Origin of the sequence: Brevibacterium sp. FAM 24630 (assembly GCF_049804075.1) — a bacterium.
Taxonomy (GTDB): Bacteria; Actinomycetota; Actinomycetes; order Actinomycetales; family Brevibacteriaceae; genus Brevibacterium.
On record NZ_JBNBZD010000010.1, the window covers coordinates 57,140 to 113,787 of the forward strand.

Below are 56,648 nucleotides of genomic sequence, written 5' to 3' on the forward strand. Positions count from 1 at the left end.
AGCTGACACAACAGCACGTCGAGCATGTCGGCTCCCTTGATGCCCGTGGGCGGGATCAGCAGATCGTCCTCGGCCAGCGCCTCGAACCGGTCGGCTCCTTTGACGAGCAGCAGGCGGGTGCCCATGTTCAGGGCCGTCTGGTGCGACTTCGGCGACCCCATCGAGCAGGTGGCGGCGGCCTCGATCAATCGGGCCTGGGCGACGGGTATCGGATCGTCTGCGGGCAGCAGCTTCGTCCAGTCTCCGATGCGGACGGTGGAGATCGTCGCCCAGGCCGGTCGCACCAGGCGCGAGATCACCAGTGCCCAGACGCCGAACCCCCAACGGACACCGACCGCCGGCCGGTCCTGCCCGGCCTGCCACTGCACCCAGACCTCGGCCTCGAACCGCGTCCAACGCTCGGCGAGAGTCACGCCCTCGATGCGGTCGAGGACGTCGAGGGTGGCGCGGACGGCCGAGAGCATCCGCGAGTCGTCGTAGCGCTTCGCGAACCGCCAACCGTCCATCTGGGCGGTCAGGTGCCGCAAGATCGCTTCCCGGTCGTAGGGCTCGTGACCCAGCCGCCTCGCGTGGGCGATCCCGCCGGTCACGACAGGTCTCCCGGCATGCGGCGGGGCGTGGCGATCGCGTCCAGCTCGACCAAGGTGAGGGCGTCGTAATGGAACACGTACTCCTCGATTCCTCCGGCTCCCGGCCCAAGGCGGGCGGCCTCGGCAGCGGCCTTGGCGCGACGCTCGACCCCGGCGACCGCCTCGACCAGGGCCCGCTGATCGGCGTGCGCGTAAGTATCAGCAGTCGTCGAGACGTGCCGGTGCCCCAGCAGCTCCTGCGCCGTCGCAAGCCCCGCGGTCGCGACCACCTCGGAGGCGACAGTGTGCCGGAAGACGTGCGCCGTGACCTGGACGCCGGCTCGGGCAGCGATCTGCCGCAACGCGGCCTCGAACGCGCTGTAGGTCAGCGGTCGCGGCCAGCCTCGCCGCAGCCCGACCCAGACCGCCTCACCCGGCGCATCCCGCCGCTCGTGCATGAGGTAGCGGTCGAGCAGCCGCCAGAACTCGTCCGTCACGGGTATCCGGTGCTCGTCGCGGGCACCTTTGAGACGGACGACGACCGCGCCGCCACGCCGATCCAGGTCCGGCATCCCCATGCCGAGGACCCCGTGTCTGCCGTGCTCGGCGCTCCAATCGCCGATCCGCGGCCCCGACCGCGACAGCAACGTCAACAGCGCCTTATCGCGCCACGACCTCGCCGCCGCGACCAGCCGATCCACCTCGACCGGCTCGATGACCGCGGGCAACCCCCGCGGCTCTCGCCGGCGCAGCTCAGCACGCCGCTGCCTGGGCGGGGCATCCCCGCCACCGCCCATGCTGTGCGCGAGCTCGCCCTGCCGGGCCGGAACCGGGGAGACGCGCCCCGCCCAGACACCGCCCTCAAGATCGCGGTCGATCAGGTATCCGAAGAACGAGGCGAGCACGCTCAGCCGGTGGTTGACCGTCCGCGCCGCACGCCGCGCCCTGATCGGTTCGCCGGTCGCGAGATCGACCACGCCGTGGTTCATCCGCCCCTCGCCCGCGGCGAACTCGCTGATGTAGGCCTCGATATCTGCACGCGAGACCTCGACCAGCACACGGCCGCCGCGGTGCAGCCAACGCGAGAAGTCCTCCAACCCCAGCCGGTACGAACGCATCGTGTAGCTGCCTCTGCCACGGCGTTCCAGATATCCCAGGAACTCCGTGATCGCCTCGTCCGGCACGCCCGTCTGCTTCATCGTCCGACTCCTTCGTCTCACTACCAACTGAGCACTAGCAGAGCAGAACGAGCAACCCAGAATCTCGAAAACTCGAGACAAGATGTCTCGCAGACCGCCGGTGACCCGATCCCCGAGCCGCCGGAGCCGGCCCTGCTGGAGGGTGAGGCACCGGACGGGCTTTGGGAGGGGCTGGCCGGGCAGGTGGAGGCCGCCGGGTACGAGCTGGTGCGGGTGCCGCATGAGGGCATGATCGACGGCGCCAACGGGCGGACGAGCTTCACCGAGCGGTGGGTCGCGGTGCGCGAGAACATGGACCCCGCCGCACAGGTGAAGACACTGGCTCACGAGCTTGCCCATGTGCTGCTGCACGACCCCGACCAAGAGGACGCCCGCCAGCACCGCGGGATCGCCGAGGTCGAAGCCGAATCCGTCGCGCTCATGATCGGCGCTGCCCACGGAATGGACACCACCGGGTACACGATCCCGTACGTGGCCGGGTGGGCGGTGAACGTCGACGGCAAAGAGCCCGTCGAGATCGTCAAGGCCACCGGGGAACGAGTGCGCAAGGCCGCCGCCGGGATTCTCGACCAGCTCGACACCGCCCAGGTGCCCGATGGCACCCCGCCGGGTCTGACCCGCGAGATTCCGGACCGCAAGCTCCCGGAGCAGCGCTCGCCAGAACGAGGAGTGGAGCCGTTGCCTGAACCCGAGCGCGGCCGCGAGCGGTCTGGTGTCCAGGGGCGGGGGCTGTGATGGCCGCCCGGAGCAGGTTCACTGCCGCGGTGGCGCGGATGGATGCCTCCTGGACGCTGCCGCGGGCCGCGGCGGCATTCGCTGAGGCGGGGGTGCCGGTGTTCCCGTGCGCGCCGGAGGGCAAGCAGCCGATCACCCGGCGCGGGTTCCACGATGCGACCGCGGACACGGCGCAGGTGCAGGCGTGGTGGTCGCGGTTCCCGGCCGCGAACATCGGGATGCCCACCGGCGCCCGCAGCGGCGTGGTCGTCATGGACGTCGATGTGCACGGCGTCAACGGCTACGACGCCCTGCGCCGAGCGCGCCGGTCCGGGCTGGTGAACGGGTGGGAGACGATGGTGCGCTCACCGACCGGTGGCTTGCACATCTACTACCCGGCCGGGAGCGGCGAGCAGCCATCGTGGCAGGCCGGGAAAGCGGGGATCGACTTCCGCGGGGATCGCGGTTATATCATCGTCCCGCCCTCGCGCCGCCGGATCGACGGCGAGAGCGTGCTCTACCACCCCACCTCCTTCGCCCCGACCGACAGCCGGCCCCTGGACGCGCAGCGCCTGCGCGAGTTCCTGACCCCGCCCCGGCCCCGCCCGAAGGGGGTATGCCGGGATGGGGCGGCGCCGGTAGATGCGCAGCGGATGGCGTCATGGTTGGGCGGACAGAGCACGGATCGGAATCTCAAACTGTTCTGGGCCGCGTGCCGTCTGGCCGAGGGCAACGTGCCCGAGGACGAGGCACTGGATGCGTTCGTCCGCGTGGAGCAACCTGACTTCGGGGAGCGGGAGATCACCCGCACCGTCCAGTCGGCCTACCGCACCATCGCCACCGGGCCCCGAGGAACGCGTGGCCCCGAGACGCCATTGGCCGGGGCAGCCAGCGACCTCCTCACACCCGTCAAGGCAGACAGGCCGGCGTCGATGGGCAGGGGGCTGGGATGAACGCGCTCTGGGGCCGCCGGTGGGCGGTGGTCGCCGCGGCATCGGGCACGGTGCTGATCGGCGGCGGCGCGTTCTGGCTGAGCTTCGTCGCCCTGGCCGATCTGGCGGTGCGCTCGGGCATCGACGCGGGGCAGGCGTGGATATGGCCGCTGCTGGTCGATGGGCTGATCGTCGTCGCCACCGTCGCGGTCGTCGCCCTCGACCGGCACCGCTCGGCCTGGTATCCGTGGGCACTGCTCATCGCCGGCGCGCTGGTGTCGGTGACTGCGAACGCCGCCCACGCGATCGTGGCCGCCACCGCGTCCGTGCCGGGCCTGCTGGCCGCGACCGTCGCGGCCGTCCCGCCGCTGGTGCTGCTGGCGTCCACGCATCTGACCGTCGTCCTCACCCGCTCCACCAAGCCCCCCGAGGCCTCGACACCGCTGGCGGACGCGCTGGCCCGCGCACCGCGTCCGGCGCTGACCGAGGAGATGAGCGCGAGCCTCGTCGCACAGGTCGATCCTGTCCGGCCGCCGGAGCTGCCCGAGCGCGTTGCGCCAGCCGGCACCGAGCCAGAGACACCGCAGCCCCAGCCTCAACCTCAGGATGAGCCCGCCCTGACGCCGACGCCTGAACCGTCGGAGCCGGTGGGGGCCGGCCCGGGCCGTCGGGAGCGGGCAGAGGCGCTGCGTGAGGCGGGGTGGTCGAACAAGGCGATCGCCCGCGAGCTCGGCGTGCACGCCTCGACGGTTGGCCGCTGGTTCCCCCGGACCCCCGGCCCGGAGACCACGAAGGAAGAAGACAAGGAGAAGGAGTCTGATCATGAACCCCAACGAGTATGAGCATCCGGCCCGGCGCACACCGGCGCCTGAGGAGGCACGGCCCGACCCGGTGGAGGCGACGGGCGCACCCGATGCGATCCAGGCCGCCGACGTCGACCGCAAGCCCAACGCGGAGGCTGTTGATCCGGCGAAGCGGAAGGCCCGCGGGGTCGATTGGTTGCGCTCCTCGGACCTGCTGGCCCGTGGCAGCGGGGTCATCTCGCGCCTGGCCATCGACTTCGATGCCCATCTGGCCCACAAGGCCCATGATCCGCTGGCCCGCGGCGTCAAGGACGTGGCCTCCCGTGCGCGGGAGCTGCCGCCGATCTCGGCGTTCGGACGCGGCACCAGTCACGACAGCGCCGGGCGCGGCCCGGTCGGGATGAGCTGAGGTGACCGGCCATGACGACCACCGTGCCCGCCGATCTCGCAGGCCGCGCTTCGCGCGGTGGGGCGGGGTCGTGCACCTGCTCGCCAGGAGGTGCCTGAACCATGACGACCCCAACGATGACCGCCAGCGCCCCGGATGAGGGCGGCGGTGAGGACTACACGACCAGCGCCGGGTTGCGCGCCCTGCTGCGACGGCTCCACCAGGCCGGGGAGGGTGCGTGGGAGCACGACACCCTCGCCCGGGAGCTGATGCGGTTCGCCGCGGAGAAATACGGCGCGCTGGCCCGCAAGCACGGGTTGGACCCGTGGGAGGCCGCGTCCGCGGCGTTCGATGTGATGCGCACCCGCTCCGCCCGCGAGGCCGTCGATCCGTGGGGCGTGGTCACCCACGCGGTGCGAATCACCTGCATCGCCGAGGAACGCGCCCAAGGGCTGCTGTGCTCGACGCATCAGGCTCGCCGTCCGCACATCTCCGCGTTCCACGACGCCGAGCGCATCTCGGATCGGGAGACGCCGCTGTCGGAGTATCACCCGGCGTTCCAGGTCACCGACCCCGCACCCGAGGATCAGGCCGACCACGGCGAGGCAGCGTCGGCGCGATCATGCGTCTCGGCTGGCTCGGCGGTGAAGGACGCGATCGCTCTGGTGACGATGCTCGGCTGGGAGCCGGCAACCGCGCGGGCGTCGGTGGAGCACATCTGCGCAGCGCTGGCGAAAGCCGGGGCCAGGCACACCGCCTACGAGAACCTGCGCCGCGACAAGCATGCCCGCGCCTTTCTCGATCTGCCAGGCCGGTCGTGGACGGGGCTTCTCAAAGCGCTGCTGGGCAACCCGCACCCGGCGCTGGCGGCGACCAGCGCGGGCCGGGGTGTGCTGCTGCGGCTGCTGATCGGCGAGTCGCTGCCGATGCTGCTGTGCGATGACGACCTCGTGCTGACGATCTGCCTGGCCGCGCCCAAGCGCCGGAAGTAACACAACAAGGAAGGATCGGGGGTGAGCGGTAATGGGTATCGAGCTGGAACGCACGGTCGATTCGATCCAGGTCGGTGCCCGACACCGCACCGACCTCGGCGAGATCGAGGCGCTGGCGGCCTCGATCCACGAGCACGGCCTGTTGCAGCCGATCACCGTGACCCCCGAGGGGGTGCTGGTGTGCGGGCGGCGCCGGCTGGAGGCGATCCGCCGGCTGGGCTGGCGGAAGGTGAGCGTCTGGGTGCGCTCGGGCCTCTCGGACAGGCTCGGGCACCTGCTGGCCGAGCAGGACGAGAACCTGCACCGCAAGCCGCTGACCCAGCTCGAGGCCGCCGCCCTCTACCGGGAGCTCAAGCAGTTGATGGCCGAAGACGCCGCCCGGCGGCAGGCCGCCTCCCAGTTCAGCGCCGATCATCAGCCCGGAAGTGACGGTGGTGCAAAATTTGCACCACCGTCGAACGGGCCGGCAGGCAAGGCTCGCGAGCAGGCGGCGGCGATGATCCCCGGCGGTGCCTCGCATGCGACGTTGGAGAAGATCAGCCAGGTCCAGCGCATCGCCGACGACCCGCAGCAGCCCGAGCCGCTGCGGGAGCAGGCAGCCGCCGCCCTGGCGCAGATCGAGGCCGGCGGGCCGGTCGACCCGGCCTACCAGCGGGTGCGCGCCGCGGCGGCGGAGGCTGAGCAGGCCCGGCAAGCCGAGCTGCACGCGATGGCCGCCGACGCCGTCGCCCGCGTCACGACCTCAGGAGAGGGCAAACCTCGGAAGAAGCCCGGCTCCGCGGTGCCCGCGCAGGTGCCGGGGCGGTGGCCGGTGGCCGCGTTCGTGCAGACCTGGACCTCGTTGACCGGATGGTGGAACCACTACGACGCAGGCGAGCTCGCCGGAGAGCTCACAGAGGAGCAGGCCACGATCTTCCTGGATGTAGCCGAAGGCACGGCCGCGTTCGCCGCCCGCCTGCGCACCCTCCTCACCACCGACACCGGACAAGCCGAGGCAGGGCACGTCGAGGACAGCACCGATGCCGGTCCCGGCGGCGGGTCTGTCGAGACCGAGACCACTGCCGAGACCGAGACCACAGGCGAGACCGTGCCCTCGCGGCGGCATCTTCGCGCCCTCTAGATCGCGGACTCTCGCCCGGCGCCACTGTCGCGTGGGGTAGGGCCGGTGCACCTGGGCGGCATGAAGACTACCTCTGCCGACTCTCACTCACGTCAGCGTCTGATCGTGCTGCTGGCTGCCGGTCTGACCGTCCTGCTCCTCGCCGGGATCGGCGTCTACGGGCTGATCTTGGGGCCACGAACCGGGCCGCCCTCCGACGACGACGATGCGCCGGCGGCGACCGCGCCCTCAGAGCCTCCTCCCGCCTATCCCGAGCGGATCGCCCCGGTGCGAGCCAGCAGCGACCCGGACGTGTTCGCCCGCAACGTCGCCGAAGCGTTGTTCGCGTGGGATACCGGGGCGGGGTTCATGCCGCTGGACTACACCGCGGTGCTGATGGAGGTCGCCGACCCGACCGGCACCGAGCAGGCCGGGCTGGCCTCCGATATCGCCACCTACCTGCCCACGCGGGAGACATGGGGCGATCTGCGCCAGTACGCCACCACCCAGCACCTGGAGATCACCGACTCGTTCGTGCCCGAGGCGTGGGCGGACGCCGAGGCGCAGGCGCGACCGGGGCAACTGACCCAGGGCACCACGGCGATCACGATCGAGGGCGTCCGTCACCGAGCCGGGGTCTGGAACGACGAGGACGTCACCAGCGAGCACGAGGTGAGGTTCACCGTGTTTGTGATCTGTGAGCCCGCCTACGACACCTGCCATCTGCTGCGGCTGTCCGAGCTGGACAACCCCCTGCGCTGACCCGGAAGGAGAGGAGTGTCGTCGTGTTGAAGAAGCTCGCCATCGCCCTGCTCGCGCTGGTGCTCGCCGCACCGTTCATGTCGCTGGTGGGGATCGGGCTGCTGATGAACCCCGCCGCCACCGCGACGTGCACCGTCCCTGGCGGGAACATCATCGTCGGAGAGGTCCCCGACGAGCTCGACGTGGAAACCCGCGACGGGGAGACGTTCACCCTGAACCAGCAGCAGCTGACCCACGCGGCCACGATCATCGAGACCGGCTCGGGCATCGAGGGGGTCGGGCGCGACGGGATCATCATCGCGCTGATGGCGGCGCTGACCGAATCGACGCTGCGACAGCTGTCCAACACCAGCGTCTACCCGGAGTCGGCGGATTACCCCAACGACGGCGACGGCAGCGACAACGACTCCTTGGGCCTGTTCCAGATGCGGCCACAGGCCGGATGGGGCTCGGTCGAAGAGCTCATGGACACGACCTACCAGGCGGAGGCCTTCTTCGGCGGCCCGACCGGGCCGAATCATCCCTCGCCGCGCGGTCTGCTGAACATTCCCGGTTGGCAGGACATGGGCAAAGGCGAAGCGGCGCAGAGCGTGGAAGTCTCCGCGTACCCGGACAGGTACGACAACTACGAGCCCGTCGCCGAACAGATCATCGCCGCCCTCGCCGGCGCCGGCGGTCCCGCCACGGCCACCCCGGTCGCGCAGGCCGCGCCGGCGAACCCGTTGGCGGAGTCCTCGCGGGTGGTGTTCCCGTTGCCGGAAGGCACCTGGGTGCTCACCGACGAGTTCGGGCCGCGCACCCACCCGATCACCGGGGAGCAGTCCTTCCATACGGGAACGGACTTCTCGGCCCCCGACGGCACCGCGATCCTGGCGGCCGCGGATGGAACGGTGACCGTCGCCGAATACTCCGACCAGTGGGGCGGGCAGGTCGTCATCGAGCACCAGATCGACGGCGCGACCGTGGCGACGGCGTACATCCATTCCTGGGCCGATGGCATCCATGTCGCTGCCGGCGACCAGGTGACGGCCGGGCAGCACATCGCTGATGTCGGCAGCTCGGGCATGTCCACCGGCCCCCACCTGCATTTCGAGGTCCGCGACGGCGGCACCGACGGGGAGCACATCGACCCGGCGCAGTGGCTCAACGCCAACGACGCCGCCGATCTGCCCGAGGCCGAGGTCGGCCCACCCGAGAACGGCTGCGACCCAGAGGGCGAGGGCGGCCAGGGCGGCGAGCCGGACCCGTTCGAGGGCGAGAACCCGGACGAGCTGGTCGATGACCCGACCACGGACGGGCAGATCACCCGCCGCACCCTCCACCTGTATGAGCAGACGGCCGCGGCGTTCCCCGAGACGACGTGGGCCTGCTACTCACCCCGCCCCGGCACGGTCTCGGAGCATCCGCTCGGGCGGGCGTGCGACCTGGCTTTCGGCAATGCCATCGGCCAGATGCCCACCCCACAGCAGCTCGAATACGGATGGGAGGTCACGAATTGGATGAAAGACCATGCCGAGGCCCTCGGGGTGGACTATCTCATCTGGCAGGACAAGATCTGGTCCCTCGCCCGCGATTCGGAAGGGTGGCGCGACTACGCCCACGGCACCGATATCACGACCCGTCATGAAGACCACCTCCATGTGACCGTCGCTGATTCGGGCGGTGATTCCTGATGGGCGTTTTCCCCGATTTCGAGGGCCTGGCCGGGATCGGTGACCTGGAAGAGGTCATCGGAGCATTGTTGACGTTCGTGCTGGTGATCGCGGTGCTGATGCTCATCGTATCGGGCATCATCTGGGCCATCGCCTCCTCGACGGGGAACTACGCCGCCGCCGGCAAGTCCCGCACCGGCGTGCTCGTCGCCCTGGGGGCGGCGATCCTCGCCGGCGGCGGGGTCGCGTGGATGAACTGGCTCATCGGCGTCGGCCAGCAGCTCTGACCCCGCCACTTGGCGGCATCGCGCTCCTTCCCGGCTCGCCGGGGGCGGGCGCTTCTGCGTGTCTGGGAAGGCGGGTGCACCTGATCGCGAGAACCCCTCTCTCGCCGTAGCCACAAAGGAGCGCCCTGCCATGACCATCCTGACCCTCGTCACCGAAGCCGCCAGCCTCGTGCCGGTCATCCCGGCCGAGATCGACATCAACCCCAATGACTCGGGGCTACCCGGAATCGACCAACTGCGCACCATCGTCGGCGCGATCATGACCGTCGGCCTGATTCTCAGCGTCTTGGCATTGATCGTCTCCGCGATCGTGTGGGGTTTCGGCTCCAATTCCTCGAATCCGCATTTGAGCGGGAGGGGAAAGATCGGCGTTCTGATCTCCTGCGGTGCGGCGGTGATCTGCGGCGCGAGCGTCACATTGATCAATTTCTTCTGGAACGTCGGCCAAAGCGTCTGAAACCGACTCGCGTCGACCCTGCTCTGTAAGGGAGGTTTGCGATGGCGCTGTGCGATATCCCCGTCATCTCCAATGTCTGCGATTCCGCCGGTGAGGCCGCTGCGTCGCTGATCTCTGCACCGTTCGACTGGTTCGCCCAAGCCGTCGGCGGGGCGGCGGGTTGGCTACTGGAGGCGATGTGGACGGTGTTCGACACCACCACGATGGTCGATGTCACCCAAGACGGCTACGTGTCCGTCTACAACCTGCTGTTCGGGATCGGGGTGTTCATCATCCTGATCTTCTTCTGCTTCCAGCTCATCCTCGGCCTGATCCGCCGAGACCCCATCGCCCTGAGCCGGGCGGCACTCGGGGCGGGGAAAGCCGTGCTCGGATCGTTCGTGGTCATCACCCTGGCCGCCCTCGCACTGGAGATCACCGATCAGCTGACCACCGGGATCGTCCAGGCCGCCGGGGAGACCACCGAGTCGATGGGCGACAAGATCATCCTGCTGGCCGCCGGGCTGACCGCCATCAACGTCTCCGCCCCCGGCGTCGGCGCGATCGTCACGATCTTCCTGGGCGGGCTGATGGTCGCCGCGATCGCGATCGTCTGGTTCAGCTTGCTGATCAGAAAGGCGCTGCTGCTGATCGCCATCGTGCTCGCGCCTTTGGCGTTCGCGGGGGCGGCGTGGGATGCCACCCGCGGGTGGATCGGCAAATGGGCCGCGTTCGTCCTCGCCCTGATCATCAGCAAGCTCGTGCTGGTCGTGGTGTTCCTCATCGCGATCACCCAGATGGCGACCCCCATCGAGGCGGACCTGACCGCGATCACCGAGCCGATCACCGGGATCGTGATGCTCGCGATCGCCGCGTTCGCCCCGTACATGGTATACCGCGTCATCGCGTTCCTCGGCTTCGACCTCTACAACGCCATGGGGAGCGAACAAGAAGCCAAGAACGCGATGAACCGGCCGGTGCCGGTCCCCGCCAAGCCGCAGGGCGACGGACCGAAGAAGGTCCTCGACGACGGCAACAACAAGGGAGGCGGAGGCGGCGGTGACGATCCGCCCCCACCCGGCGGCGGTGGAGGCGGCGGGAACCCGCCCCCGCCCGGTGGCGGAGGGGGTGGCGGCACCCCACCACCTCCCGGCGGCGGCGCCGGCGCGGGAGCCGGCGCAGGGGCGGGCGCGGGCGCTGGTGGTTCTGCCGCCGGAGCCGGGGCCGCAGCAGGACCCGCCGCGGCCGTGGTGATCGGCGCGGAGGTCGCCAAGAAGGCCGCCACCGCCGGCCCGGAGGCCGGGAAGGCCGTCGGCTCTCAGGCCGAGGCCGCCACCGACGGCGCCAACCAGAACACCGACAGCAGTGGCGGCGGCAGCGGTGGGTCGCCTGCCTCGCAGGCGCCCCCGCATCAGAATCCGCAGCCCCACGCCCCGTCTGGCCCGAACCCGCCTCCAGCCGGCGGTGACGCTAAGCCGCCGGCGGGCGGGAAGGAGTGAGACCTGTGAGCACAAAACACAGCATCGAGGACGCCGGCACGAGCACGGGCACCGAGTTGGTGCCGGTGAAGTTCTCCCGCTTGACGCGCCGCGGCGTGTTGTTGGGACTGTCCGCCTCGCAGCTCGCGGCCCTGGGCGTGGGCGTCCTGGCCCTGGTGGGCGCGTTCTACGCCGGCGGCGGGATGCTTATCGCCTACACCGCACCGGTCTGGATGCTCTCGATCGTGCTGACCTGGATGCGCATCGCGGGCCGTCCGCTCGTGGAATGGATACCCGTGGCCGGCTGGTGGCTCTGGCGCACCACGGGCGGCCAGCTGCTGTATCGGCGCCGGATCGTGGCGCCCCGGCCGGCGGGAACGCTCGCGCTGCCCGGCGACATGGCCAGGCTGCGCGAACATCTGGACCCCGAGACGGGAGCCGGGATGATCCACGACCCCCATCAGGGCACGTTGACGGTGGTGTGCCAGGTACGGCATCCCGCGTTCGTGCTGCTGGACCCGGCCGAGCAGCATCGCCGGGTCACGTCCTGGGGGCGGGTGCTGGCGACCGTGTGCCGGTCGGGGCGGATCGCGACCCTCCAAGTGCTGGAGAGGACCCTGCCGGACTCGGGCACCGGCTTAGCGGAGTGGTGGGCCGCCCACGGCACGCAGGATGACTCGTGGGCCTCGACCACCTACCAAGAACTCATCGACCGGGCCGGCCCCGCCGGGGAACGTCATGCGACCACCATCTCGCTGTCGCTGGACATGAAGGCCGCCGCCCGTCAGATCCGGACCGCCGGCGGTGGCCTGCGCGGGGCCGCCGGGGTGCTGCGGCAGGAGATGGGCACCCTGACCGCCGCGCTACGGTCCGCGGACCTCACCCCGACCGGGTGGCTGACACCGGGCCAGATCGCGGTGACCCTTCGCAGCGCCTACGATCCTGCGGTCGCGGCCACGCTGGAGCGCCACGGCGAGCTCGGTCAGTCTTTGGCGACGGCCGGACCGGTGGCGGTGAACGAGTCCTGGACGAGCCTGCGCACCGATTCGGCTCGTCACGTCGTGCTCTGGATCAGCGAGTGGCCCCGCTCGCTGGTCTTCCCAGGATTCCTGGCCCCGCTGGTGCTCTCCTCCGGGATCGGACGGGCGCTGTCGCTGCTCTACACCCCGATGCGCACCGATCAGGCCGCCCGCGACATCCGCAAGAAGAAAGTGGAGCACATCTCCGACGCGGCACAGCGGCGACGGATCGGTCAGATCGAGGACGCGAGCCAGACCGCCGAATACGAAGACGTGCTGCAACAGGAGGCCGATCTGACCGCCGGACACGGGGTGCTGCGTCCTTCCGGACTCATCGCCGTCTCCGCGCCGACGACCGAGGAGCTGGACGCGGCGGTCTCGGCGGTCGAGCAGGCCGCGATCCAGGCCTCCTGCGAGACCAGGCGGCTGGTCGGGCAGCAGGCCGCGGCGTTCACCGCCGCCGCCCTGCCCCTGGCCCGCCGCATCTGACCCGGTCGCCGGGGTGCACCTGCTGGGCATCCGTGACCGTTCATCATCCGGGAGGCCCGTCATGCCCACGTTCTACGACCCTGTCGCCGACGCCAGCGAAGCATCGGAGGCGCTACGCGGCCTGGCCCACGCCAGCCGCGACTTCACCCACCCCGAAGACGCTTACGGGGTGATCGGCGACCTGCTTGCCGCGGCCCGCCGGTTCGAGCAGGTCCTCGACCAGCTCGCCCGCATCCATGCCGAGCCCGACGGCCGGGCCTTCGACGATCACGGCGACCAGGCCGCCGGCGTTCGTGACGCCAGCGAGACCGCGGTCGAGCTGAGCCGAGCCGCCCGCGTGCTCGGCCTGGCCGAGGAGCGGCTGAACGCCGCCTCGCAGGCTGCCGGACGCATCGCCTGGCACCCCGCCGCCGTGGACGCGGTTCAGGCGGAGGCCCCGGTGTCGCGGTGGGTGAACGTCGTGTTCCTCCAAGGCGGCGAGGCTGACGAGGTGCTGTGGCTGATCGACCGTGACGGCCCCGACGCCGCGATCGAGCACCTGGCCGGTTACGACTACGGCGCCGAGACCACGGACGCGGCGATGGAGAACGGCTACGTCTACGACACGCCACCGGTGGCCGCGCTCGACAAAGAGGCGACCTCGGGCGAGTACACGATGACCTACAACCCCGACATGGGGCATGTCGGCCTCTACCGCCGCCACCCGATCCCGCCCGAAGACAGCCTCGACGCCGAGACCCCCGCGCCCGCACCGACCGCCCCGGCCCAGGGTGCAGGCGGTGTCGCCGGTGGCGCGGCAGGCGCAGGAGCCGCGATGGGTGCCGGCGCGGCGACCGGTGCCGCAGCGGCGCTATCAAGACGGGCCACTGGGCCTCGCGATCCCGTCGCCCGCGGGCACCAGAGGCCCGCGCACACGGCGAAAGGCGAGCCGCCGATGCCGGAGACGGACGGGTCCTGGTTCGCCCATCCCGGAGTCGCGGCCGTCAAACGCGATCGCGGCCTCGGCCTCTGAGTCACCCCGGTTCGTGGTGCCGTCGATCCCCAGCGGGTCGGCGGCATCGCCGCGTTCCGGGGTCGGCCTGGTGCACCTTGGCCGCATCACCGTGTTCGCACCCGTCTGGGAAGGTCGCCGATGCCCACATACGAAAAGGAACGTCTGCATACCGCGGTGCTGGTCGCTCCGGCAGCGGAGCGGCGCCGGCTGCGCAAGCAGCGCCGCCAGGCCGCCGCGAAGCTCCAGGCCGAGCAGAAGCGGCAGGAGATGGCCGAGGCGAAAGCCAAAACCGCCGCCGAGCGTGCCGAACGCAGGGCCACCCGGTACCTGCCCGCCGCGGGAGAGCCCGGCCCGGCCGCGCTGAGATCGCCGGTCCGGTTCCGGCTGCCGCGGCACCAGGACACCTCCGCAACGCTCGCGGCACAGTACCCGTTCCTCGCCGAAGGCGGCCTCGGTGCTGCGGGCGTGTTCGTCGGCCAAGACCTCTACTCGGGAGGAAGCTTCGTCTACGACCCGTGGGTGCTGTACCAGGCCGGGGTCATCACCGCCCCGAACCTGGTGCTCGCCGGCATCGTCGGTTCGGGGAAGTCCTCGCTGGCGAAGTCGCTCTACACCAGGAGCCTGCCATTCGGCCGGCGCGTGTATGTGCCCGGTGATCCGAAGGGCGAGCACACCGAGATCGCCCGAGCGGTCGGAGGCCGGGCGATCCAGCTCGGCCACGGCCTGCCCACCAGGCTCAACCCGCTCGATGAGGGATACCGGCCCAGCGGGCTCAGCGACGCCGAATGGGAAACCACCGTCGCATCACGCCGCCGCGATCTGATCGGAGCGTTGACGGAGACGGTGCTGGCCCGATCGATGTCACCGTTAGAGCACACCGCGATCGACACCGCTTTGACCGAGACCGTGCGTGAGAACACGGTGCCGATCCTGCCGATGGTCGTCAACCATCTGCTGCACCCCTCCAACGACCCCGACGGGCGCCTGGCCGAGGACGGACGGATCGTGGGCCACGCGCTGCGCCGACTCGTCGCCGGTGATCTGTCCGGGTTATTCGACGGCCCCAGCACGGAGGTGTTCGATCCGACGCTGCCGATGGTCTCTCTCGATCTTTCCCGCGTCACGGAGAACTCCACCCTCGTATCGGTGCTGATGACCTGTTCGAGCGCGTGGATGGAGTCGGCGCTGCTGGACCCGAACGGCGGGCAGCGCTGGTGCATCTACGACGAAGCCTGGCGGCTGATGAGCGAGCCGGCGCTGTTGAAAAGGATGGATGCGCACTGGAGGCTTGCCCGCGCCTACGGCATCAGCAACATGCTGATCTTCCACAAGCTCACCGACCTGGAGAACGTCGGCGACCAGGGATCGGCCATGAGATCGCTCGCCAACTCCCTGCTCGCCAATGCGGAGTCGAGGATCATCTACCGGCAGGAGTCCGACCAGCTCGGCACCACCGCCAAGACCCTCGGACTCACCGGCACCGAACGCGAACTGCTGCCGACGCTGGGCACCGGGCAAGGGCTGTGGCGGATCAAGGACCGATCCTTCGTCGTTCAGCACCAGCTCCACCCGGCCGAATACGAGCTCTTCGACACCACCAGACGTATGGTCGAGAAAAGCTAAAAGTTCGCGCTATTTCTGAAGGTTTCGGCGGGAAATTTCTGCGGTCGATGATGTTGACAGACTAGTCGAAAGCGGATGTTCGGGGAAGGTGCTTTCTCACTTGCCGGGGCCGGCTATCGCGGCGGCGGCGAATCGTGAGCGGGTGCCGGGTCGATCTCGGCTGCGAGTACGGCGAGAAGCGCGGAGGCCTGTTCGGCGACGACGGTCTCCCGCTCGCGGGAGATGCCCTCGGTCTCCAGATCGGCGGGAGCCTGGTTCTCGGCGATCAATCGGGGAAGCTCCGCGCTGAGGACCGCAGCCCGGCGGAGCGCGCCAGGCGGGGAGCCCGCCTGTTCCCAGGCGCGGAGGACAGCCTGCCGGATCAGGTCCATCGCTTCGGCGTCGACTGAACCGATGGCGTCGAAGGCCATGTGCCGGGAGAACGCCCTGCTGGCCAGAGTGCGGGCTACTTCCTCGTCTCGGGTCGTTGCGACGTCCATGACTTCGACTCTAGGACGATCAACGCCCACCGGGTAGTGGCCCGGTAGGATCGCGTCCAGCGCGATGCCCAGCCTGGGGGCGGCATGCGCGGGCGCGGGCGGTGCACCTGGGCGGCATGAGACGACACGCCACCCAGCCCGAGTCTGCGCCGGTATCGATGCGCACCGTGATCCTCGACATCCAGACCGACGGGTCGATGACCGTCACCATCGACGGCGCCTCGTACCTGCCCGAGGAGGGGGCATGGGTGCGGGCGTCGTTCCCGCAGATCATCGACCACGCCAGCGATGAGCGCACCGTGCCGGTGCGGGTCGAGGTGCACGAGGCCGACGGCACGAGCTTCACCGAACTCCTCCCGGCCCGGTCACCCCGCCCCGAGCCGGCAGCCGAGCCCGCGCCGAAGCGGAAGAAGGACAAGCCGGCGTCGCCTGCGCTCATCGAGATCACCGGCGAGGGATTCGTCGCCGGCGAGGACGTGGCCTGCTGCGTCATCGTCTCGCACACCGACGCCACCCCGCACGGCACCGCCCGCGCCGTCCTTGAACCGAAGCAGGTCAAAGGGGTCGGTGAGGTGGTGCTGGTCGGGCGCATCTCCGGCACCGTCGTGACCCGGAGGCTGCCATGAGTACCCCGCAGGGCCGGCAGACCGGCAGCTTCGGCGACGAGCTGACCAACGCCGCGATGATTGCCCTGGTCGGGGTGTTCGGCCTCGCGCTCGTCCTGCGCGGCGCCGGGTCGGTGGCGACGTTCCTCACCGGCGTGGCGCAACCGGCGGCCGGGCCTGCCGCCGGGATCGGGGTGCTGTTCCGGCCGGGCGATCCCGCCGGCGCGCTCGATGCCCCAGGGTTGCATCCGTTCGCGTACTGGGCCGTGGCCGCGGTGCTGCTTGCCGGCCTGGTCGCCGGGGGCTGCTGGGTCTGGATGCGGCTGCGAAGGCATGCGCGCAAAGCCTCGACCGACCCGCACACCACCGCCGGCATCGCGACCCGCCACGAGGTCGCTGCCACCGCTTCCTCGACGGCTCTACTGAAACGCGCCCGGAACCTGCGGCCCTCGCTGGACAAGCCCGAGCCGGCAGACGTGGGCTACCGGATCGGCACCAGCCGGGGCCGGGAGGTCTGGGCATCGGTGGAAGACTCGATTCTGCTCATCGGACCGCCCCGAAGCGGCAAGGGCCTGCACATCGTGATCCCCGCGATCCTCGATGCGCCCGGCGCGGCCGTGGTCACCAGCACCCGCCCCGACAACCTCACTGCCTGTCTGCGCGCCCGCAAACGCGTCGGGCCGGTCGCGGTGTTCGACCCCCAGCATCTCGCCGAGGGATTGCCGGCGGGGATGCGCTGGTCACCCATCCGTGGCTGTCACGATCCGCTCACCGCGATGATCCGCGCCACCGGTCTCGCCTCGGCCACCGGTCTCTCGGCTGGCGGGGTCGAGTCCGGTGGGTTCTGGGAAGGCAAGACCCGCACCGCGCTCCAGGCCCTCCTGCACGCTGCGGCCCTGGATGGCCGCTCACCGGCCGAACTGTTCCGCTGGACGCTCGATCCCTCCGCCGCGGCGGAGGCTGTCGCGATCCTCACCAACTCACCCGATGCGGCGACCGGGTGGGCGGACTCGCTGGAATCGATGATCGATGCCGACCCCAGGACCCGCGACTCGATCTGGCAAGGCGTCTCCTTGGCGCTCGGAGCCCTGGCCGACCCCAGGGTGCTCGACGCGGTCAGTCCCGGCCCCGGTGAGGACTTCGACCCCGAGAGGTTCATCCGCGACAAAGGCACCCTGTTCCTTCTGGCCACCGGCGCCGGAGCCGGAGCCAGCGCGGCACTGGTGGCGGCGCTGGTCGAAGACCTCGTGGAGACCGCCCGCCGGATCGCCGCCCGGTCGCCCGGTGCGAGGCTGGACCCGCCGCTGCTGCTTGCCCTGGACGAGATCGCGAACCTCGCCCCGCTGCCCTCGTTGCCGATCTTGATGGCGGAAGGAGGCGGCACGGGGATCACCTGCATGCCGGTCTTGCAGTCGCTCGCGCAGGCTCGCGACCGGTGGAACGAGAACCAGGCCAACGCGATCTGGGATGCGAGCATCGTGAAGATCATCCTCGGTGGCGCCTCCAGCTCCAAAGACCTCCAGGACCTGAGCACCTTGATCGGCGAGCGGGATGAGTACACCGACAGCGTCACCTTGGGCGATCACGGCACCCGCCAGAACCAGCGGTCGGTGCGCCGAGTGGCGATCTTCCCGCCAGACCGCATCCGCACCCTCGCTTTCGGCACCGCGGTCACCCTGCTGCGCGCTGCTCCGCCCATCGTGACCGACCTGCGCGCCTGGCCGGCCCACCCAGATGCCGCGCGGTTGAAAGCGGATCGCGAAGAGATCGAGTCTCTGCTGCGCCGCCCCGACCGCCCCTGACAGGTCGGATCGGATCGCCGTCGTGCACCTGGCTGGCACAGCGGACGACACCACCTGTGACCGTCCCCATCAGACAGGAGCAGCACGATGGCCGAACAAGAACACCCTGGACCAGGCCGGGAGCCCGAGCCGCAGGCGGATGTGCGCGAGTCCTTCAAAGGTCGCATCACATCCGAGCCGACTCTGGGCACCACGCAGACGGGCAAGGCGAAGTTCTACGCGAAGGTCGAGCAGCGCCACTGGCGCTACGAGGACGACGGCACCTACACGCGGCTGCCGAACACCTATCACGATCTCGTGGCCTACAAGGGCGTCGCCGTCCGTGCGTACAAGAACTATGAAAAGAACGACTTCTTCATCGCCGAGGGGCGCATGGAGGACTACCGCAGCAAGAGCACGGGGCAGATGAAGCAGCGGTTCGTCGCCACCGCGTTCGGTCACAACATGGCCCACACCGACTACGAGGTCGACCGCACCCCACGCCGCGAGCAGGCCCAGCGCCCCGCCGCCGAACGCGAGGCCGCTTCACGCCGACTCGCCGGAGGCGAGACCCCCGCACAGCCGCAGGCAGCCGAGCGTCAGACGCCCGAGCGTGAGGCACCGGCCGCGTTCGCCCCGCCGGAGCACCGGTCAGATCGGCAGCCGCCGGCGATGGGCCTGTGAGGAAGGGAGCCACGATCATGACCGAACCGACGTTCAACCAGACCGATCCTGACCGGCCGCAGACCGACGAGACCCCCGATGACGACCTCGACCTCGACGACGAGTACGACGAGGAGGGATATGACGGTGAGGAGGAGGAAGAACCCGGCCCGCCGCATCCGGTGAACTGGTATCTGCTGCGCGCCGACGAGCTCGAAAAGGAGTGGTACGCGCTCAACCGGTGGGTCGAGACCATCCGCCGCACCTACGGGCTCCCCGCCAGCGTGATCCCGCCGTTCTGGCACCGACACGACGAACTGCTGTGGGAACTCAGCAGCCTGCATCTGCACTGGCTCTGCGCCTACCACCCCGAGCAGACCGGCTCCGCCCCGTTCGGCTGGCACCGCGACTTCGCCGACGCTCGACAGCGGCTGCGCGAATGGGTCGCCGCCTCCGGCACACGCCTGGACCGCGACCGACCCACGAGGCAGACGACCTGGCCCGGCGAGGACCCCGCCGACCCTGTGGAGGACGTGTTCGTCGCCGACCGCGACCGCGACTTCGTCGAGTACGTCGCCGAACAGGTCGCCGAACGCCGCGCCGCCGAAGACGCCTTCTACGCCGGCGCCGACGCACGAACCGGGGAACTGCCGTGAGCACCACGACAGCACAAGACGTGAACGCCGAGCTCTCGCGGCTTCGTGAGCAGGGGCGAGAGCTCGGCGCATCGTTCCTGCCGCCGACCGAGCGACAGGGCGCAGCGGTCAGGACGATTCTGCTCGCTTCCACTGATACGTCTCGGGAACCGAGTAGCGAGGCGTGATCTTGATCCGGTCCGGATTGAAGAACGGCCCCACCTGGGTGGCCTTCTCCACACGAATATCCAGCAGCATCTTCAGCAACCGCCGCTTCTCGACCAGCTCAAGACGCTCCCACGCCGCCTCCAGGTCGCTCTCCTGAATGAACGAGAGCAGCCCCTTGTCGGTCACGGGAGGAACCGCAGCCTTCGCCGCACGCTCGATCTCCGGAACAAGCCTGCGTTCGATGCTGGTGAGCATCGACATGCTGATCCGACCCTCGGCGTACTCACTCGCCGCCTCGTCAAGCCGCGCACGCAGCGCAGCGGCATGCTCCTCGGCCTCGCGGACCCGTTCATTCCAGTCCTCCTCCGGGCCGACGATCACCGCCAAGCTCTCCGGCTTCGACAACCATCCCAGCAGCACGCCCGTGACATAGGCGTCGGTGTTGCGCATGTCGATGCTGACCCTGCGGCAGCCGGGGCGTCCGCAGCTGTAGTTGTCAGAGCGCAACCCGGTGCGCCTGCGTACTTTCGTCCCGTGAATCCGCACCAGCGGATGCAGGCAGTACCCGCACCTCGCGACGAACGTCAGCAGCCAGCGCGGATGGCTGGGGTTGTCCTCGGGAACATAGCGGGTGCGCCGGGCCCGGTCATCGAGGAGATGATTGACCTTCTCCCACTTCTTCATCGGGATGATCGCGGGCCAGTCCGCCTCGCCGATCACCTCGCCCTGGTACATGCGCAGCCCGGCGATCGTGGGGCTCTTGATGATCTGCCGGATCGTGGCGGTTGTCCAACCACGCGAGTGCTCAGAAGTCGGCTTCATCGGCGTGGGCACGCCCGCCCGATTGAGGCGAGTCACGATCTGGTTGATCGACCCGCCATCGAGGATCTCGTCAACCGCTGAGACGATGATCGCGGCCTTCTCCGGGTCGATCTCCTGACGCACGAGAGCACGCGTCTGCTCGTCGTAGACCCTCCGGTACCCGTAAGGGAGCCGCCCGTGCGGGCGACCCTTCTGCGCGTTCAGCCGCACTGTGCGCAACTGCCGGTCACGGATGATCGCCGCATCCTTCTCGGCGCTCAGGAACTCCAGCCCCATCATGAAGCTGTCATCGTGGCGCGAGAAATCGTAGACGCGGCCCTTGGTCAGATACAGAACCCCCGCCTCCTGGCAGGCGGCGCGCAGCTGCACGTAGGCCAGCAGCTCACGGCCCGCACGCGAGGGCTCCCACGTCACGAACGCGTCGTACTCCTTCGACGCGATCAGTTGCAAGGCCTCCTCGAAACCCTCGCGTTCGCGGGTGCGCCACCTCGACGCGGACCGGTTGGCATCGGTGATGACCTTCGCGACTCCCCACTTCTCCTGAGCGCACCAGGCACGGCAGTCCGTCTCTTGGTCATCGGTCGATCGCATGAGGTAATGGCGATCCATCGAGGCTCGCGTGTAGATGAGCGCGTTGACCTCGGAGGCAGGCGGTCGGGTAAGTGATTGCGTCTCCATGACTGACAGGTGCTCCCTTGGCATCTGCCATCGAATTGCTGGGTGAGCCGACGAACCACCTCGACGTCGACGGCATCGCCTGGCTGGCGCGGCACATGAAGAACCGGTGGCCGAAGAATGCCGGTGCTCTGCTGCTGGTCACCCACGACCGGTGGTTCCTCGACGAGGTGTGCTCGAAGACCTGGGAGGTCCACGACCGCATCGTCGAACCCTTCGAAGGCGGGTATGCCGCCTATGTCCTTCAGCGCGTCGAACGCGATCGGATCGCCGCGGCCACAGAGGCCAAACGTCAGAACCTCATGCGCAAGGAACTCGCGTGGCTGCGTCGCGGCGCTCCGGCCCGGACCTCGAAGCCGAAGTTCCGCATCGAGGCGGCCAATCAGCTCATCGCCGATGTCCCCGAGGTGCGCAATCCCATCGAGCTGAAGAAGATGGCCACCGCGCGTCTGGGCAAGGATGTCGTCGACCTCCTCGACGTGTCCAAGAGTTTCGGCGACGACGTCATCCTCGATGAGGTCACATGGCGCATCGGCCCCGGTGAGCGCACCGGCATCCTCGGGCCCAACGGTGCCGGCAAGTCGACGCTGCTCAATCTCATCTCCGGAGAGGTCGAGCCCGATTCCGGTCGGGTCAAGCGCGGCAAGACCGTCCAGGTCGGCGTCCTCGACCAGCAGTTCAAGGATCTCGCCCGGATTGCGGAGTCCCGGGTGCGTGAGGTCCTCGCGGAGTCGAAGACGAACTTCACCATCGAAGGCAAGGACTACACACCGGCCCAGCTGCTCGAGCGACTCGGCTTCGCCAAAGAGCATCTCTCCGCTCGGGTCAAGGAGCTCTCCGGCGGGCAGAAACGCCGCCTCCAGCTTCTGCTGCTGCTCATGGCAGAACCGAATGTCATCATCCTCGACGAGCCGACGAACGATGTGGATTCGGACATGCTCGCGGCGATGGAGGATCTCCTCGATTCCTGGCCGGGCACCCTCATCGTCGTCTCCCACGACCGCTACCTGCTCGAACGTGTCACCGACCAGCAGTACGCGATCCTCGATCAGGGGCTGCGTCATGTCCCCGGAGGCGTCGAGGAGTACCTGCGGCTGCGGGCCGAGCAGGCCCGCACCGGTGGTGCGAGCGGTTCGGGATCGGCCTCGAACGGGGCCGCATCGGGAGCCGGCGGGACCGGTTCCGGTGGGGCCGCCTCGGCGACGGAGGGGTCGGGCTCCTCGGCGAAACTCACCGGTGCCGAGGCCCGCGCGGCGAAGAAGGAGCTCTCGTCGATCGAACGGCGGATGGACAAGCTCAGCGGTCAGGTCGCGCAGAAGCACGAGGAGATGGCCGCGCACGACCAGACGGACTTCGAAGGTCTGGCCGCGCTCACGGCTCGGCTGCGCGAGCTCCAAGACGAACTCGACGAGCTCGAACTGCGCTGGCTCGAGACCACCGAAGCGCTGGAGGACTGAGTGGTCGACCGGGAGAAGATGCGCGAACTGCTCGAGGCCGAACGGGCCGATGCGCTCGCGCTCATCGGCCGGCTGACGCAGGGCATCGACGAGGTCTCGGCAGCGCGCGAAGGCGACAACAGCGACGACGAACACGACCCGGAGGGGGCGACGCTGGCCTTCGAACGATCGCAGGCTGCGACGCTTCTCGAGCAGTCGCAGAACCGCCTCGAGGAGATCGCCGAGGCATTCGCTCGGCTCGATGCCGGCACGTTCGCCACCTGCGTCGACTGCGGTGGACCCATCGCCGAGGCGCGACTGGAGATCCGCCCCTACGCGGCGAAATGCGTCGATTGCGCCGCACGCGGCTGAGAGCCTCGACCTTTCCCGTTATCGAGTCATGTGCGGTAATGTATCGGCGTGTCTTCCCGTGATTATCGCATCGACCGCGCCAAGGGGATCCTCATCTTCACGGTGGTCCTCGGCCACCTTTTAGCGCGCACCTCCCCGTGGGAGTCGCCGATCCTGGGCGCACCGATGTACCTCATCTACTCGTTCCACATGCCGGCGTTCGTCTTCCTCGCCGGGATCACGGCGAAGTCGAACAGGTTGGCGGAACGGGTGCTCACCTACTTCGTCCTGCTCGCGTCGGTGCTGCCGCTGATGTGGGCGTGGATGTGGCTCTTCGGGCTCGATCCGGACTACAGCTTCCTCACCCCGTTCTGGTACACGTGGTTCCTGCTGTCCATGGCCTGGTGGATGATCACGGTCCCCTTCATCGAACGCTTCCCCCGCACGATGCTCGTCGCCTCCCTGGTTCTGGGACTCTTCGGCGGGATGCTGCCGATCCTCGACACCGAACTCTCCGCGGCACGAACGATGGCGTTCTGGCCCTTCTTCGTCATCGGCAAGCTCTACGGCAAGCAGATCATCGAATGGGCCGGAGGGCTGGCGATGTGGCAGAAGATCGGCTTCAGCGCCGCCGCCCTGGCCACGATCGGCTACTTCTACTTCGACCAGATCGACTACAAGTGGTTCTACGGCAGCCTCAACTTCGCCCACTTCCATGTCAGCGTCCCCGAAGGTGTGGGTCTGCGTCTCATCATGGACATCGGTGCCGTGCTCATGACCCTGGCGCTGCTGTCGTGGCTGAGCAACACCGAGGACACCATCGCCATGATCGGCAAGCACAGCTTGGCCGTCTACGTCCTCCACGGCTTCGTCGTCCGCGGTCTCCAACCGGTCCTCGACGGCAGCCGCGATGTCCTCCACGACGCCTTCGTCCTGCTCATCTGCCTGGCCCTGGCCGTGGTGTGGACGGGCGTGCTCGCGTGGACTCCGTTCGAACGCGCCCTGCGCTGGTACGCCTCGACCGCGACGGCACTGATCCTCGCACCTTTCCCGTTCCTGCGACCGAAGTCGGAGCGCACCGGCCGCAGTGATTCTGCCGGTTCCAGTGTTGGTGCCGGTGCCGGTGCTGGTCACGGCGGGGCCTCCCTCGAGGGTGCCGGTCACAGCGGCGCTCACCTCGAGGGTGCCGATCAGGGCGCGGCCGCCTACGGCAGCTACCCGGGCGACGCCTACAGCGAGGGCGACGGACCGGACCGGCAGGGCCTCGGCCTCCAGCCTCAGCCGGGCACCGGCTATGCGCATTCGGTCGGTTTCGAACAGTCCCCCGTTCAGCACTTCCCCGGCTCTGACCATCAGCCGGGACAGCACGACGGGCAGCCGCACGTGTATCAGGAGGTCTCCCCTCCCGCCGGAGCCGAGCAGTATCGGCTGCCGGGCTCGCACCAGGTTCCGCAGAACAACGCAACCTACGAATCCACGCAGGAAGTCCCCGCCGGCACCGCCCAGCGTGCCGTGCGCTACCGCCGCCTGCCCGTCTATCTCAGCACCCCTCCGGACGACGACCGCTGAGCGCCGGGTGCCGTGAACCCACCGATCACGCGAACTCCGCGGTCATCGGGAGGGCGGCACCGCCTCGGCGAGGGCAGCCCCGCCTCGGCGTGGGGACCATGTTCATTGACGTTTCGGGTCGTCGGACGTCGGAATATGTCGATGTGACACACGCCGCAGAGGCGGTTGATGGTGTGATACCAGAGTTCGGGTCGCCGCCCGGACGTGGACGATCCCCCACCATCGATTCGGAGTTCCCATGACCGCGACCAACGCCCTGACCCAACGCCTCGACGCCGGCCCCGTGATCTGCGCCGAAGGCTTCCTCTTCGAGCTCGAGAAGCGCGGATACCTCTCCGCCGGCGAGTTCGTCCCCGAGGTGGCCCTCGAATTCCCCGATGCCCTGCGCTCTCTCCACGTCGACTTCCAGCGCGCCGGCTCCGACATCGTCGAGGCCTTCACCTACAACGGGCACCGCGAGAAGATGCGCGTGATCGGCAAGGAAGATCTGCTCGAACCGCTCAACCGCGCCGCCCTCCAGATCGCCCGGTCGGTAGCCGACGCCAAGCCCGGGAACTTCATGGCCGGCAACATTTCGAACTCGAACATCTGGGACCCCGCCGACGAGTCCAAGCAGGCCGAGGTGCGGGCGATGTTCGCCGAAATGGTCGCCTGGGCGGTCGAGGAAGGTGCCGACCTCATCATCGGCGAGACCTTCTACTTCGCCGGTGAGGCCATCGCCGCCGCCGAGACCGCCAAGGCCAGCGGCCTGCCCGTCGTCCTCACGCTCGCCCCGATGGCCTTCCAGGAGATGGCCGACGGGGTCGGGATCGTCGAGACCGCGCAGCGGCTCGAACAGCTCGGCGTCGACGTCGTCGGCCTCAACTGCTTCCGCGGTCCCGTCACGATGCTGCCGTGGCTGAGGGAGATCCGCTCGGCCGTGTCCTGTCACGTCGGCGCCCTGCCGATCCCCTACCGCACCACGGAGGACGAACCGACGTTCTTCAACCTCTCCGATCCGCGCGCCGAGGTGCCCTCCCCACACGGGCGCACGTTCCCCACCGCGCTCGATCCGCTCCAGACCAACCGCTACGAGATCGGTGCCTTCGCCAAGGAGTCCTACGATCTCGGTGTCAACTACATCGGCGTGTGCTGCGGCGCGACCCCGATGCACATCCGTGAGGTCGCCGAGGCGGTCGGGCTGAGCACCGATGCCAGCCGCTTCTCGGAGAACATGGCCAACCATTTCATGTACGGAGACAATGAGCGCCTGGCCGACAACGTCGTCGCCCTCGGTGACACCGCCTGAGCATCCCTCACCGTCAGCGGCTCCACATACAGTCAGCGCCATCTCCTCTCGTTGCAACGGGAGGAGATGGCGCTGAATGTATGTCGTGCGGCGAGCTGCAGGATCGTGCCGACGGCGGTGAGGGATGCGGTCTCACCCGCCGAGGCGGTCCGTCGTGCCGAGGCGGTCAGGCTTCGGCGGTCACACCGATCGAGTCGAGAGCGGCCTCGAGGCGGGCGATGGTGCCGTCGATGTCGCCGAGCTTGTCGAGTCCGAACAGGCCGATGCGGAAGCTCGAGAAGTCCTCGGGCTCATCGCACTGCAGCGGCACGCCCGCGGCGATCTGGACGCCGACTTCCTTGAAGCTGGCGCCGGTGGCGAGCTTCGGGTTGTCGGTGTGGACGACGACGACACTGGGCGAGGCGAACTCCGGTGCCGCAACCGAGGGCAGTCCGCGTGCGGCGAAGACGGCGCGCACCCGTTCACCGAGTTCGTTCTGTGCGGCGGCGAGCTTGTCGAAGCCGCGCTCTTCGCTCTCGGCCATGAGCTTCGCGTTGTGTGCCAGCGCATCGGTGGGCATCGTCGCATGGTAGGGCGCGCGGCCCTCTTCGTACTCGTCGGCGATGAACAGCCACTTCTTCAGGTCCATGGCGAAGCTCGTCGACGTCGAGGCTTCGACGGCGGCACGGCCGGCGGAGCTGAGCATGACGTAGCCGGCGCACGGGGATCCGCTCCACCCCTTCTGCGGGGCGCTGATGAGCACGTCGACGCCGAGGTCGGTCATCGAGGCCCACACCGCACCCGAGGCGATGCAGTCGAGGACGAAGATTCCGCCGGCCTTGTGCACGGCTTCGGAGACCCGGCGGAGGTAGTCGTCGGGCAGGATCATGCCCGAAGCGGTCTCGACGTGGGGAGCGAACACGACATCGGGCTTCTCTGCCTCGATGGCCGCGACCACCTCGTCGATGGGCGCCGGTGACCACGGCGACTGGTGGGCCTCGGTGTCCGGGGAGGCCCTGAGCACGGTCGTCTCCGACGCGATGGCACCGGCGTCGAGGATCTGCGACCAACGGAAGGAGAAGAGACCGTTGCGCACGATCAGCGCCTTCTTCCCGGTCGCCACCTGGCGGGCCACGGATTCCATCGCGTAGCTGCCGCCGCCGGGGACGATGGCGACGGATTCGGCGTCGTAGGCCGAGCGCAGGATCCGGTTGATCTCCTGCATCACGGATACGAACCGCTTCGACATGTGGTTGAGCGATCGGTCGGTGAAGACCACCGAGTATTCGAGCAGGCCGTCTGGGTCAACATCTTCGTGTGGCAAAGTCATATGCCTAACATAGCCACAAGTCCGCCATTCGGGCCACCGTCCTCGCTCATTGAGACTCCTCAGACCCTCGCCGAGGCGGCCGGTCAGATCTCGATTTCGCTGCGGTCGCCCGACCACAGCGTGTGGAACGTGCCGTCCCGGTCGGTGCGTGCATAGGTGTGCGAACCGAAGCGATCGCGCTGAGCCTGGATGAGAGCGGCGCTGCCGCCTTCGGTGCGCAGCCCGTCATAGTAGGACAGGGTCGAGGCGAGACCGGGCACGGCGATGCCGCGCTCGATGGCCTGGACGACGGTGCCGCGCAGGGAGTCTTGGCAGCGGCCGGCGACCTCGCGCACATAGTCCGAATCGAGCAGGGTCGCCGGCGGGTTCGCGGTGCCGAAGGCCTCAACGATGCGGTCGAGCAGGCGCGCTCGGATGATGCATCCGGCCCGCCAGATCCCGGCGAGCTCACCGAGGTCGATGTTCCACCCGTGCTCGCGCGCGCCGGCGGTGATCTCGTGGAAGCCCTGCACATAGGCCATCACCTTGCCCAGCAGCAGGCCTTCGCCGATCTCCTCGATGCGCGCGGCACGATCGTTCGAGGCAGCGACGGTCGAAGCACTGGTGTTCGTCGCCGGGGTGGTGGTCCCGGGACGGGGCCCGGCCAGCCGGACTCCCTCAGCGCGCAGATCCGCGGCCGATGACAGCGAACGGGAGAAGACCGCCTCGGCGATGGTGGGGACCGGCACCCCGAGGTCGAACCCGGTCTGCCCGGTCCATGCACCGGTGCCCTTGGCCTTCGCGGCATCGGCGACGATGTCGACGAAGGGCCGGCCCGTGTCCGCATCGACGTGGGCGAGGACCTCGGCGGTGATCTCGATGAGGTAGGACTCGAGTTCCCCGGTGTTCCAGTCCTCGAACACCTCGGCGATCTTCGCCGGGGCCATCCCGAGCCCGTCGCGCAGGAGGGTGAAGGCTTCGGCGATGAGCTGCATGTCCGCGTATTCGATGCCGTTGTGGACCATTTTCACGAAGTGACCGGCACCGTCCTCTCCGATGTGAGCGACGCAGGCATGGCTCTTCGCACCTGCAGGTTCGGCACCAGCGGTTTCGACGCTGGCGGTTTCGACGCTGGCGGTTGCGACGCTGGCGGTTGCGACGCTGGCGGCGATCGGTTCGAGCAGCGGCCGCAGGCGCTGCCACGCGGCATCCGATCCGCCCACCATGAGCGAGGGCCCGAGAAGGGCACCGACCTCTCCGCCGGAGATCCCGACCCCGGCGAATTCGATGCCCGTACCCTGCAGCCGTCGGCCCCGGGCGATCGTGTCCTGGAAGTGGGAATTGCCGCCGTCGACGATGATGTCGCCGGCAGCGAACACCTCGGCGAGGTCACCGATCGCCGAATCCGTGGCCCCTCCGGCATTGACCATGAGGATCGCCACACGCGGTTCGGCGAGCTTGCCGGCCAGATCGGCCGGATCCGCAGCGACGAGGAGATCGGCTTCGGGGAATTCAGCGGCCACGGTGCGGGCACGGTCGACGTCACGGTCGTAGATCGCGACCCGTCGACCCGACCGGCGGGCGAGGTTCCGGGCCAGATTCGACCCCATCACACCGGTCCCGATCACTGCGACATCGGCCTTCATGAGCATTCCCCTTCCTCGGGAGGCGACGGTGTTGACAGTCACTCGCCACCAGCACTACGGTGCAATAAATCTGTTTTAATAGTCGATTATAGATATTTCTTCATATTTTATCGAGAGGTTTCGGACATGGGTCATCACCCTTTCCTTCCGCCGCTCGTCATCATGGGTGTCTCGGGAACCGGAAAAACCGTCCTCGGCGCGCAGGTGGCGCAGGCTCTCGACCGCAGATTCGTCGATGCCGACGATCTCCACTCCGCGGCTAACAAAGCGAAGATGGCCTCGGGTGTGCCGCTGACCGACGCCGATCGCGGACCGTGGCTGGATGCCGTCGCTGTCGAAGCCGCCCGCACCCCGGCCCCGGTCATCGCCTGCTCCGCCCTCAAACGCACCTACCGGGACCTGCTGCGCGCCTCGGCACCCGCGCTCGTGTTCATCCACCTCGACGGACCGCGTGATGTCATCGCCGCCCACCTGGCCTGCCGTGATCACGAGTTCATGTCCCCGGATCTGCTCGACTCCCAGCTGGCCACCCTCGAACCGCTCAGCGCCGAGGAGTCCCATGCCACCGTCGACGTCGACCGTCCGATTCCCGAGGTTCTCCATTCGATCCTCGACAGCATCGCACGGTTGAGACCGTGAACTGCCCGCCCACTGTCCACCCAACCATCTGACCTCAAGGAAGAGGAACCATGACCGACCTCGACCTGGCCTGGACTCTGTCCACGCCGGCACTTCTGGCAATCGCGGCAGCGGCGATCGGCCTGCTGCTCCTGCTCATCATCAAGGCACGGCTGCACGCGTTCATCGCCCTCGTCATCGTCAGCGTGCTCACCGCACTGGCCGCCGGAATCGGCCCCGGTGACCTCATCGACGTCCTCTACGACGGCTTCGGTTCGACCCTGGCCAGCGTGGCCCTGCTCGTCGGGCTCGGCGCAATGCTCGGACGCATGCTCGAACTCTCCGGCGGCGCCGAAGTGCTCACCGATGCCCTCATCCGCCTGTTCGGAGAGAAGCGGGCGCCCTTGGCACTCGGCGTGACCTCGCTGCTGTTCGGCTTCCCGATCTTCTTCGACGCCGGCCTCGTGGTCATGCTGCCGATCATCTTCACGATCGCGCGCCGCCTCGGCGGGTCTCTGCTGCTGTACGCGATGCCCGCGGCGATGGCGTTCTCCGCCATGCACATCTTCGTGCCCCCGCACCCCGGCCCGGTCGCGGCCTCCGGTCTGCTCGGGGCGAATGTCGGACTCGTCCTCATCTGCGGAATCATCATCGCGATTCCCGCCTGGTACCTCACCGGCTACCTCTTCGGACTCATCATCGGCAAACGCATCGACGTCGCCGTGCCCGATGTGCTCTCGGCCGGCCGGAACGACTCGTTCGCCGACTTCGCCTCCCGGCCCAAGCTCGGCCACGTGATCTTCCTCCTCGCCCTGCCGCTCGTGCTCATCTTCCTCAACACCGGACTCAACTTCGCCGGTGAAGCCGGCTGGGTCGATACCGACTCGACGCTCATCGCGTCCCTGCGGCTGCTCGGCGAAACCCCGATCGCGCTGCTCATCACCGTCGTCGTGGCCATGTGGCTGCTCGGCTGGCGGCAGAACAAGGACCGGTCGCTGGTCGAGACCGTCGTCGACTCCGCGCTCGGACCGGTCTGCTCGATCATCCTCATCACCGGCGCCGGCGGAATGTTCGGCGGCGTGCTGCGCGCCAGCGGAATCGGAGACTCGCTCGCCGACTCACTCGCCGCACTCGGTCTTCCCGTCATCGTCGCCGGCTTCGTCATCGCCGCGATCGTGCGCATCGCCCAGGGTTCGGCCACGGTGGCGCTGACGACCGCGGCCGCGCTCGTCCAGCCGATCGTCGTCGGCAACCCGGACTTCTCGAGCATGCAGGTCGTGGCCATCGTGCTCTCACTGGCGGCCGGTTCGGTCTTCGCCAGCCATGTCAACGATTCCGGCTTCTGGCTGGTCTCGCGGTTCTTCGGCATGGACACGAAGACGACGCTGAAGACCTGGACGGTCGCCGAGACGCTGCTGGGCACCGTCGGCTTCGGACTCAGCCTCGCCCTCTACGGGGTCGTCAGCCTGTTCTGAGCTCGGCTCGATGAGTCATCGTCGGCCGTTCGGGCCGGGTGCGCCGCCGTCAGCGGCCGGTGCGCCGGGGCTCGTCGGCCCACACGCTGCCCATCTCGGCATCGGCCTTCGCCACGATCTTCGCCATCGCCTCTTTGGCCCGGTCGGCATCCTGCCCGCCGATGGCATCGGCAACATCGAAATGCCACTGCAGCGCGTCGGGGTGCGGATACTTCGGCATCAGTCCCGCCCCGGTGCGACCGGCGAGGATCTCACCGATGACAGTGTCGAAGGCGGCGAAGAGTTCATTGCCCCCGGCCCCGAGCACGGCCCGGTGGAACGCGACATCGGCGTCGAGGAAGGCGTCGACGTCTCCGCGTCGGCCCGATGCCCGCATCCGGGCGGCGAGGCCCATGATCTCCTCGGCGGCTTCTGCGGGAGCGTGCTTGGCCGCCAGACCGGCCGCTTCGGGTTCGATGGCGACCCGCAGTTCGGTGAGGGAGCGCAGCTGCCCGGCCGGGGCCTCGGTCATCCGCCACCGGATGACGAGCGGGTCGAGCAGCATCCATTCGGACATCGCGAGCACGACGAGACCGACCCGTCGGATCGGCTGCAGCATCCCTAAGGATTCGAGGACGCGCACGACCTCGCGCACCACCGACAGCGACACGTCGTAGCGGGCACGCAGATCCTCGGCCTTGATGATCGTTCCGGCCTCCAGCCGACCGGCGACGATGTCCTGTCCGACCTGATCGCGCAGCTGCTCATGGAGGTTTCCCCGGTTGCCCGTGGCCCCCGCTCGCTCCGAAGCCGCTTCGGCGAAGCCCCTGCCCTTCTCCCCCGCCATCACGGAACGTCCACGATGTGCGCGCCGGGGGCGGGCCCCGTTGTGCGCAGGGCTTCGTTGACGCCGCGCGTGGCCTGCAGCAGCACGGCCAGATCGAGGGCGTGGTGGGCGTCGCGGGCGAGGAACCCGATCGTCGGCCCCGAACCGCTGAGCAGGGGCAGCAGTGCCCCGGCGGCGCGTCCGGCCTCCATCACTTCGGCGATTTCGGGCATGAACGACACGGCCGCCTCGGTGAGGTCGTTGACCGCGAATTCGGCGAGCGTGTCCGGTTCGCCGGCAGCCAGCGCCGTGAGCACCTCGTCGGGCACCTGGGCCGGGGCCGGGGTGTCGTTGAGTTCGTCGAAGCGGGCATAGACGTCGGGGGTCGGCAATTGCCGCGCCGAGGTGGCCATCACCCAGTGGAAGACCCCGCGGGTGAGGACGGGGCTCAGCTGTTCGCCGCGACCGTGGCCGATGGCCGTGCCCCCGCGCAGCAGGAAGGCGACATCGGCGCCGACCGAGACCGCGCAGTCGTGGAGGACCTCGTCCTCGACTCCGCCGAGGAGGTGGGCGGCGCCGACGAGGGCAGCGGCCGCATCCGCCGATCCCCCGCCCATCCCGCCGGCCACGGGCACCTGTTTGTCGATGACGATGTCGAGGTCGCGCAGCACGTCGACGTCACGATCGTCCTCGAGGGCTGCGATGAGGAGGTCGACGGCACGGCGGGCGACGTTCGAATCATCGACCGGCACCGCGGAATCCGCGTAGCGTCCCTGGACGAGGATCGATCGTGTTCCGCCCGGGATGAGGGTGAGCGTCTCGCCGAGGTTGAGCGCCTGGAACACGGTCGCGAGCTCGTGGTATCCCTCGTCGTTCGCGGCCCCCACGCCGAGGTGGATGTTGATCTTGCCCGGTGCCTGAACCTTCACTGGGGCCGGGGTCGTCGTCGGTGGGTGCAGCGGGGTGGTCATTGAGACGGATCCTCCGCGGTGGCCTCGGCGGGGTCCGGAGCTTCGGCGGGTTCCGGAACTTCGGCGGCGGCGAGTCGTTCAAAGTCGGTCACGGTCAGCGCCTCACCTCGGGCCTTCGGATCGATGCCGGCCGCGGTCAGCAGAGCCTCGGAGCGCTGCGGGCTGCCGGCCCACCCGGATAGGGCCGCGCGCAGGGTCTTGCGGCGTTGGGCGAAGGCCGCGTCGACGAGGCTGAAGAGGCGGCGCCGGTTGACCGGGTCACGGTCGGTGCGGGTGATGTCGATGCGCACGAGCCCGGAGTCGATGTTCGGGGCCGGCCAGAACACGTTCTTGCCGATCCGTCCGGCCAATCGCACGTCTCCGTACCACTGGGCCTTGACGCTGGGGACCCCGTAGGTGCGGGATCCGGGAGGGGCTGCGAGCCGTTCGGCGACTTCGAGCTGGACCATGACGAGCACGGTCTTCAGGCTCGGGAAGGTTTCGAGGAAGTGCAGCAGCACGGGCACGGCCACGTTGTAGGGCAGGTTCGCGACCAATGCCTCGGGCTGGTTCGCGGTCGCGGGCTGGTTCGCGGTCGCGGGCTGGTTCACGCTCGCCGTCGCGTCGGTGGCCGCGGCGGCAGCGGCTCCTCCGCTGTGCGGCAGCGTGGGCAGTTCGGTGACGCGGAGGGCATCGGCGTTGACGAGGGCGAAGGGCGCCTCGGTGCCGGCGAACCTCGCGACCGTCTCGGGCAGCTTCGCCGCGAGGACTTCGTCGATCTCGACGGCGGTGACGCTGTGCCCGGCCTCGAGCAGGCCGAGGGTGAGCGAACCGAGCCCGGGCCCGATCTCGACGACGTTCGAGGCGTCCTCGAGCCCGGCCGCGGCGACGATCGACCGCACGGTATTGGGGTCGATGACGAAGTTCTGCCCCTTCTGCTTCGTTGGGCGCAGACCGATGTCAGCGGCTAATTCGCGGATGTCGCGGGCGGTCAATAACGTCACAGCCAACAACTTACCGCACCACCCGGCCGGCACAATCACCCTGCGCACCGCGCGCCCGCCCGGCCCCGCCTCGGCGAGATGTCTGCACGTGGCCCGCGGACGATAGGGTGAAGGCTATGGATCCGCAGACTCTGACCGAACTGCTCGACGTCGCCGTCCTCGACCGGCTCGACCGCATCGACGACTTGCCCGGCGACGAACTCGCCCGGTCATCCGCCCTGCGGAAGGAGGGCTTCTCCGCCGAGGTGACCGCCGCGCTGCTCACCCAAGCACAGCTGCGCAGAGAGGCCGGTGCCAAACTCGGTCCCTTCGCCGATGACATGCTCTTCACCCGCGACGGACTCGCTCAGGCCACCCGTTTGCCGGTCGCCGCCCACCACGCGCGCCGCCTCATCGGCGAGACCGCGGACGGTGAGACCTTCCGCATCGCCGACCTCGGGTGCGGGATCGGCGCGGACTCCGTCGCCTTCGCCGGGATGGGAGCGCAGGTATCCGCCGTCGACGCCGATGAGGTCACCGCCGCCATCGCCGCGTTCAATCTCCGCCACCTCCCCGATGCCTCCGTCGACCACACCCGCGCCGAGGATGTCGACCTGTCCGATTTCGACGCCCTGTGGTTCGATCCTGCCCGCCGCACCATCGGCAAGTCCGACAGGCGCGGATCGACGGCTCGGATCACCGACCCCGAAGCCTTCTCCCCCTCCCTGTCCTGGGTCATCGACCAGGCGATCCGAGCGAAGGCGGCCGGGGTCAAGCTCGGCCCGGCTCTCGACCACGGTCTCGTCCCCGAGGAGGCCGAAGCCCAGTGGGTGTCCCACAACGGCGAGGTCGTCGAAGTCTGCCTCTATTTCGGTGCCGCCCGCCAGCAGCCGGGGCGCGGGGCCCTCGTCATGGGCGAGCGCACCCTGCTCGTCCACGAAGACGACCTGCCCGAATCAGATGAAGAGGGCATCGGGACGCTGGGGCGGTACCTGCTCGAACCCGATGGTGCGATCGTGCGCGCCGGACTCGTCGTCGCTCTCTGCGCGCCCCTGCAGGCCAGGCGGGTGCACCCGAAGATCGCGTACCTGACCACGGATGTCGAACCGAGCGGACCGGCCGCTGCCGGAGTCACCGCCTACACCGTCACCGATGTCCTGCCCGCGAAGATCCCGAGCCTGCGCAAGGAACTCGTCTCCCGCGGCATCGGCTCCGTCGTCATCAAGAAGCGCGGCGCCGACATCGTGCCCGACCAGGTCCGGCGCCAGCTCAAACTGCCCAAGGGGGACAAAGCCACGCTCGTATTCACCCGCCTCGGCGAGCGTCACGTCGTGCTGCTCACCCAACCCGTGTGACTGCACCGGTCGTGGTGTTGGCCTCACGGCATCGACCTCACCCCTCCGCCCCACAGAAGGAGAATCCATGACTCGCTCCGACGTTCTCATCAGTGCCGATGAGCTGCTCTCCCGGCTGCGGACCGCACCGGCGCCGAGGCTGCTCGACGTCCGCTGGACCCTGCCGAAACCCGATGGTCGCGATGACTTCGCCGCCGGCCACATCCCCGGCGCGCTCTACGTCGACCTCGACACCGAGCTCGCCGACCACGACAGCACCGACCCCACTGCCGGTCGGCACCCGCTGCCCACGGCCGAGGCGTTCCAGGCAACGGTCCGGTCATGGGGCATCGATGCCGACACCGAGGTCGTGGTCTATGACGACAACTCTTCGCTCGGTGCCGCACGAGCCTGGTGGCTGCTGCGGTGGGCGGGTGTGAGGGCGCGCGTCCTCGACGGCGGGCTGACCGCCTACCGGAATGCCGGCGGTGAGCTGGCTGCCGGCGACTCGGCTGAAGTGGAGCCGAGTTCCATCGTCCTGAGGCCGGGTTCCCTGCCGGTCATCGACGCCGGTGCTGCGGCGGCCTGGGACGGGGTCCTGCTCGATGCCCGTGCCGGTGAGCGCTTCCGCGGAGAGACGGAACCGCTGGATCCACGGGCCGGCCATATTCCCGGGGCGAAGAACGCCCCGGCCACCGAGAATGTCCCCGCGGGGACGTTCCTGCCCGAGACGGATCTCCGACAGCGTTTCTCAGCCCTCGGTGCCCTCGATCAGCCGGTCGGGGTCTACTGCGGGTCCGGAGTCACCGCCTGCCACAATGCTCTGGCGCTGGCCACTCTCGGTGTCGAGGCCAGCCTCTACCCCGCGAGCTGGTCCGGTTGGTCATCCGATCCCGACCAACCGGTCGAAACCGGCGACTGAAGCTCAGTCACCAACGCACTCGCGGTCACGCGCCGCTAGCATTCTTGGGTCGATCCACGGTGGTTTGCGCGCGAATAACGCCGCGGATCGCCCCGCAAATCACACTTCTCGAATGTCACGAAACGTTATTCAAGGCTGAGACTGCGCGCTGAATCACAGTCGCAATCGGGCGGAACCACAGCCTCTCACTTACCGTTTTCGTCAGAAATAAGCCTGTGACCTGCGATTATGCACTAGAATCTGCCTGAGAATACTTTTGTAACAAAAACGTGACATAAGATCACGAATTCGTTACAGTGGAGGACATCGTCACACTCAGACAGGCAACGAGAGGAAATCGTGGCATCCAAGCAGCACGGCCGCCGCGCCGCGAACGCCAAGGCCAAGACACCACTGACCGAGCTGAGCGAACTGCTCGCAGCGAACTCCGGCGCATTCGGCCGCCGTGCCGCAGTCGTCGCCGCCAGCGGCGGACTGCTCACCGCAGCAGTCCTCCCCGCCGCCGGGCAGGGGGCCGACGATGAGGCGCAGGTCGCAGCCGAGTCCGAGAAGCAGGCACCGGTCGAGTTCAAGAACCAGACACCGACCATCGACGCTGGCGGCGCGTCGAAGGAGGGCGATCAAGAGGCTGAAGTCACCGTCGACACGGACGTCGTCACCGCCGAGGCCGCGCCCAAGCCGAAGCCGAAGCCCGAGCCGAAGGAGGAGCCGGAGACGACCGTCGCCGAGCCGGCTCCCGCTGAAGAGCCGAAGGAGGAGCCGAGCGAGTCCTCGGATGATGATTCCGGCAACCCAAACGCGGGGTCGAAGGATGAGAGCCCGAAGAAGGATACCGGCGGCTCCGACGACTCGGGCCCGATCGATGGGTCCAAGGCCGAGCAGGTCCTCGGCTGGGCAGAGAAGGGCGTCGGTACCCCGTACGTCTTCGGCGGAACGTCGCAGAGCGGCTGGGACTGCTCCGGCTACACCTCCTGGGTCTACAGCCACGTCGGCGTCGACCTGCCCCGTCAGTCGGGAGCTCAGAAGGAATCAGGAACGGTCGTGTCCGAGTCAGAGGCGAAGCCCGGCGACCTCATCTGGCACCCGGGACACGTCGGAATCTACGCCGGCGACGGACAGATGTACGATGCCGGTTCGCCCGGATCCGGAACATCGAAGCGCAGCTACAGCTGGATGGGCGACGTCACGTTCATCCGCGTGCTCTGATCCCCACCCGGAACCGAACACACAGAGAACCCCTCGTCGGCACTGCGCCGGCGAGGGGTACTTCGGCTCACCCGCATTCGGGAGCCTTCTCGCTGCCGTCGTATTCGGCAGGCAGCTGACCCGATGCCTCGAGGTCGCCCTTGAGCCACTTCGCTACGGCCCGCAGAGCATAGGGGTTCGAGTCATAGGCGGTCACCGCGGTCTTCGCTGGGGTGCTGCGCATCGTCCACGGGGCGGCTGTTCCCACAGCCACCTCGGCGGAGGTGTTCGGGCTCAGGCTCACCGAGGTTCCACCGGAGCCGACCGTGAGCCCCTCGGCCTTCGCCGCTTCACTCAGCTCCGTCTGTTCCTTCTCGCTGCCGCCGACGATGGAGATCGCATCGGTGCCGGCGAAGGAGCATTCGCCCTTGAGCACGGTCACGGACTTCTCGGCCACCTCGGTGAGGGTCTTCGCCGCATCCTTCGCACCGGAATCGTCCGCATCACCCGAACCGGAACCGGACTTCTCCCCCGCCTTCATGCTCTGCTGCGCGGCCGCGGTGGCCAGCTGCTGGGCGACGACGCGTTCGGATTTCTCGACGAGATCCTTCTTCTTCAGCGTCCCGTCGCCCATCGCCGCGACGATCGCTTTCTGCGCAGCACCCGAGTCCGGTGGCATGAGCGCAACATCGGCACCGGCGGCGATCGCTTTGACGGACTCGCCGCCCTCGAGGTTCTGCGGCACGGCCTTCATGTTCAGCGCATCGGTGGTGATGACGCCGTCGAAGTCGAGGGTCTCACGGACCGCCGCATACGCCTTCGGGTTGAGTGTGCCCGGCGTCGTCTTCGCATCCGGCAGACCGATATGGCCCATCATCACCATCGGCACCCCGGCCTTGACCGCGGACTTGAACGGGAGGAGATCCGTGTCCTCGAGTTCCTCGATCGACTTCTCCGACACCGGCAGACTCTCATGCGAATCCACGCCGAGGCGGCCGTGCCCGGGGAAATGCTTCGCCGAGCTCGCCACCCCGCCGGACCGGTATCCCGTGACCGCGTCCCCGACGACCTCGGCGGCGTCCTTGTGGTCGGTGCCGGCCGAGCGGACGTTGATCGCCTTGTCCTTGGGTCCGACGGTGACATCGGAATCCGGAGCGAAGTCGATGGTGAACCCGAGGTCGGTGAGGTTCTCGCCCTGGACGCGGGTCGCCTCGGTGATGAGGTCGGAATCATCCGTGGCGGCCAGACCCATGAGCGGCGGGAACGGCAGCGCCGCGGTGCTGAGGCGGGACACGGGCCCGCCTTCCTGGTCGACGCCGATCGACACCGGCTGACCCTTCGTGCGCGCTTGCGAGATCTGCTTCGTCAGTGCCGTGACCTGGTCGGTCGTCGGGTTCTCCTGGAGGTTGTAGCCCATGACGATGACCCCGCCGAGGTGGTTCTGCTTGACCATGTCGACCGGGGTCTGCGTGTCCGTGCCGTCCCAGGTGCCGATGGTGAGGGAACCGGCGAGTTCGTCGTCGGAGAAGTCGCCGACGATCTTCTCGGCTTCGTCCTCGAAGTCGGCCGGGTCAGCATCGGCCGGGTCGTCGAGGGAGGGCTCGGCGACCGCTTGTGACTGCGATTGCGAGTCGGATCCGGCGGAGGGCTTCTGTCCGCCGGCAGAGGAGTCGGGGGCCTTCGCCCCGCCGGAACAGCCGACGAGCGCGAGAGTCGTGGTCAGGGCCAGGATGCCGAGGCGAGAGCGCAACATCCCTCCATGCTAAACGGTTGCCCGGCCCGGTGCCCTCACGCGCCCGCTGGTCTCACAGTGCTTCGTGGGCTGCCAGGCGACGTGCGGTCTCCTTCGCTCCCCGCTCGTGCAGCGATGTCAGTGCGGCGAGGTACGGTGCGGTGAAGCGGGGTTCTTCGGCGAGCTCGCCGAAGAACTGGTCCTGCCGGACGAAGGCCAGCGCGTCGGTTCCCTGTGTCGCGGCGACGGCCTGCAGCCGTTCGGCGTAGCGGTCGACGATGGTGAACCGACCACCGGTCTCATCATGGCCTTCGGCATATCGGGCCCAGGAGGCGCAGATCGCCGCGGACACGTCGACCGGGTGTCCGGAGGCCAGGTTGTCCTTGACCACAGGCAGCAGCCATTTGGGGATGCGGTCGGAGGATTCGGCGCCGAGGCGGGCGAGGGTGTCGCGAATCTCAGGGTTGCTGAACCGTTCGATGAGCGAGTCCTTGTACGCTTCGAGGTCGATTCCCGGCAGCGGGGCGAGGCTCGGCGTGCCTTCCTCATCCATGTATCGGCGCAGGTAGGCAGGGATGTCGGGGTTCGCCATCGCCTCATGAGCGAAGGTGTAGCCGCCGAGCAGACCGAAGTACGCCAGTCCCTGGTGTCCGGAGTTGAGCAGGCGCAGCTTCATGTGTTCATAGGGCTGCACATCGTCGACGACCTGCACGTGTGCGTCTTCGTAGGGCGGACGGCCGGAGGTGAAGGAGTCCTCTAGCACCCACTGGAAGAAGGGTTCGGCCACGACCGGCCATGTATCGGTCACGCCCGTATCGGCGAGCAGGTCCTCCCGGTCGTCGTCGGTCGTGGCCGGGGTGATGCGGTCGACCATCGAGTTCGGGAAGGCAACGTTCTCACCGATCCAGTCGGCGAGTTCGTCGTCGACGAGTCGGGCGAAGGCGGTGAACATCTTCGCCGCGACCTCACCGTTCTCAGAGATGTTGTCACATGACTGCACCGTGAACGGTGCCACGCCTGCCGCCCGACGCGCCCGCAGGGCGGCCACGACGTAACCGAAGACGGTGGCCGGCAGCCGACCGGCCCGCAGCGCCTCGACATCGGCGACGATCGTCGGTTCTTGCGCGATGAACTCCCCGGTGACGGGGTTGACGTTGTAGCCGCCCTCGGTGACGGTGAGCGAAACGATGCGGATGTCCTCATCCGTGAGCAGCTCGAGCAGCCCGTGCGGATCATCGGGTCCGAACCGGTAGTCGATGATCGACCCGATCACCCGCCGCTCCTTCGCTCCGTCCGGATGCTTGAGGGTGAGCGAGTAGAGGTGGTCCTGCCCGGCCAGAGCATCGCGCATGCCCGCATCGTGAGGCAGCACTCCGGCACCGACGATCCCCCACTCGAAGGCACGACCGGTCTGGAGCAGATCGTCGATGACCATGGCCATGTGTGCGCGGTGGAATCCGCCGACGCCGAAATGGACGATGCCCGGGCGCACCGCCGCCCTGTCGTAGGCGGGGACGGTGATGCCGGCTGCGGCGATGGCCGGGAGGTTGCCGGCGTTGAGGGTGAGTGCGGTTCGCGGTGCGGTCATTTGACGGCTCCCATCGACAGGCCCTGGACGAGTTTGTCCTGCGCGGCGATGCCGGCAACGAGCACGGGTACGGAGATGATGAGCGAGGCCGCGCACACCTGGGACAGGAACAGACCCTGCGAGGTGACGAAGCTGGTGAGGAACACCGGCGCGGTCGAGGCTGCGGTGGAGGTGAGCACAGTGGCGAAGAGGAGCTCGTTCCAGGAGAAGATGAAGCAGATGAGCGCGGTGGCGGCAAGGCCCGGTGCGGTCAGCGGCAGCAGGATCTGGACGAACACCCGCGGCAGCCTCGCCCCGTCGAGTTCGGCGGCTTCGAGGACCTCGACGGGCACTTCGGCGAGGAAGGACCGCATCATCCACACCGCAATCGGCATGTTCATCGCCGAGTAGATGATGATGAGCAAAAGCCAGGTGTCGAGGATGCCGGTTGATTTCGCGACGAGGTAGACCGGCAGGAGGCCGGCGACCATCGGCAGCATCTTCGTCGAGAGGAGGAAGAAGAGCACATCGGACCAGCGTTCGATGCGGCGGATGGCCAGGGAGTATGCGGCCATCGTCGACAGGACGAGGACGATGAGGGTCGACACGATCGCGGCCACGGCGGAGTTGATGAGGAACGGCCACGGGTTCGCCCCGTTGCCGCCGCCGAAGAAGTTCACATACGAGTCGAGTGTGAGCGGGGCGAAGAAGCTCGGCGGGTTCGTCGACGCGTCGGTCTCGGCGTGGAGGCTGGTCAGCAGCATCCACAGCAGCGGCGAGACGAAGAGGAGTCCGACGAGCCACGCGAGGAGGCCGAGCAGGATCTTGCCGACCCGACCTTGGCCGGGCCGCCTCGGTGTGTTCGCCTTCCGCCGAGGCGGCTCGACCGATCCGGGTCCGCCGGGTTCGGTCGGGGTGGGGGTCACCCCGGGTTCGGGCTGCGTTCCCACGGTCGTCGAGAGATCTGGGGTGCTCATGAGTTCTCCTCCTTGAGCAGGGTGGATGCGGTGCGCAGGGCGAAGGTCGCGATGATGAGGGAGGCGGCGACGACGATGACGCCGACCGCGGAGGAGACTCCGTAGTCCTGGGCGACGAAGAATTCCTGGTAGATGACGTACGGCAGGGTCGCGGTGCCCAGCCCGCCGGAGGTCATGGTGAAGACCATGTCGAAGTTCTGCACGATGTAGATCGTGCCCAGCAGGGCGGCGAGTTCGATGTAGCGCCGCAGGTGGGGAAGGGTGATGAAGCGGAAGGTCTGCCAGGGTCCGGCCCCGTCGACCAGCGCCGCCTCGTAGACGTCCATGGGTCGTGATTGGAGACCGGCGAGCATGATGAGCATCATGAACGGCGTCCACTGCCACACGAGCACGAGCCCGATGCCCAGCAGCGGCGAGGACGTCATGAGGTCCGGCTGCGGGGCGTTGTCACCGAAGACGGTGGTCAGCAGCCCGCCCAGCAGACCGTAGGAGGGGTTGAAGATCGCGTGTTTGAACAGCAGCGCCGCGGCCACGGGCACGACGAGGAACGGGGTGATCATCAGGGTGCGGACGAGTCCGCGGCCGATGAACTTCCGGTCAAGCAGCAAGGCGATGCCCAGTCCTAACAGCGCCGAGGCGAGCACCACCCCGACGGTGAGACCGACGGTGACGAGCACCGCCCGCAGGAGGTTCGCATCTGTGAACACGGTGATGTAGTTCTGCACGGTGCCGAAGCTGATGTCGTCCGGATAGGCCGCGTTCCAGTTCATGAACGAGATGATGATCGTGATCGCGAACGGGATCTGGGTGACGATGATGACGAAGATGAGCGCCGGCAGCATGGGCGCGCGTTTGAGCCATCGGTCCTTGGCACGGGGTCTGGGCGGCGTGATCGGCTGCGATGCACGCTCGGCGGCGGGTGCTGACACTTCGAACATCCTTCATCAGATCGGTGGTGGCCCCAGGCGGTGAGGCCGGGGCCGCGGGCGGAGGGTCCGCAACCACGGGACGGCCCGGGACGCTTCGGGGCGGGTTCTCACCGTCCGCCCCGAGGCTGCGCGGTCATTTCTTGTACTTGTCTCCGACCTTCTCGGCTTCCTTCTGGCCCTTGGTCAAGGCCTTGTCGACGGTCGTGCGTCCGGCGATGGCGGAGCTGACGTCTTCGGAGATGCCTGTGGCGAGATCCGCGAATTCCGGGATCGTCACGAACTGCACGCCGAGGGTCGGGCGCGGCTGGACACCCGGGCTCTCGGGATCGGCCGAGTTGATGGCATCCTCGGTCTGCTTGTAGAAAGGCTCGGCGGCCTTCTGGTAGTCCGCGTTCTCATAGGTCGAGGTCCGTTTTCCGGCCGGGACGTGCTGCCAGCCGAGTTCGGAGGCGACGGTCTCCTCGTAGTCCTTCGACGAGGCCCAGGCGACGAACTGCTTCGCGGCGTCCTGGTTCTTGCCCGCGGCCTGGATGCCCCAGGCCCAGGTGTAGAGCCACGAACTTGAGTCCGTCTCCTTCACCGGGGCGGCGACATAGCCGATCTTGCCCTTGACCGGGGAGTCATCCGCCTCGAGGGTGCCGGTGGCGGCCGTCGAGTCGTACCACATGGCGACCTTGCCCTGCTGCAGGTTCGTCAGGCATTCGGTGTACCCAGCCTGCGGGGCACCGGATTCTCCGTGGTCCTTGATGAGGTCGACGTAGAAGTTCGTGGCCGCCTTGAACTCCTTCGAGTCGACCTGTGCATTCCAGTCCTCGTCGTACCAGGTGCCGCCGAAGGTGTTGACCACTGTCGTCAGCGGAGCGAACATCTCGCCCCAGCCGGGCAGACCGCGCAGGCAGATGCCCTTCGTGCCCTTCTCGGCACCGTCGACCTTCGCGGCGAGATCGGCGACCTCATCCCAAGTCGGGTTCTCCGGCATCTCGACTCCGGCCTTGTCGAAGATGTCCGTGCGGTACATGAGGAACGAGCCCTCACCGTAGAAGGGTTCCGCGTAGACCGTGTCATCGACGGTCAGCGACTCGGCCATGGGGGTGAGGATGTCGTCCTGGTCGAAGCCCTCGGCATCGGCGACGCCTTCGTCCATGGGGGTCAGCCACTTGTTGTTCGCATACGTCGGGACTTCGTAGTTCGAAATCGACGCGACATCGTAGTTGCCGGCTTGGGCGGCGAACTCCTGTCCGATCTTCGCCCGCACCTCGTTCTCCGGCAGCACGGTGTAGTTGACCTTGATGCCGGTGTCCTTGGTGAAGTGGTCAGCCGTGAGCTTCTGCAGGTCCTGCATCTGCGGGTTGTTGACCATGAGGACGTTGACCTCATCGCCTCCCCCGCCGCTGGAGCTGCCTCCGGCCCCACCGCACCCTGTCAGTGCGAGCGCTCCGACCATGCCGATGGCCGCCCAGGTGGCGCCTCGGCCGGTGATCCTGTGTTTCATCGTTGTGCCTTCCCTCATCATCGCGGGATTGCCGCCCGCCATCGGGTTCGCTTCGAGAAATTCATATGAGCATCGGCGCTCATATGTGCAATACTGTGTCACGGAACACACAGATGTGCAAAACTTCACATATGAGCGAACACAATGCCGTCGACGCCGAAGGGAGGACGATGAGCACCGCGCCCACCGCCCGCCACCGCCGGTTCCTCGCGCAGCTGGCCCGCGATCACTACCTCGAAGGACGATCGAAGGTCGAGATCGGCAAGGCCAACGGACTGAGTCGATTCCAGGTCGCCCGCCTCCTCCAAGAGGCCGTCGACACCGGGGTCGTCACGATCACGATCGAGGCCGATGCGGGTGAGGACACGGATCTGTCAGAGCGCACTGCCGCCGCCCTCGGCCTGCACTCGGTCGTCATCGTCGACATCCCGGACCAGGCCGAGGCCTCCCAGCAGATGGGCCGAGCGGCCCTCGCGCTCGTCGGCCGCAAGGCCCGGGCGGGGATGCGCATCGGCCTGTCCTGGTCACGCACCCTCGACTCCGCGGCCGCCTTCACTCCGGCGCTGCCGAGGTGCACGATCGTGCAGCTCGCCGGTGCCCTGCGGCTCGAATCCCACCGTCCCAGCTCCGAAATCTTCACCCGACTGGGTCAGGATCCGGCCGTGAGCATGGTCCGTCTGCCGGCCCCGCTGCTCGTCACCGAGGCCGAAACCGCCGCCGACCTGCGAGCCCTGCCCGAGATCTCGGGCACGCTCGCCGCCGCCGACGACCTCGACCTCGCCGTGGTCTCCGTGGCTTCGTGGGCCGAGGGGCTGTCCTCGGTGTGGGAGAAGTGCACCCCCGTCCAGCGACGGTCAGGCATCGATGACGGCGCCGTCGCCGAGGTGTCCGGACGTCTGTTCGATGCCGCCGGTGAAGACGTGACCACGATCGATGACCGCGTCATCGCCGTCACCCTCGACCAGCTGCGCCAGGCCACGACGACCGTCGGGGTCGCCCGCGGCGCTGAGCGAGCCCGCGCAGTGCGAGCCGCGTGTGCGGCGGGCATCGTCGACGTCGCCGTCATCGACCGTGACCTCGCCGATGCCGTGCTCGCCGAGGCGGCTCGTGACGAGCCTGATCGTGACGACGTTGCTCTCGCCGAGGCGGCTCACATCGAGGCTGCACCCCACGAGGAGGAGTCATGACCGCTGCCCGCCGCTTCGTCGCCGGCATCGATTCCTCGACGCAGAGCTGCAAGGTCGTCATCGCCGACCCTGACTCCGGCGACATCCTGCGCACCGGTGCGGCCCCGCACCGAGGTGGACCCGCAGTATTGGTGGACCGCCCTGCAGGAGGCGATCGAGTCTGCCGGCGGACTCGATGACGTCGCAGCCTTGAGCATCAGCGGCCAGCAGCACGGGCTCGTCGCCCTCGATGCCGAGGGCCGCGTGATCCGCGACGCCCTGCTGTGGAATGACCTGCGCAGCGACGCCGCCGCCCGGGACCTCATCGCCGAAGTCGGCGCTGAGGACTTCATCGCCCGCACCGGTGTCCTGCCCGTGGCCTCCTTCACCGGCGCGAAGCTGCGCTGGCTGCGCGACGACGAACCCGCCAACGCCGCCGAGGTTGCCGCCGTCGCCCTCCCCCACGACTGGCTGACCTGGCGGATCCTCGGTTACGGAGCCGCCGATTCCTCGATCCACGGCCCCAAGCTCGAGGCCCTCATCACCGACGCCTCGGATGCCAGCGGCACGGCCTACTTCGACCCCTCATCGGGCGAGTACGATCTCGACCTCTTCCGCATCGCGTTCGGCCGCGATGCCCGCGCCGCTTTCGGTGCCGACCCCCGCGAGGCGGTCGGCGCTATCACGCTCGACAACACCACGCCGGACCTCGACCAGGCGGCGACCGACGGTACGGAACCGGAAGCTGCCTCGGCGATCATCCTTCCTCGTGTCCTCGCTCCCAACGAGGCGGCCGGGCGCACGGACGAGGGGGTCCTCGTCGGACCCGGGGCCGGGGACAATGCGGCGGCGGCGCTGGGACTCGGGGTCACCTCGGGCGATGTCGTCGTCTCGATCGGCACCTCGGGCACCGTCTTCGGCACCACGGACCTGCCCATCGCCGATCGCAGCGGCACGGTCGCCGGTTTCGCCTCCGCGGACGGCGGTCGCCTGCCGCTGGTCGCGACCCTCAACGCCGCAAGGGTCCTCGTCTCGGCAAGCACTCTGCTGCGCATCAGCCATGACGAGGTCGCTGCTCTGGCACTGGCTTCGAGGCCGGGGGCGAACGGGATCACGCTCGTGCCCTATTTCGAGGGCGAGCGCACCCCGAACCTGCCCGATGCCACCGCCCGGCTCGAGGGGATGACCCTGGCCAACGCCTCGGCGGAGAACGTCGCCAGGGCCTTCGTCGAGGGCATGCTCTGCGGACTCGCGGACGGACTCGACGCGGTCCTCGCACAGGGCCTGACGGCCCGCCGTCTGCTCATCATCGGCGGGGCGGCCAGGAATCCGGCGGTCCGCGAGGTCGCCCGGGACATCTTCACCGTACCCATCGACGTCCCCGAACAAGCCGAGTATGTGGCCATCGGCGCCGCCCGGCAGGCGGCATGGACGCTGACCGGGTCGCTGCCCGAATGGGCGGTCGAACTCGTCGCCACCCTGCACCCGAGACCGTCTGGGGTGCGGCAGCAGTACCGGTCCTATACGCACGACAACTCACTGCACGATCACCGTCGATCATCGGATGCGGACGCATCCGCGAAAGGTTGAGAACACCATGGCCACTGTCACCTTCGACAAAGCACTGCGTCGGTACCCCGAGGCGCTGGCACCCTCCGTCGACGAGATCAGTCTCGACATCGACGACGGGGAGTTCCTCGTCCTCGTCGGCCCCTCGGGCTGCGGGAAGTCGACGACCCTGCGCATGCTCGCCGGGCTCGAACCCGTCGATTCCGGGCACATCCGCATCGGAGACGACGACGTCACCTCACTCTCTCCACGCGAACGCGATATCGCGATGGTCTTCCAGAACTATGCGCTCTATCCGCATATGAGCGTGCGCGAGAACATGGCCTTCGCCCTCAAGATCGCGGGCGTGGCGAAGAAGGAGCGGGACGAACGCGTCGAGGAGGCCGCCCGGCTGCTCGACCTCGAGCCCTTCCTCGACCGCAGGCCCAAGGCGCTCTCCGGCGGACAGCGGCAGCGCGTGGCGATGGGCCGCGCCATCGTCCGGTCCCCGCAGGTCTTCCTCATGGACGAGCCGCTGTCGAACCTCGACGCGAAGCTGCGGGTGCAGACGCGTGCGCAGATCGCGTCACTGACCCGCCGCCTCGGCGTGACCACCGTCTATGTCACCCACGACCAGGTCGAGGCGATGACGATGGGCGACCGTGTCGCCGTCCTCGCCGACGGGCGTCTGCAGCAGGTGGACACACCGGCGAACCTCTACGACCGGCCGGCGAACCTCTTCGTCGCAGGCTTCATGGGATCTCCGGCGATGAACCTCGTCGAGGTCGGTCTCGAGGGGTCGACGCTGCGCCTCGGCGATGTGCAGATCGAACTCACCGCGGACCAGCGCGGGCAGGTCACGGGTGAGACGGTCACCGTTGGGGTACGTCCCGAGGACCTGCGCACCGAGGGCGAGCACGGGCTCACAGTCACGGTCGATCTCGTCGAGGAACTCGGTGCCGATGCCTATGTGCATGGGCGGGCGGGTCTGCCCGGCGAGGAGAGGACGGTCGTGGCTCGGGTCGCCGGACGGTCGACGATCCGCCGCGGTGACAGTGTGCGGGTCGTGCCGGATGCCGCGCGTCTGCATCTCTTCGACACCGATTCGGGACGGCGGATCGAGGACGGTGTGCGACAGCCCGCGTGAGGACTGCGCGGGATCGATGGCTGCCGGGCCCCGCTGCCGCATCGATGTCGTCCGAGGCCTGCGGGTGAGGACACGGGCCGAAACACAGTGCCGAATCAGGCGAAACGGGTACGCGCCATTATGATCGACCCATGGTCGATTTTGCACGCTCTCCCCGCTCCACCCTCGGTGTCGAGTGGGAACTGGCTCTGCTGGATTCTCGCAGCCTGGACCTGACCCCGGCTGCCGAGACCCTGTTGGCGGATGTGGCCGAGCACGCGCCCGAGTTCGAGAAGCACATCGTCGGTGAGATGCTGACGAACACCATCGAACTCGTCACCGGCGTGCATACCCAGGTGTCGACCGTCGCCGAGGATCTGGCCGCCTCGATCGGGGCGCTGCGGAAGCTGACCGAGGCGCGCGGGGTCGAGCTGATGTCGGCAGGCACTCACCCGTTCGCGCAGTGGCAGTCGCAGGAGGTCCGGGCCAAGGACCGGTACCTCGAGCTCGTCGATCGCACCCAATGGTGGGGCCGGAACATGCTCATCTTCGGAGTCCACGTCCACGTCGGCATCGATTCGCGAGACAAGGTGCTGCCGATCGTCAACGCTCTGCTCGCCTACGTCCCGCATCTGCAGGCACTGTCCGCCTCCTCCCCGTTCTGGGGCGGCACGGACACCGGGTACGCTTCGAACCGAGCGATGATGTTCCAACAGCTGCCGACGGCGGGGCTGCCTTTCCAGTTCGATGAGTGGGCCGACTACGAGAAGTACGTCGACGACATGCTCACGACCGGAATCATCGACAACATCAATGAGATCCGCTGGGACATCCGCCCCGCCCCACACTGGGGCACCGTCGAGGTCCGAGTCTGCGACGGACTGCCGACGCTCGAGGAGATCCTCGCGATCACCGCGTTCATCCAGTGCCTCGTCGATGACATGTCGGCCCGCCTCGATTCCGGTGAGACCCTGCCGACGATGCCCGACTGGTTCCACAATGAGAACAAGTGGCGGGCCGCACGCTACGGCATGGACGCGATCATCATCGAGAATGCTGCAGCCGACGAACGCCTCGTCACCGAGTGCCTGGCCGATGAGGTCGAACGCCTCTCTCCCGTTGCCGAACGCCTCGGCTGTGCCGAAGAGCTGCACTCAATCACATCGATCATCGAGCGCGGGGTGCCCTATCGCCGCCTGCAGAAGGTCTTCGGCGCCACGGGGTCGCTGACCGAGGTGACCCGTTCGCTCATCGGCGACCTGCGCAACTCCTACAGTTGAAGGGCTGCGCGGCGCCAGACTGCCTCCTCCCTCGATTTCCTGGTCGATCCCCGGCGTTCTGAGGGCTTGGGTCGCGGTGGATCGACCAGACAATCCACCGAGGAGACACTTCGGAGCGCCCAAGGTCTCCGTTGTTGACCACTATTCGGCGGGGCCCTGCCCAACCTTCATCACACTCACGCGCTCACAGGTGGGGGCGCAGCAGCTCCAGCAGCGTCGGCAGTGCGGCGGCGACTCCCGGGTGCAGCTCGTAATCGTCGAGCTCGTCAAGGGGTACCCACGTCAGTTGGATGCTCTCGGGGTCGTTGATGACTGCGTCGAAGCGCCGCAGGGTCTTCGCGATCACCGTCGTATACGACCAGGTGTCGAGGTCGAGGACGTGCGTCTCGACGATCTCGATGCCGGTGCCGTCCTGGTCCGGCACTCCGGCTTCCTCCCAGGACTCGCGGATCGCGGCCTCCACCGCGGACTCCCCTATGTCCCGGGCACCGCCGGGGAATCCCCAGGTCCCGCCCTCGACCGACCACAGCGCCCGATGCTGCATGAGCACCCCGCGCTCGGGATCGACGAGCATGAGCCCGGCGGCCCCGTTGAGCCCCCAATGCTTCTTCCCGTCCGATCCGTAGGTCCACCCGTCCCCGGATCGCCGAGGCGGCCGACCGTCGGGCAGGCGCGTGGACTTCGCCGCCTGGGCGTTTCTTTCGGCGGCGCTGTTCGGGTCGTTCTCAGACGAGGACATGATCGACATCCAATGAGGAGACTGCGGCGAAGGACAGATCGCTCGGCCCGATTCCGCGAGCGACGAGCTCAGCACCGAGGGCCGCGACCATGGCTCCATTGTCGGTGCACAGTGTCAAGGGCGGCACCCGCAGGGTCACCCCAGCCTCGGCGCAGCGTTCAGCGAGCACCTCACGCAGGTGAGTGTTCGCGGCCACTCCCCCGCCGAGGACGACGTGATCGATGCCGGTGTCGGCCGCGGCCAGCAGGGTCTTGGTCACGAGCACGTCGACGACCGCGTCTTCGAAACCGGCCGCGATATCGGCCACGCGCAGATCGGTACCGAGCGTCTCTGCCTTCGTCACCTCGCGCAGGGCCGCGGTCTTCAGCCCGGAGAACGAGAAGTTATACCGACGCTCCGGATCACGAAGGTCCTGCTTCTTCGCCAGTCCGCGCGGGAACGTCACGGCTTTCCGATCGCCGGGGATTCCGGTGCCGTCGAGAAGGCCGAGGGCCGCCTTCGAGATGTTCGGGCCGCCCGGGTAGTTGAGCCCCAGCAGACGCGCGGTCTTGTCGAAGGCCTCACCTGCGGCATCGTCGATCGTGGAGCCGAGGAGTTCGATATCGGTGACGACATCTCCGATGCGCAGGATCTCCGTGTGTCCTCCGGAGACGAGGAGCGCGATCGTCGGCGTGGTCAGCCCGTCGATATCCTCGGCGACGAGGTCGACGGCGACGTGTGCGGCGAGGTGGTTGACTCCGTAGAGCGGTCTGTTCAGTGCCGCTGCGAGCCCCTTGGCCGCGCCCACACCGACCATGAGCGCACCGGACAATCCCGGCCCGGCCGTCACGGCTACGGCGTCGATTTCGGACAGCTCCACCTCGGCGATCTCACACGCCGAGGCGATGGCCGGGCCGATGGCCTGCACATGCGCCCGGGAAGCGACCTCGGGCACGACTCCACCGAAGCGGACGTGCTCGTCCATCGATGAGGACACCGTGTTCGTCAGCAGCGTGCGTCCGCGGACGATGCCGACCCCGGTCTCATCACAGGAGGATTCGATGCCGAGGACGAGGGGGTCGCTCACGATTCGCCCTCAGCACCAGCCGAATCAGCACTGGCCGAGTCCGTGCCGTCCCCGGAGTCCGCAACCTCGAGCGCGAGATCGGAATAGGCAGCGACGAGTTCGGGTTCGGTCGCCTCTGCGGCGTCGAGGCCGAGGACCCGCACGAACAGACGCAGGTGGGTGTCCCACATAGGTCCGAATTCGGCTGCCTGGGTTCGAGCAGATTCGACGTCGGCGGCGGTGTGAGTGAACACGAGCAAGGTCTCGTCACCCGAATCACCTTCGACCGGCAGCAGCCGGATACCCAGCACACCGAAGGCCTCGAGTTCGAGCAGCACATGGTCGTATTCCTCGCAGCTGAGCACCGCTCCGTCCAAATCGGCGTCCTCGAGTTCGAAGGTGATCGGACGGGACGCAGGCACGTCGGGATCGTCCCCCGCATCTGACGATTCTTCGCCGAGGCGGAACGGCGCGAACCATGTGCCTGCGGTCTCGCTGTCGGTCAGGGTGTCCCAGACGGTCCCGACATCGCGGGCCACCGGCAGCTCGATGACGAGGTCGGTTCCGTTCTCCCAGGTGACCAGGCGCGGACTGGTCGCGGTCATGCTTCCACCCAGGCTCCGTCGAGGGCGGCCTTCTCCTCATCACTCAGCTGCATCTGCGTGCCGGCCAGCAGCTCGGTGAGCTGTTCGGGCACCCGCGCCGAGGCGATGGTCGAAGGAATGAAATCGTGGCTGAGCTGCCAGGCGATGGCAGTGGCCGTCATCGTCGCGTTGTGGGTCGAGGCGACATCGTGGAGGACCTCGAGGGCGCCGAGTGCATTCTGGTCCTCAACGAATCCTGCGACTCGTTCGCCGCGGACGCTGCCTGTGGCGTCTCCACCGGTGTGCTTGCCGGTGAGGAACCCGGAAGCCAACGAGTGGAAGGGCAGTTCGGCGATCCCTTCGGAGCGCAGGTATGCCTGCTTCTGTTCGTCGACGGCAGCGCGGGAGACGAGGTTGAACCGGTCCTGGACGACGCGGTAGCAGGCCAGGGAGAACTTCGTGGAGATCTTCCTCGCCGACCGCAGCCGGTCGAGACTGAAATTCGAGGCGCCGAGGTAGCTGACCTTGCCGGAGCGGACGAGAGCGTCGAAGGTCTCGGCGACGGCGACCTGGTCGACCTCGTCGTCATCGACATGGGCGTAGTAGACATCGATGTGATCGGTGCCCAGGCGACGCAGCGAATCGTCGACGCAGTCGCGGATGTTCGCCGGATCGAGGCCCTTGTGCTTCGGGTGCATGCCGACCTTCGTCGCGATGACCATCTCATCGCGGTTGCCGCGCGACTTCATCCATTCGCCGATGATCGTCTCCGACTCTCCGCCGGAGTTGCCGTCGACCCAGGCCGAGTACGCATCGGCGGTGTCGATGAAGTTTCCGCCGGCTGCAGCGTAGGCATCGAGGACAGCGAAGCTCTGATCTCGGTCCGCTCCCCAGCCGAAGGGATTGCCGCCCAGCTGAAGTGGATGGACGGAGAGATCGGTATCTGCCAATTGCACACGTGTCATATGCTCCAGCCTACCCTCCGAGGCATACGGGACTGGGCCCGGTTCACGGTGAGATCCACCGCGAACCGAGCCCTGCTCGACCGGTTACGCACCCTCAGACGAGGTCGGAGGGATCGAGGCCGATGTGGCGGCGGATTCCCGACCGGATGCCGAACCCGGCCACGACCGCGACCGCCAGACCGGTGCCCATGACGATCCAGGCGCGCACAGGCACCTCGGACGCGGCCCGGACCTCTTCGGCCTCCTCGGCGAAGATCGTCTCATCGTCGAAGTCGCTGCCCTTGCCCGACTTCTTGTCACTGGAGCCCTTGCCTGCACCACCGGCAGAACCGCCTCCGCCTCCACCGGCTCCCGGCTGACCGCCGGCGCCCGGGGCGTTCTGTCCGGGTGCGCCGTTGCCTGCTGCCGCGTTGTAGTCCCCGGCACCCGGTGAGTAGTCTCCGAGCGAGATGGTCATCGGTTCGGCCGGCTTGTAGGGATCGCGGACGCCGTCGGAGGTGAACCAGTACGAGTACTGGCCGGTCTTGTGCTGGAAATCGACGAAGTCCTGCGGGAAGGCGCCCCAGTGGTCGGAGTTCTCTCCGGACTTCTTCGCCTGCGCCGAGGCGTTCTCGTCCGAACCGCCGACTGCGCTGCCCGAGGACCCCGACTTGCCCTTGTTGTCGTACTTCACGCCGAGGTAGTCAGGGGTGGCCGTGATGTGACCGTCGTCGAGGAGTGCGTCGATGTCGATGTTCTTGAAGTTCGCCATCGTGATCGACTCGGGCTTGAGCGTGATCCACTTCGAGGCGTCGAACATGTCGGCTCCGTAACCGCTGAGGCTGGCGACGAGCCGGCCCTTGCCATCGGCGTCGACTTCGAGCTTCGGGTCGGTCGCCGACCAGTAGGTCATGCCGCCGTAGAAGGCGACGGTGAAGCTGCCCTTCCACTGCACGGTCACACCGTCATCGGATTCGCTGACTTCGCCGTCCTTGATCGCCACCCGCGACTGCGTCCATGAGTCCTTGCGGGTAGTCGACACGGCTTCGCCCTTGGAGTCCTGGCACCGAGAGTCCCAGGAGGCCTCCTTGAACGTCGAGCCCGTCGGCTTCTCAATCGTCACGTTCCCGGACTTCGACTTGTAGAAACCGCCACCTCCGGAGGGCCAGACGCGGGCACTTCCGGAGTCCTTGGCCTTGCCGGCGGAGAGGAAGTTGCAGCCGCCGAAGAAGGCTCCACCGTTGGCCTCCTTATTCAGTGACCAGTACAGAGTAGCCGTGCCGTCGGATCCCTTATCGCCCTTGCCGTCATCGCCCGGGTCATCGGGCTGTCTCGGATTGTCATCGGGGTTCTCTGTGTGGTCTCCGTCATCGGGTTCTTCGACCGGCTGGGAGTAGCTGACCTCGAGGTCGTTCGTCTTCTTGCGCGGTTGGATGGAGGTGCTCGCTCCGGCGGTGGTGTACCAGTACGAGTCCTGACCGGTCTCGACGTTGAAGTCGATCCAGTCCTGCGGCATCGCGCCCCACCAGGATTCGTTCTCCGCGGTCTTCTCGGACTGCAGATTGCGGCCGTCGGTGTCAGTCGACACACCGAGGTAGTCGGGGGTGAATTCGAAGCCGTCGTCGGTGACGTCGACTTCGCCCTGCTGGATTTCGACGATATCGCCGTCGCGAGCATCGAGTTTCTTCCAGATGCTCAGGTCGTCCATATCGGCGCCAAAGCCCGAATAGGTTCCCGTGATCGTGCCCTTGCCGTCCTTGACCTCGAGCTTCGGGTCGGAGATGGTCCAGTAGGTCATGCCGCCGTAGTAGGCGAAGGTCCAGGAGCCCTTCCATTGGATCGAGGCGTTGTTGTTCTTCGGGTCGACTGTTCCCTCACCATTGGTGATTCTCACCGTGTCGCCGGTGTGGTTGTTCTCGGCTTCGGCGTTGACCTTGCCGTTGACCAGCTCGCCTCCGCCGGTTTCGCACCGTGATTGGAATGTCGAGTACTTCCCGTTCTCCTTGACGATGGAGACGTTTCCGTCGGTGAAGTTGCCGGCTTTGTTCGTCTTGAACAGTGTGCCCGCGTCCTTGTCCGTCCAGATCCGAGCCATACCCGTGTCCCCGGCTTCACCGGCGGCCAGGTAGTTGCACCCGCCGAAGTAGGACCCGCCCGTGGATTCGTCGTTGACCGACCAGTCGAAGACCGCATCATCGATGTCGAGGGGACCGTCCGTATCCGGCGCATCATTTCCGGGATCCGCAGTCGAGGTCTCCCCTGGCACCGAATACGGCGCGGTCACCGCTTGTGCGGGACCGGTGAGCCCGAATCCGAGCAGTGCCAGGGCCGCGATCCCGGCCGCGGTGCGTGTGAATATCCTGCCCCTGCGGGTGGATGTGTGAGTGTGCATCGTGGTTTCTCGTCCGTTCTCGTCCCGCAGGACGGTCCGTGCGCGTGTCATGAGTTCGTCGTCGGGATGGTGGTGGTCTCGGCGTCGCCCGCGGCCACCCGGGTGAGAACCCGCGTGTCCTTGTGATCCTCCGGATCGCTCTCCCCCGCCGAGGCGGTCCCGCCGTCCCCCGAAGCCGTGCCGTCGGCGACCGGTCCGGCGGAGAGGGCGCTTCCGGTGTAGAAGCTCGGCGCCGAACCGACGTCGTCGCCTCCGCTGCGGTTCCCCGAGGACTTCCGGTCCTCGTCCTCGAAGAAGGCGATGACCTGCGGCGGGAGCTTGCCGTTGCCGGGGCCGAGACTCTGATGGTTCGCGTGCGCCACGGCACGGTCGGAGCCGCGTTCGAGCTTGGCCAGCTGCAGCTTCTTCTTCCGTTGGATCGCGAGTCGGCGTTTGGCCAGCTTGTGCTGGGTCCGGATCCGTTTGCGCTCGCGCCGGTCGCGTTCCTTCTCCATCGCCGCCGGGCTGACTCCCAGCAGCAGACTCTTGGCCGCGAGGTACCCGCCGATGCCGAACCCGAGGCCGATCGCGATGATCGAACCGAGCACGAGCACTCCGGCGAGGATGGCGAAGAAGATCAGCCATGAGGTGCTCATCGGCGGTTCACTGGCCACCGGTGCCGCATTCGGGTTCTGCGCGGGGTCGACGGCCGGAGCGTCGCCCCCGCCGGAGCCCCCATCGTCCTTCTTCTCATCCTTGTTCTCGGACGACTTCCTCTCGTCATTCTCGTTCTTCTCCGCATCCTTGCCGGCGGCGGCACCGGAAGCGGCGAAGTCGACGGGGGTGAAGGATTCGTTGTTGGCGTTGTCGACGCCGTGGGCACCGATCGTGATGATCCCGCACTGGACCTCGCCGCAGTCGACCTCGGTCTCGTTCTGGGACCGGTCGTAGGTTGTGAACTTCTGGCCGGGGATCTTGATGGTTCCGCTCCAGGTGCCGTTCGCCGCGACTTCACCGCCATTGGCGGCATACGCCGTGCTTGAGCCGGGGAAGGTCACGAACAGCTGGTATCCGGCCGGTTTGGTCTCATCGTCGTACACGTAGCGGTAGTTCGACCCTGTGACTCCGCCCTTGCTCGGCCGCCATCCGCCGGAAGCGTCGTCGACCCAGCCGAAGAGGACGTAGATTCCTCCGAACCCGCCTTCGACGGATTGGAAACCCGATCCCGAAAGCCCCAGTTCGGACTCACCATCGGCCTTCGGGGTGCCGGACACGGACACCTTCGGGGCCGCCTCGGCGGGGGTGGGGTTGAGCATCGTCGCCGTCAGGCCCACGGCCACGGCCAACAGCGCGGAGATCGTGATGAGCGCGAGGATCCGCTTCACCGGTACCGAGGCGATGGTCCGGTTGAGTGCGTTGTCAAGCATGGGTCAGTCTTCCTTTCGGCCGGCACGAACGGGCACGACCAGCGGTGCTCCGGTGTTCGGGTCGGCCAAGATGGATACGGGGTAGTCGTAGACGTCGCTGATGCGGTCGGCGGTGAGCACCTCGGCGGGTGGACCGTCGGCGATGATCGATCCGTCGGAGATCATCGCGATCCGGTCCGCGTAGGCACCGGCGAGGTCGAGGTTGTGGACGATGATGACCACGGCTCCGCCGGTGGAGGCGTAGTCGCGGGCCTGCTGGAGGACGAGCTCCTGGTGGCGGATGTCCATCGGCGCGGTCGGTTCGTCGAGCAGCAGCGCCGGGGTCGCCTGCGCGAGCACCCGGGCCAGGGCCACGCGGGCCTTCTCACCTCCGGACAGGGAGGTGAACTTCCGGGCCGCGAACTGCACGGTCTCGGTCCGCGACATCGATCCGGCGACGATGAGGTCGTCGTGCTGGGATTCGCGCATGCCCGCCCACGGGGAGCGGCCCATCTCGACGACCTCGAGGACGGTGAACGGGAACGCCATTCCGATGTCCTGGAGGAGGACCGCCCGGCGCATCGCCAGTTCGCGGGTCGACCAGGAGTACTCCACCTCGTCGTCGATG

General features: G+C 68.0%; 50 protein-coding genes and 2 pseudogenes (2 of these 52 running past the window's edge). 31 read left to right on the forward strand and 21 right to left on the reverse strand.

Annotated elements, in window-relative coordinates; genetic code table 11:
• Both ACPUD7_RS09505 and ACPUD7_RS09510 read right to left on the reverse strand, forming a co-directional pair.
• Positions 1–590 carry the start of a tyrosine-type recombinase/integrase gene (locus tag ACPUD7_RS09505; RefSeq protein WP_425119751.1) on the reverse strand. It extends 1,615 nt beyond the left edge of the window, so only the first 590 of its 2,205 coding nucleotides appear in the window; the start codon lies at positions 588–590; the stop codon falls past the left edge of the window.
• Positions 587–1,768 carry a tyrosine-type recombinase/integrase gene (locus ACPUD7_RS09510; protein ID WP_425119753.1) on the reverse strand — a complete coding sequence of 394 codons (1,182 nt, stop codon included), beginning with the start codon at positions 1,766–1,768 and terminating at the stop codon, positions 587–589. Before ACPUD7_RS09510 ends, ACPUD7_RS09505 begins: the two co-directional genes overlap by 4 nt.
• Positions 1,769–1,849: 81 nt before the next feature.
• On the opposite strand from ACPUD7_RS09510, the pseudogene ACPUD7_RS09515 reads away from it, so the two are divergent.
• From ACPUD7_RS09515 to ACPUD7_RS09580, 14 genes and pseudogenes are all read left to right on the forward strand, one after another.
• Positions 1,850–2,503: pseudogene (locus ACPUD7_RS09515) on the forward strand (ImmA/IrrE family metallo-endopeptidase); the annotation flags it as partial.
• A gap of 38 nt (positions 2,504–2,541) precedes the next feature.
• The gene (locus ACPUD7_RS09520) at positions 2,542–3,435 is read left to right on the forward strand and encodes a bifunctional DNA primase/polymerase (protein WP_135540447.1); all 894 of its coding nucleotides are present in this window, start codon (positions 2,542–2,544) and stop codon (positions 3,433–3,435) included.
• Positions 3,432–4,256 (forward strand): DUF2637 domain-containing protein, encoded by an 825-nt coding sequence (locus tag ACPUD7_RS09525; RefSeq protein ID WP_205683350.1) that lies wholly within the window; start codon positions 3,432–3,434, stop codon positions 4,254–4,256. The genes ACPUD7_RS09520 and ACPUD7_RS09525 overlap by 4 nt, the downstream gene beginning before the upstream one ends.
• A complete protein-coding gene (locus tag ACPUD7_RS09530; protein WP_135540138.1) occupies positions 4,237–4,626 on the forward strand; it encodes a hypothetical protein in 390 nt (129 codons plus the stop codon). The genes ACPUD7_RS09525 and ACPUD7_RS09530 overlap by 20 nt, the downstream gene beginning before the upstream one ends.
• 101 nt (positions 4,627–4,727) lie before the next feature.
• Positions 4,728–5,597 carry a hypothetical protein gene (locus tag ACPUD7_RS09535; RefSeq protein ID WP_425119754.1) on the forward strand — a complete coding sequence of 290 codons (870 nt, stop codon included), beginning with the start codon at positions 4,728–4,730 and terminating at the stop codon, positions 5,595–5,597.
• A 31-nt stretch (positions 5,598–5,628) separates the two neighbouring features.
• Entirely contained in the window at positions 5,629–6,717 is a 1,089-nt protein-coding gene (locus ACPUD7_RS09540; protein ID WP_135540142.1) for a ParB N-terminal domain-containing protein, read from the forward strand.
• A 60-nt stretch (positions 6,718–6,777) separates the two neighbouring features.
• Entirely contained in the window at positions 6,778–7,458 is a 681-nt protein-coding gene (locus ACPUD7_RS09545; RefSeq protein ID WP_135540144.1) for a hypothetical protein, read from the forward strand.
• Positions 7,459–7,481: 23 nt separating this feature from the next.
• Positions 7,482–9,131: a M23 family metallopeptidase gene (locus ACPUD7_RS09550; RefSeq protein WP_135540146.1), complete on the forward strand. Its 1,650-nt coding sequence runs from the start codon at positions 7,482–7,484 to the stop codon at positions 9,129–9,131.
• A complete protein-coding gene (locus ACPUD7_RS09555) occupies positions 9,131–9,397 on the forward strand; it encodes a DUF6112 family protein (protein ID WP_135540148.1) in 267 nt (88 codons plus the stop codon). Before ACPUD7_RS09550 ends, ACPUD7_RS09555 begins: the two co-directional genes overlap by 1 nt.
• A gap of 130 nt (positions 9,398–9,527) precedes the next feature.
• Complete coding sequence (locus ACPUD7_RS09560; protein WP_135540150.1) at positions 9,528–9,854, forward strand: DUF6112 family protein; 327 nt, start codon at positions 9,528–9,530, stop codon at positions 9,852–9,854.
• Between the two features lie 41 nt (positions 9,855–9,895).
• Positions 9,896–11,332, forward strand: coding sequence for a conjugal transfer protein TrbL (locus ACPUD7_RS09565; protein ID WP_205683351.1), 1,437 nt, complete (start codon positions 9,896–9,898; stop codon positions 11,330–11,332).
• A 5-nt stretch (positions 11,333–11,337) separates the two neighbouring features.
• The gene (locus ACPUD7_RS09570; protein WP_425119755.1) at positions 11,338–12,819 is read left to right on the forward strand and encodes a PrgI family protein; all 1,482 of its coding nucleotides are present in this window, start codon (positions 11,338–11,340) and stop codon (positions 12,817–12,819) included.
• A 61-nt stretch (positions 12,820–12,880) separates the two neighbouring features.
• Entirely contained in the window at positions 12,881–13,831 is a 951-nt protein-coding gene (locus ACPUD7_RS09575; protein ID WP_167854427.1) for a hypothetical protein, read from the forward strand.
• Positions 13,832–13,951: 120 nt separating this feature from the next.
• Positions 13,952–15,436: an ATP-binding protein gene (locus tag ACPUD7_RS09580; protein WP_135540154.1), complete on the forward strand. Its 1,485-nt coding sequence runs from the start codon at positions 13,952–13,954 to the stop codon at positions 15,434–15,436.
• A gap of 113 nt (positions 15,437–15,549) precedes the next feature.
• Here ACPUD7_RS09580 and ACPUD7_RS09585 read toward each other — a convergent pair whose 3' ends face one another.
• Positions 15,550–15,915 (reverse strand): hypothetical protein, encoded by a 366-nt coding sequence (locus ACPUD7_RS09585; RefSeq protein ID WP_135540156.1) that lies wholly within the window; start codon positions 15,913–15,915, stop codon positions 15,550–15,552.
• A 116-nt stretch (positions 15,916–16,031) separates the two neighbouring features.
• Between ACPUD7_RS09585 and ACPUD7_RS09590 the strand changes: the two genes are divergently transcribed.
• The 4 genes from ACPUD7_RS09590 to ACPUD7_RS09605 all read left to right on the forward strand — a co-directional run bounded on the left by ACPUD7_RS09590 (position 16,032) and on the right by ACPUD7_RS09605 (position 19,620).
• Entirely contained in the window at positions 16,032–16,541 is a 510-nt protein-coding gene (locus ACPUD7_RS09590) for a hypothetical protein (protein ID WP_425119756.1), read from the forward strand.
• The gene (locus tag ACPUD7_RS09595; protein WP_425119757.1) at positions 16,538–18,322 is read left to right on the forward strand and encodes a TraM recognition domain-containing protein; all 1,785 of its coding nucleotides are present in this window, start codon (positions 16,538–16,540) and stop codon (positions 18,320–18,322) included. The genes ACPUD7_RS09590 and ACPUD7_RS09595 overlap by 4 nt, the downstream gene beginning before the upstream one ends.
• Positions 18,323–18,409: 87 nt before the next feature.
• A complete protein-coding gene (locus ACPUD7_RS09600; RefSeq protein ID WP_135540162.1) occupies positions 18,410–18,985 on the forward strand; it encodes a single-stranded DNA-binding protein in 576 nt (191 codons plus the stop codon).
• Between the two features lie 17 nt (positions 18,986–19,002).
• Positions 19,003–19,620: a hypothetical protein gene (locus ACPUD7_RS09605; protein WP_135540163.1), complete on the forward strand. Its 618-nt coding sequence runs from the start codon at positions 19,003–19,005 to the stop codon at positions 19,618–19,620.
• A gap of 108 nt (positions 19,621–19,728) precedes the next feature.
• Here ACPUD7_RS09605 and ACPUD7_RS09610 read toward each other — a convergent pair whose 3' ends face one another.
• On the reverse strand, positions 19,729–21,291 hold the full coding sequence (locus ACPUD7_RS09610) for a recombinase family protein (protein WP_135540166.1): 1,563 nt from the start codon (positions 21,289–21,291) through the stop codon (positions 19,729–19,731).
• On the opposite strand from ACPUD7_RS09610, the gene ACPUD7_RS09615 reads away from it, so the two are divergent.
• From ACPUD7_RS09615 to ACPUD7_RS09630, 4 genes are all read left to right on the forward strand, one after another.
• Entirely contained in the window at positions 21,285–22,721 is a 1,437-nt protein-coding gene (locus ACPUD7_RS09615; protein WP_425119758.1) for an ABC-F family ATP-binding cassette domain-containing protein, read from the forward strand. The two genes, ACPUD7_RS09610 and ACPUD7_RS09615, sit on opposite strands and share 7 nt — an antisense overlap.
• Positions 22,722–23,072 carry a TraR/DksA family transcriptional regulator gene (locus tag ACPUD7_RS09620; RefSeq protein WP_425119759.1) on the forward strand — a complete coding sequence of 117 codons (351 nt, stop codon included), beginning with the start codon at positions 22,722–22,724 and terminating at the stop codon, positions 23,070–23,072.
• Between the two features lie 48 nt (positions 23,073–23,120).
• Entirely contained in the window at positions 23,121–24,620 is a 1,500-nt protein-coding gene (locus ACPUD7_RS09625) for an acyltransferase family protein (RefSeq protein ID WP_425119760.1), read from the forward strand.
• Between the two features lie 238 nt (positions 24,621–24,858).
• Entirely contained in the window at positions 24,859–25,908 is a 1,050-nt protein-coding gene (locus ACPUD7_RS09630; protein ID WP_425119761.1) for a homocysteine S-methyltransferase family protein, read from the forward strand.
• A gap of 166 nt (positions 25,909–26,074) precedes the next feature.
• On the opposite strand, the gene ACPUD7_RS09635 is transcribed toward ACPUD7_RS09630, so the two are convergent.
• Both ACPUD7_RS09635 and gndA read right to left on the reverse strand, forming a co-directional pair.
• On the reverse strand, positions 26,075–27,217 hold the full coding sequence (locus ACPUD7_RS09635; RefSeq protein ID WP_425119762.1) for an alanine--glyoxylate aminotransferase family protein: 1,143 nt from the start codon (positions 27,215–27,217) through the stop codon (positions 26,075–26,077).
• A gap of 83 nt (positions 27,218–27,300) precedes the next feature.
• Positions 27,301–28,884 carry an NADP-dependent phosphogluconate dehydrogenase gene (gene gndA / locus ACPUD7_RS09640; RefSeq protein ID WP_425119763.1) on the reverse strand — a complete coding sequence of 528 codons (1,584 nt, stop codon included), beginning with the start codon at positions 28,882–28,884 and terminating at the stop codon, positions 27,301–27,303.
• An 84-nt stretch (positions 28,885–28,968) separates the two neighbouring features.
• On the opposite strand from gndA, the gene ACPUD7_RS09645 reads away from it, so the two are divergent.
• Together ACPUD7_RS09645 and ACPUD7_RS09650 are read left to right on the forward strand one after the other, a co-directional pair.
• Positions 28,969–29,481: a gluconokinase gene (locus ACPUD7_RS09645; protein ID WP_425119764.1), complete on the forward strand. Its 513-nt coding sequence runs from the start codon at positions 28,969–28,971 to the stop codon at positions 29,479–29,481.
• Positions 29,482–29,531: 50 nt separating this feature from the next.
• Complete coding sequence (locus ACPUD7_RS09650) at positions 29,532–30,935, forward strand: GntP family permease (RefSeq protein ID WP_425119765.1); 1,404 nt, start codon at positions 29,532–29,534, stop codon at positions 30,933–30,935.
• A gap of 49 nt (positions 30,936–30,984) precedes the next feature.
• Here the strand turns inward: ACPUD7_RS09650 and ACPUD7_RS09655 are convergent, their stop codons facing one another.
• The 3 genes from ACPUD7_RS09655 to ACPUD7_RS09665 are packed head-to-tail and all read right to left on the reverse strand — an operon-like array spanning position 30,985 to position 33,694.
• On the reverse strand, positions 30,985–31,761 hold the full coding sequence (locus ACPUD7_RS09655) for a FadR/GntR family transcriptional regulator (protein ID WP_425119766.1): 777 nt from the start codon (positions 31,759–31,761) through the stop codon (positions 30,985–30,987).
• Positions 31,761–32,711 carry a 4-(cytidine 5'-diphospho)-2-C-methyl-D-erythritol kinase gene (locus tag ACPUD7_RS09660; RefSeq protein ID WP_135540185.1) on the reverse strand — a complete coding sequence of 317 codons (951 nt, stop codon included), beginning with the start codon at positions 32,709–32,711 and terminating at the stop codon, positions 31,761–31,763. The genes ACPUD7_RS09655 and ACPUD7_RS09660 overlap by 1 nt, the downstream gene beginning before the upstream one ends.
• Complete coding sequence (locus ACPUD7_RS09665; RefSeq protein WP_425119767.1) at positions 32,708–33,694, reverse strand: ribosomal RNA small subunit methyltransferase A; 987 nt, start codon at positions 33,692–33,694, stop codon at positions 32,708–32,710. The genes ACPUD7_RS09660 and ACPUD7_RS09665 overlap by 4 nt, the downstream gene beginning before the upstream one ends.
• Positions 33,695–33,810: 116 nt before the next feature.
• Here ACPUD7_RS09665 and ACPUD7_RS09670 point away from each other — a divergent pair, with 116 nt between their 5' ends.
• The 3 genes from ACPUD7_RS09670 (at position 33,811) to ACPUD7_RS09680 (ending at position 37,135) form a co-directional block, all read left to right on the forward strand.
• Positions 33,811–35,028, forward strand: a complete 1,218-nt coding sequence (locus ACPUD7_RS09670) for a class I SAM-dependent methyltransferase (RefSeq protein ID WP_425119768.1) — start codon at positions 33,811–33,813, stop codon at positions 35,026–35,028.
• 67 nt (positions 35,029–35,095) lie between these two features.
• Positions 35,096–35,929, forward strand: coding sequence for a sulfurtransferase (locus ACPUD7_RS09675; protein WP_425119769.1), 834 nt, complete (start codon positions 35,096–35,098; stop codon positions 35,927–35,929).
• Positions 35,930–36,268: 339 nt separating this feature from the next.
• Positions 36,269–37,135 (forward strand): C40 family peptidase, encoded by an 867-nt coding sequence (locus ACPUD7_RS09680; protein WP_425119770.1) that lies wholly within the window; start codon positions 36,269–36,271, stop codon positions 37,133–37,135.
• Between the two features lie 67 nt (positions 37,136–37,202).
• On the opposite strand, the gene ACPUD7_RS09685 is transcribed toward ACPUD7_RS09680, so the two are convergent.
• From ACPUD7_RS09685 to ACPUD7_RS09705, 5 genes are all read right to left on the reverse strand, one after another.
• On the reverse strand, positions 37,203–38,867 hold the full coding sequence (locus ACPUD7_RS09685) for a glycoside hydrolase family 3 N-terminal domain-containing protein (RefSeq protein ID WP_425119771.1): 1,665 nt from the start codon (positions 38,865–38,867) through the stop codon (positions 37,203–37,205).
• 52 nt (positions 38,868–38,919) lie between these two features.
• Entirely contained in the window at positions 38,920–40,434 is a 1,515-nt protein-coding gene (locus ACPUD7_RS09690) for a mannitol dehydrogenase family protein (RefSeq protein WP_425119772.1), read from the reverse strand.
• Positions 40,431–41,390, reverse strand: a complete 960-nt coding sequence (locus tag ACPUD7_RS09695) for a carbohydrate ABC transporter permease (protein WP_425119773.1) — start codon at positions 41,388–41,390, stop codon at positions 40,431–40,433. The genes ACPUD7_RS09690 and ACPUD7_RS09695 overlap by 4 nt, the downstream gene beginning before the upstream one ends.
• Positions 41,387–42,328 (reverse strand): carbohydrate ABC transporter permease, encoded by a 942-nt coding sequence (locus ACPUD7_RS09700; RefSeq protein ID WP_240689852.1) that lies wholly within the window; start codon positions 42,326–42,328, stop codon positions 41,387–41,389. The genes ACPUD7_RS09695 and ACPUD7_RS09700 overlap by 4 nt, the downstream gene beginning before the upstream one ends.
• Before the next feature lie 124 nt (positions 42,329–42,452).
• Positions 42,453–43,811, reverse strand: coding sequence for an ABC transporter substrate-binding protein (locus ACPUD7_RS09705; RefSeq protein WP_425119774.1), 1,359 nt, complete (start codon positions 43,809–43,811; stop codon positions 42,453–42,455).
• A 131-nt stretch (positions 43,812–43,942) separates the two neighbouring features.
• Here ACPUD7_RS09705 and ACPUD7_RS09710 point away from each other — a divergent pair, with 131 nt between their 5' ends.
• The 4 genes and pseudogenes from ACPUD7_RS09710 (at position 43,943) to ACPUD7_RS09725 (ending at position 48,931) form a co-directional block, all read left to right on the forward strand.
• Positions 43,943–44,998 (forward strand): sugar-binding domain-containing protein, encoded by a 1,056-nt coding sequence (locus ACPUD7_RS09710; RefSeq protein ID WP_168216743.1) that lies wholly within the window; start codon positions 43,943–43,945, stop codon positions 44,996–44,998.
• Positions 44,995–46,567: pseudogene (locus tag ACPUD7_RS09715) on the forward strand (xylulokinase). Before ACPUD7_RS09710 ends, ACPUD7_RS09715 begins: the two are co-directional and overlap by 4 nt.
• Before the next feature lie 7 nt (positions 46,568–46,574).
• The gene (locus tag ACPUD7_RS09720) at positions 46,575–47,672 is read left to right on the forward strand and encodes an ABC transporter ATP-binding protein (protein ID WP_135810101.1); all 1,098 of its coding nucleotides are present in this window, start codon (positions 46,575–46,577) and stop codon (positions 47,670–47,672) included.
• 131 nt (positions 47,673–47,803) lie between these two features.
• The gene (locus ACPUD7_RS09725) at positions 47,804–48,931 is read left to right on the forward strand and encodes a glutamate--cysteine ligase (RefSeq protein WP_135810102.1); all 1,128 of its coding nucleotides are present in this window, start codon (positions 47,804–47,806) and stop codon (positions 48,929–48,931) included.
• Between the two features lie 184 nt (positions 48,932–49,115).
• On the opposite strand, the gene ACPUD7_RS09730 is transcribed toward ACPUD7_RS09725, so the two are convergent.
• From ACPUD7_RS09730 to ACPUD7_RS09760, 7 genes are all read right to left on the reverse strand, one after another.
• Positions 49,116–49,670 (reverse strand): NUDIX domain-containing protein, encoded by a 555-nt coding sequence (locus ACPUD7_RS09730; protein WP_168216744.1) that lies wholly within the window; start codon positions 49,668–49,670, stop codon positions 49,116–49,118.
• Complete coding sequence (tsaD, locus tag ACPUD7_RS09735) at positions 49,657–50,736, reverse strand: tRNA (adenosine(37)-N6)-threonylcarbamoyltransferase complex transferase subunit TsaD (RefSeq protein WP_135810104.1); 1,080 nt, start codon at positions 50,734–50,736, stop codon at positions 49,657–49,659. Before tsaD ends, ACPUD7_RS09730 begins: the two co-directional genes overlap by 14 nt.
• Positions 50,733–51,320, reverse strand: coding sequence for a hypothetical protein (locus ACPUD7_RS09740; RefSeq protein ID WP_135810105.1), 588 nt, complete (start codon positions 51,318–51,320; stop codon positions 50,733–50,735). The genes tsaD and ACPUD7_RS09740 overlap by 4 nt, the downstream gene beginning before the upstream one ends.
• Positions 51,317–52,264, reverse strand: a complete 948-nt coding sequence (locus ACPUD7_RS09745; protein WP_168216745.1) for an aldo/keto reductase — start codon at positions 52,262–52,264, stop codon at positions 51,317–51,319. The genes ACPUD7_RS09740 and ACPUD7_RS09745 overlap by 4 nt, the downstream gene beginning before the upstream one ends.
• A 94-nt stretch (positions 52,265–52,358) precedes the next feature.
• Entirely contained in the window at positions 52,359–54,635 is a 2,277-nt protein-coding gene (locus tag ACPUD7_RS09750) for a hypothetical protein (RefSeq protein WP_425119775.1), read from the reverse strand.
• Positions 54,636–54,682: 47 nt separating this feature from the next.
• Positions 54,683–56,041, reverse strand: a complete 1,359-nt coding sequence (locus ACPUD7_RS09755; RefSeq protein WP_168216747.1) for a hypothetical protein — start codon at positions 56,039–56,041, stop codon at positions 54,683–54,685.
• 3 nt (positions 56,042–56,044) lie between these two features.
• Positions 56,045–56,648 carry the 3' portion of a heme ABC transporter ATP-binding protein gene (locus ACPUD7_RS09760; protein ID WP_101638844.1) on the reverse strand. Its footprint extends 242 nt past the window's final position, so the window shows 604 of its 846 coding nt (coding positions 243–846); its start codon lies beyond the right edge, outside the window; the stop codon is at positions 56,045–56,047.

What these genes read in the sequence shown, in the direction of transcription:
- ACPUD7_RS09610 (WP_135540166.1), bottom strand. Translation starts at nt 21,291, where the DNA reads ATGCCAAGGGAGCACCTGTCAGTCATGGAGACGCAATCACTTACCCGA.
- ACPUD7_RS09695 (WP_425119773.1), bottom strand. Translation starts at nt 41,390, where the DNA reads ATGAGCACCCCAGATCTCTCGACGACCGTGGGAACGCAGCCCGAACCC.
- ACPUD7_RS09720 (WP_135810101.1), top strand. Translation starts at nt 46,575, where the DNA reads ATGGCCACTGTCACCTTCGACAAAGCACTGCGTCGGTACCCCGAGGCG.
- ACPUD7_RS09685 (WP_425119771.1), bottom strand. Translation starts at nt 38,867, where the DNA reads ATGTTGCGCTCTCGCCTCGGCATCCTGGCCCTGACCACGACTCTCGCG.
- ACPUD7_RS09520 (WP_135540447.1), top strand. Translation starts at nt 2,542, where the DNA reads ATGGATGCCTCCTGGACGCTGCCGCGGGCCGCGGCGGCATTCGCTGAG.
- ACPUD7_RS09710 (WP_168216743.1), top strand. Translation starts at nt 43,943, where the DNA reads ATGAGCGAACACAATGCCGTCGACGCCGAAGGGAGGACGATGAGCACC.
- ACPUD7_RS09750 (WP_425119775.1), bottom strand. Translation starts at nt 54,635, where the DNA reads ATGCACACTCACACATCCACCCGCAGGGGCAGGATATTCACACGCACC.
- ACPUD7_RS09560 (WP_135540150.1), top strand. Translation starts at nt 9,528, where the DNA reads ATGACCATCCTGACCCTCGTCACCGAAGCCGCCAGCCTCGTGCCGGTC.
- ACPUD7_RS09580 (WP_135540154.1), top strand. Translation starts at nt 13,952, where the DNA reads ATGCCCACATACGAAAAGGAACGTCTGCATACCGCGGTGCTGGTCGCT.
- ACPUD7_RS09600 (WP_135540162.1), top strand. Translation starts at nt 18,410, where the DNA reads ATGGCCGAACAAGAACACCCTGGACCAGGCCGGGAGCCCGAGCCGCAG.
- ACPUD7_RS09545 (WP_135540144.1), top strand. Translation starts at nt 6,778, where the DNA reads ATGAAGACTACCTCTGCCGACTCTCACTCACGTCAGCGTCTGATCGTG.
- ACPUD7_RS09525 (WP_205683350.1), top strand. Translation starts at nt 3,432, where the DNA reads ATGAACGCGCTCTGGGGCCGCCGGTGGGCGGTGGTCGCCGCGGCATCG.
- ACPUD7_RS09730 (WP_168216744.1), bottom strand. Translation starts at nt 49,670, where the DNA reads ATGTCCTCGTCTGAGAACGACCCGAACAGCGCCGCCGAAAGAAACGCC.
- ACPUD7_RS09725 (WP_135810102.1), top strand. Translation starts at nt 47,804, where the DNA reads ATGGTCGATTTTGCACGCTCTCCCCGCTCCACCCTCGGTGTCGAGTGG.
- ACPUD7_RS09530 (WP_135540138.1), top strand. Translation starts at nt 4,237, where the DNA reads ATGAACCCCAACGAGTATGAGCATCCGGCCCGGCGCACACCGGCGCCT.
- ACPUD7_RS09510 (WP_425119753.1), bottom strand. Translation starts at nt 1,768, where the DNA reads ATGAAGCAGACGGGCGTGCCGGACGAGGCGATCACGGAGTTCCTGGGA.
- ACPUD7_RS09675 (WP_425119769.1), top strand. Translation starts at nt 35,096, where the DNA reads ATGACTCGCTCCGACGTTCTCATCAGTGCCGATGAGCTGCTCTCCCGG.
- ACPUD7_RS09540 (WP_135540142.1), top strand. Translation starts at nt 5,629, where the DNA reads ATGGGTATCGAGCTGGAACGCACGGTCGATTCGATCCAGGTCGGTGCC.
- ACPUD7_RS09555 (WP_135540148.1), top strand. Translation starts at nt 9,131, where the DNA reads ATGGGCGTTTTCCCCGATTTCGAGGGCCTGGCCGGGATCGGTGACCTG.
- ACPUD7_RS09740 (WP_135810105.1), bottom strand. Translation starts at nt 51,320, where the DNA reads ATGACCGCGACCAGTCCGCGCCTGGTCACCTGGGAGAACGGAACCGAC.
- ACPUD7_RS09745 (WP_168216745.1), bottom strand. Translation starts at nt 52,264, where the DNA reads ATGACACGTGTGCAATTGGCAGATACCGATCTCTCCGTCCATCCACTT.
- ACPUD7_RS09755 (WP_168216747.1), bottom strand. Translation starts at nt 56,041, where the DNA reads ATGCTTGACAACGCACTCAACCGGACCATCGCCTCGGTACCGGTGAAG.
- ACPUD7_RS09565 (WP_205683351.1), top strand. Translation starts at nt 9,896, where the DNA reads ATGGCGCTGTGCGATATCCCCGTCATCTCCAATGTCTGCGATTCCGCC.
- ACPUD7_RS09645 (WP_425119764.1), top strand. Translation starts at nt 28,969, where the DNA reads ATGGGTCATCACCCTTTCCTTCCGCCGCTCGTCATCATGGGTGTCTCG.
- ACPUD7_RS09660 (WP_135540185.1), bottom strand. Translation starts at nt 32,711, where the DNA reads ATGACCACCCCGCTGCACCCACCGACGACGACCCCGGCCCCAGTGAAG.
- ACPUD7_RS09585 (WP_135540156.1), bottom strand. Translation starts at nt 15,915, where the DNA reads ATGGACGTCGCAACGACCCGAGACGAGGAAGTAGCCCGCACTCTGGCC.
- ACPUD7_RS09605 (WP_135540163.1), top strand. Translation starts at nt 19,003, where the DNA reads ATGACCGAACCGACGTTCAACCAGACCGATCCTGACCGGCCGCAGACC.
- ACPUD7_RS09635 (WP_425119762.1), bottom strand. Translation starts at nt 27,217, where the DNA reads ATGACTTTGCCACACGAAGATGTTGACCCAGACGGCCTGCTCGAATAC.
- ACPUD7_RS09535 (WP_425119754.1), top strand. Translation starts at nt 4,728, where the DNA reads ATGACGACCCCAACGATGACCGCCAGCGCCCCGGATGAGGGCGGCGGT.
- ACPUD7_RS09575 (WP_167854427.1), top strand. Translation starts at nt 12,881, where the DNA reads ATGCCCACGTTCTACGACCCTGTCGCCGACGCCAGCGAAGCATCGGAG.
- ACPUD7_RS09700 (WP_240689852.1), bottom strand. Translation starts at nt 42,328, where the DNA reads ATGTTCGAAGTGTCAGCACCCGCCGCCGAGCGTGCATCGCAGCCGATC.
- ACPUD7_RS09590 (WP_425119756.1), top strand. Translation starts at nt 16,032, where the DNA reads ATGAGACGACACGCCACCCAGCCCGAGTCTGCGCCGGTATCGATGCGC.
- ACPUD7_RS09690 (WP_425119772.1), bottom strand. Translation starts at nt 40,434, where the DNA reads ATGACCGCACCGCGAACCGCACTCACCCTCAACGCCGGCAACCTCCCG.
- ACPUD7_RS09630 (WP_425119761.1), top strand. Translation starts at nt 24,859, where the DNA reads ATGACCGCGACCAACGCCCTGACCCAACGCCTCGACGCCGGCCCCGTG.
- ACPUD7_RS09670 (WP_425119768.1), top strand. Translation starts at nt 33,811, where the DNA reads ATGGATCCGCAGACTCTGACCGAACTGCTCGACGTCGCCGTCCTCGAC.
- ACPUD7_RS09595 (WP_425119757.1), top strand. Translation starts at nt 16,538, where the DNA reads ATGAGTACCCCGCAGGGCCGGCAGACCGGCAGCTTCGGCGACGAGCTG.
- ACPUD7_RS09650 (WP_425119765.1), top strand. Translation starts at nt 29,532, where the DNA reads ATGACCGACCTCGACCTGGCCTGGACTCTGTCCACGCCGGCACTTCTG.
- ACPUD7_RS09655 (WP_425119766.1), bottom strand. Translation starts at nt 31,761, where the DNA reads ATGGCGGGGGAGAAGGGCAGGGGCTTCGCCGAAGCGGCTTCGGAGCGA.
- ACPUD7_RS09705 (WP_425119774.1), bottom strand. Translation starts at nt 43,811, where the DNA reads ATGAAACACAGGATCACCGGCCGAGGCGCCACCTGGGCGGCCATCGGC.